At 67.0% G+C, this 57,671-nt stretch carries 55 protein-coding genes (2 of these 55 cut by a window edge); 7 read left to right on the forward strand and 48 right to left on the reverse strand.

All coding sequences use genetic code 11. From position 1 onward, the window contains the following. The 4 genes in view from ACWDTP_RS00295 to ACWDTP_RS00310 are tightly spaced (at most 5 nt apart) and all read right to left on the reverse strand, a layout consistent with a single transcriptional unit that may run on beyond the window. Positions 1 to 46, reverse strand: the 5' portion of a protein-coding gene (locus ACWDTP_RS00295; protein WP_450015391.1) for a DUF2273 domain-containing protein. 137 nt of this gene lie to the left of the window's left edge; the window shows 46 of its 183 coding nt (coding positions 1–46); its start codon is at positions 44 to 46; its stop codon lies off the left edge, out of view. 5 nt (positions 47 to 51) lie between these two features. Beyond that, on the reverse strand, positions 52 to 288 hold the full coding sequence (locus ACWDTP_RS00300; RefSeq protein ID WP_450015393.1) for a hypothetical protein: 237 nt from the start codon (positions 286 to 288) through the stop codon (positions 52 to 54). Next, positions 285 to 581, reverse strand: a complete 297-nt coding sequence (locus tag ACWDTP_RS00305; protein WP_450015395.1) for a hypothetical protein — start codon at positions 579 to 581, stop codon at positions 285 to 287. Before ACWDTP_RS00305 ends, ACWDTP_RS00300 begins: the two co-directional genes overlap by 4 nt. Next, on the reverse strand, positions 578 to 1,057 hold the full coding sequence (locus ACWDTP_RS00310) for an Asp23/Gls24 family envelope stress response protein (protein ID WP_450015397.1): 480 nt from the start codon (positions 1,055 to 1,057) through the stop codon (positions 578 to 580). The genes ACWDTP_RS00305 and ACWDTP_RS00310 overlap by 4 nt, the downstream gene beginning before the upstream one ends. Positions 1,058 to 1,225: 168 nt before the next feature. On the opposite strand from ACWDTP_RS00310, the gene ACWDTP_RS00315 reads away from it, so the two are divergent. Beyond that, on the forward strand, positions 1,226 to 1,789 hold the full coding sequence (locus ACWDTP_RS00315) for an RNA polymerase sigma factor (RefSeq protein ID WP_450015399.1): 564 nt from the start codon (positions 1,226 to 1,228) through the stop codon (positions 1,787 to 1,789). An 82-nt stretch (positions 1,790 to 1,871) separates the two neighbouring features. Beyond that, positions 1,872 to 2,384, forward strand: a complete 513-nt coding sequence (locus ACWDTP_RS00320) for a hypothetical protein (RefSeq protein WP_450015401.1) — start codon at positions 1,872 to 1,874, stop codon at positions 2,382 to 2,384. Between the two features lie 26 nt (positions 2,385 to 2,410). On the opposite strand, the gene ACWDTP_RS00325 is transcribed toward ACWDTP_RS00320, so the two are convergent. From ACWDTP_RS00325 to ACWDTP_RS00345, 5 genes are read right to left on the reverse strand one after another with little or no spacing between them, the layout of a single operon-like run. Further along, on the reverse strand, positions 2,411 to 3,241 hold the full coding sequence (locus ACWDTP_RS00325) for an oxidoreductase (protein WP_450015403.1): 831 nt from the start codon (positions 3,239 to 3,241) through the stop codon (positions 2,411 to 2,413). A 21-nt stretch (positions 3,242 to 3,262) separates the two neighbouring features. Continuing rightward, positions 3,263 to 4,048, reverse strand: coding sequence for an IclR family transcriptional regulator (locus ACWDTP_RS00330; protein WP_450015405.1), 786 nt, complete (start codon positions 4,046 to 4,048; stop codon positions 3,263 to 3,265). A 23-nt stretch (positions 4,049 to 4,071) separates the two neighbouring features. Then, on the reverse strand, positions 4,072 to 5,067 hold the full coding sequence (locus tag ACWDTP_RS00335) for a hydroxymethylglutaryl-CoA lyase (RefSeq protein WP_450015407.1): 996 nt from the start codon (positions 5,065 to 5,067) through the stop codon (positions 4,072 to 4,074). Further along, the gene (locus ACWDTP_RS00340; protein ID WP_450015409.1) at positions 5,064 to 6,272 is read right to left on the reverse strand and encodes a CaiB/BaiF CoA transferase family protein; all 1,209 of its coding nucleotides are present in this window, start codon (positions 6,270 to 6,272) and stop codon (positions 5,064 to 5,066) included. Before ACWDTP_RS00340 ends, ACWDTP_RS00335 begins: the two co-directional genes overlap by 4 nt. Positions 6,273 to 6,314: 42 nt before the next feature. After that, positions 6,315 to 7,730: a GntP family permease gene (locus tag ACWDTP_RS00345; protein WP_450015411.1), complete on the reverse strand. Its 1,416-nt coding sequence runs from the start codon at positions 7,728 to 7,730 to the stop codon at positions 6,315 to 6,317. A 231-nt stretch (positions 7,731 to 7,961) separates the two neighbouring features. On the opposite strand from ACWDTP_RS00345, the gene ACWDTP_RS00350 reads away from it, so the two are divergent. Continuing rightward, positions 7,962 to 9,164: an NAD(P)/FAD-dependent oxidoreductase gene (locus ACWDTP_RS00350; RefSeq protein ID WP_450015413.1), complete on the forward strand. Its 1,203-nt coding sequence runs from the start codon at positions 7,962 to 7,964 to the stop codon at positions 9,162 to 9,164. Between the two features lie 36 nt (positions 9,165 to 9,200). Here the strand turns inward: ACWDTP_RS00350 and ACWDTP_RS00355 are convergent, their stop codons facing one another. Further along, positions 9,201 to 11,261, reverse strand: a complete 2,061-nt coding sequence (locus ACWDTP_RS00355) for an acyltransferase family protein (protein ID WP_450015415.1) — start codon at positions 11,259 to 11,261, stop codon at positions 9,201 to 9,203. Positions 11,262 to 11,590: 329 nt separating this feature from the next. Here ACWDTP_RS00355 and ACWDTP_RS00360 point away from each other — a divergent pair, with 329 nt between their 5' ends. After that, positions 11,591 to 11,740, forward strand: coding sequence for a hypothetical protein (locus ACWDTP_RS00360; protein ID WP_450015417.1), 150 nt, complete (start codon positions 11,591 to 11,593; stop codon positions 11,738 to 11,740). A gap of 61 nt (positions 11,741 to 11,801) precedes the next feature. On the opposite strand, the gene ACWDTP_RS00365 is transcribed toward ACWDTP_RS00360, so the two are convergent. Both ACWDTP_RS00365 and ACWDTP_RS00370 read right to left on the reverse strand, forming a co-directional pair. Then, positions 11,802 to 12,764: a mechanosensitive ion channel family protein gene (locus tag ACWDTP_RS00365; protein ID WP_450015419.1), complete on the reverse strand. Its 963-nt coding sequence runs from the start codon at positions 12,762 to 12,764 to the stop codon at positions 11,802 to 11,804. A gap of 69 nt (positions 12,765 to 12,833) precedes the next feature. Continuing rightward, on the reverse strand, positions 12,834 to 13,499 hold the full coding sequence (locus ACWDTP_RS00370; RefSeq protein WP_450015421.1) for a TetR/AcrR family transcriptional regulator: 666 nt from the start codon (positions 13,497 to 13,499) through the stop codon (positions 12,834 to 12,836). 201 nt (positions 13,500 to 13,700) lie between these two features. Between ACWDTP_RS00370 and ACWDTP_RS00375 the strand changes: the two genes are divergently transcribed. Further along, entirely contained in the window at positions 13,701 to 14,126 is a 426-nt protein-coding gene (locus ACWDTP_RS00375) for an MmpS family transport accessory protein (protein WP_450015423.1), read from the forward strand. Then, positions 14,123 to 17,032 carry an MMPL/RND family transporter gene (locus tag ACWDTP_RS00380; RefSeq protein WP_450015425.1) on the forward strand — a complete coding sequence of 970 codons (2,910 nt, stop codon included), beginning with the start codon at positions 14,123 to 14,125 and terminating at the stop codon, positions 17,030 to 17,032. Before ACWDTP_RS00375 ends, ACWDTP_RS00380 begins: the two co-directional genes overlap by 4 nt. A gap of 10 nt (positions 17,033 to 17,042) precedes the next feature. Here ACWDTP_RS00380 and ACWDTP_RS00385 read toward each other — a convergent pair whose 3' ends face one another. The 5 genes from ACWDTP_RS00385 to ACWDTP_RS00405 all read right to left on the reverse strand — a co-directional run bounded on the left by ACWDTP_RS00385 (position 17,043) and on the right by ACWDTP_RS00405 (position 21,284). Beyond that, positions 17,043 to 18,485: a DHA2 family efflux MFS transporter permease subunit gene (locus ACWDTP_RS00385; protein WP_450015427.1), complete on the reverse strand. Its 1,443-nt coding sequence runs from the start codon at positions 18,483 to 18,485 to the stop codon at positions 17,043 to 17,045. A 110-nt stretch (positions 18,486 to 18,595) separates the two neighbouring features. Then, on the reverse strand, positions 18,596 to 19,198 hold the full coding sequence (locus tag ACWDTP_RS00390) for an RES family NAD+ phosphorylase (RefSeq protein WP_450015429.1): 603 nt from the start codon (positions 19,196 to 19,198) through the stop codon (positions 18,596 to 18,598). After that, on the reverse strand, positions 19,195 to 19,848 hold the full coding sequence (locus ACWDTP_RS00395) for a hypothetical protein (RefSeq protein ID WP_450015431.1): 654 nt from the start codon (positions 19,846 to 19,848) through the stop codon (positions 19,195 to 19,197). Before ACWDTP_RS00395 ends, ACWDTP_RS00390 begins: the two co-directional genes overlap by 4 nt. A gap of 69 nt (positions 19,849 to 19,917) precedes the next feature. Continuing rightward, positions 19,918 to 20,280 (reverse strand): WhiB family transcriptional regulator, encoded by a 363-nt coding sequence (locus tag ACWDTP_RS00400; RefSeq protein ID WP_450015433.1) that lies wholly within the window; start codon positions 20,278 to 20,280, stop codon positions 19,918 to 19,920. Then, positions 20,277 to 21,284 carry a zinc-binding dehydrogenase gene (locus ACWDTP_RS00405; protein ID WP_450015435.1) on the reverse strand — a complete coding sequence of 336 codons (1,008 nt, stop codon included), beginning with the start codon at positions 21,282 to 21,284 and terminating at the stop codon, positions 20,277 to 20,279. Before ACWDTP_RS00405 ends, ACWDTP_RS00400 begins: the two co-directional genes overlap by 4 nt. Positions 21,285 to 21,442: 158 nt before the next feature. Between ACWDTP_RS00405 and ACWDTP_RS00410 the strand changes: the two genes are divergently transcribed. After that, complete coding sequence (locus ACWDTP_RS00410) at positions 21,443 to 22,072, forward strand: GntR family transcriptional regulator (protein ID WP_450015437.1); 630 nt, start codon at positions 21,443 to 21,445, stop codon at positions 22,070 to 22,072. Between the two features lie 81 nt (positions 22,073 to 22,153). Here the strand turns inward: ACWDTP_RS00410 and ACWDTP_RS00415 are convergent, their stop codons facing one another. From ACWDTP_RS00415 to ACWDTP_RS00565, 31 genes are all read right to left on the reverse strand, one after another. Beyond that, entirely contained in the window at positions 22,154 to 23,575 is a 1,422-nt protein-coding gene (locus tag ACWDTP_RS00415; protein ID WP_450015438.1) for an aldehyde dehydrogenase family protein, read from the reverse strand. Continuing rightward, complete coding sequence (locus ACWDTP_RS00420) at positions 23,572 to 24,924, reverse strand: MmgE/PrpD family protein (protein WP_450015440.1); 1,353 nt, start codon at positions 24,922 to 24,924, stop codon at positions 23,572 to 23,574. Before ACWDTP_RS00420 ends, ACWDTP_RS00415 begins: the two co-directional genes overlap by 4 nt. Positions 24,925 to 24,933: 9 nt before the next feature. After that, positions 24,934 to 26,544 (reverse strand): thiamine pyrophosphate-binding protein, encoded by a 1,611-nt coding sequence (locus ACWDTP_RS00425; protein ID WP_450015442.1) that lies wholly within the window; start codon positions 26,542 to 26,544, stop codon positions 24,934 to 24,936. Between the two features lie 32 nt (positions 26,545 to 26,576). Next, positions 26,577 to 27,959, reverse strand: a complete 1,383-nt coding sequence (locus ACWDTP_RS00430; protein ID WP_450015444.1) for a dihydroorotase — start codon at positions 27,957 to 27,959, stop codon at positions 26,577 to 26,579. 27 nt (positions 27,960 to 27,986) lie between these two features. Continuing rightward, a complete protein-coding gene (gene tcuA / locus ACWDTP_RS00435; RefSeq protein ID WP_450015446.1) occupies positions 27,987 to 29,489 on the reverse strand; it encodes an FAD-dependent tricarballylate dehydrogenase TcuA in 1,503 nt (500 codons plus the stop codon). A gap of 117 nt (positions 29,490 to 29,606) precedes the next feature. Further along, positions 29,607 to 30,584, reverse strand: a complete 978-nt coding sequence (locus ACWDTP_RS00440) for a hypothetical protein (RefSeq protein WP_450015448.1) — start codon at positions 30,582 to 30,584, stop codon at positions 29,607 to 29,609. Further along, complete coding sequence (locus ACWDTP_RS00445) at positions 30,581 to 31,054, reverse strand: (2Fe-2S)-binding protein (protein ID WP_450015450.1); 474 nt, start codon at positions 31,052 to 31,054, stop codon at positions 30,581 to 30,583. Before ACWDTP_RS00445 ends, ACWDTP_RS00440 begins: the two co-directional genes overlap by 4 nt. Continuing rightward, positions 31,051 to 33,321, reverse strand: a complete 2,271-nt coding sequence (locus tag ACWDTP_RS00450) for a xanthine dehydrogenase family protein molybdopterin-binding subunit (RefSeq protein WP_450015452.1) — start codon at positions 33,319 to 33,321, stop codon at positions 31,051 to 31,053. The genes ACWDTP_RS00445 and ACWDTP_RS00450 overlap by 4 nt, the downstream gene beginning before the upstream one ends. Next, positions 33,318 to 34,184, reverse strand: coding sequence for an FAD binding domain-containing protein (locus ACWDTP_RS00455; protein ID WP_450015454.1), 867 nt, complete (start codon positions 34,182 to 34,184; stop codon positions 33,318 to 33,320). Before ACWDTP_RS00455 ends, ACWDTP_RS00450 begins: the two co-directional genes overlap by 4 nt. Then, on the reverse strand, positions 34,185 to 35,285 hold the full coding sequence (locus ACWDTP_RS00460) for an NAD-dependent epimerase/dehydratase family protein (protein WP_450015456.1): 1,101 nt from the start codon (positions 35,283 to 35,285) through the stop codon (positions 34,185 to 34,187). A gap of 17 nt (positions 35,286 to 35,302) precedes the next feature. Continuing rightward, positions 35,303 to 36,910: an AMP-binding protein gene (locus ACWDTP_RS00465; protein WP_450015458.1), complete on the reverse strand. Its 1,608-nt coding sequence runs from the start codon at positions 36,908 to 36,910 to the stop codon at positions 35,303 to 35,305. Continuing rightward, the gene (locus ACWDTP_RS00470) at positions 36,907 to 37,419 is read right to left on the reverse strand and encodes a PaaI family thioesterase (RefSeq protein ID WP_450015460.1); all 513 of its coding nucleotides are present in this window, start codon (positions 37,417 to 37,419) and stop codon (positions 36,907 to 36,909) included. The genes ACWDTP_RS00465 and ACWDTP_RS00470 overlap by 4 nt, the downstream gene beginning before the upstream one ends. Continuing rightward, positions 37,416 to 37,898, reverse strand: coding sequence for a CoxG family protein (locus ACWDTP_RS00475; RefSeq protein ID WP_450015462.1), 483 nt, complete (start codon positions 37,896 to 37,898; stop codon positions 37,416 to 37,418). The genes ACWDTP_RS00470 and ACWDTP_RS00475 overlap by 4 nt, the downstream gene beginning before the upstream one ends. 47 nt (positions 37,899 to 37,945) lie before the next feature. After that, positions 37,946 to 39,004, reverse strand: coding sequence for an ABC transporter substrate-binding protein (locus tag ACWDTP_RS00480; protein WP_450015464.1), 1,059 nt, complete (start codon positions 39,002 to 39,004; stop codon positions 37,946 to 37,948). 23 nt (positions 39,005 to 39,027) lie between these two features. Continuing rightward, the gene (locus tag ACWDTP_RS00485; protein ID WP_450015466.1) at positions 39,028 to 39,879 is read right to left on the reverse strand and encodes an ABC transporter permease; all 852 of its coding nucleotides are present in this window, start codon (positions 39,877 to 39,879) and stop codon (positions 39,028 to 39,030) included. Beyond that, positions 39,876 to 40,727, reverse strand: coding sequence for an ABC transporter ATP-binding protein (locus ACWDTP_RS00490; protein ID WP_450015468.1), 852 nt, complete (start codon positions 40,725 to 40,727; stop codon positions 39,876 to 39,878). Before ACWDTP_RS00490 ends, ACWDTP_RS00485 begins: the two co-directional genes overlap by 4 nt. A gap of 1 nt (position 40,728) precedes the next feature. After that, positions 40,729 to 41,445 (reverse strand): ABC transporter permease, encoded by a 717-nt coding sequence (locus ACWDTP_RS00495; RefSeq protein WP_450015470.1) that lies wholly within the window; start codon positions 41,443 to 41,445, stop codon positions 40,729 to 40,731. A gap of 354 nt (positions 41,446 to 41,799) precedes the next feature. After that, a complete protein-coding gene (locus tag ACWDTP_RS00500; RefSeq protein ID WP_450015472.1) occupies positions 41,800 to 43,542 on the reverse strand; it encodes a thiamine pyrophosphate-binding protein in 1,743 nt (580 codons plus the stop codon). After that, positions 43,539 to 44,363: an NAD(P)-dependent oxidoreductase gene (locus ACWDTP_RS00505; protein WP_450015474.1), complete on the reverse strand. Its 825-nt coding sequence runs from the start codon at positions 44,361 to 44,363 to the stop codon at positions 43,539 to 43,541. The genes ACWDTP_RS00500 and ACWDTP_RS00505 overlap by 4 nt, the downstream gene beginning before the upstream one ends. Positions 44,364 to 44,470: 107 nt before the next feature. Further along, positions 44,471 to 45,658, reverse strand: a complete 1,188-nt coding sequence (locus ACWDTP_RS00510; protein WP_450015476.1) for an MFS transporter — start codon at positions 45,656 to 45,658, stop codon at positions 44,471 to 44,473. Between the two features lie 24 nt (positions 45,659 to 45,682). Then, a complete protein-coding gene (locus tag ACWDTP_RS00515) occupies positions 45,683 to 46,285 on the reverse strand; it encodes a tripartite tricarboxylate transporter TctB family protein (protein ID WP_450015478.1) in 603 nt (200 codons plus the stop codon). Then, entirely contained in the window at positions 46,282 to 47,778 is a 1,497-nt protein-coding gene (locus tag ACWDTP_RS00520) for a tripartite tricarboxylate transporter permease (protein WP_450015480.1), read from the reverse strand. Before ACWDTP_RS00520 ends, ACWDTP_RS00515 begins: the two co-directional genes overlap by 4 nt. A gap of 39 nt (positions 47,779 to 47,817) precedes the next feature. Then, entirely contained in the window at positions 47,818 to 48,870 is a 1,053-nt protein-coding gene (locus ACWDTP_RS00525; RefSeq protein WP_450015482.1) for a Bug family tripartite tricarboxylate transporter substrate binding protein, read from the reverse strand. 186 nt (positions 48,871 to 49,056) lie between these two features. Continuing rightward, positions 49,057 to 50,094 (reverse strand): Bug family tripartite tricarboxylate transporter substrate binding protein, encoded by a 1,038-nt coding sequence (locus ACWDTP_RS00530; protein WP_450015484.1) that lies wholly within the window; start codon positions 50,092 to 50,094, stop codon positions 49,057 to 49,059. Positions 50,095 to 50,216: 122 nt separating this feature from the next. Next, positions 50,217 to 51,422 carry an MFS transporter gene (locus ACWDTP_RS00535; RefSeq protein ID WP_450015486.1) on the reverse strand — a complete coding sequence of 402 codons (1,206 nt, stop codon included), beginning with the start codon at positions 51,420 to 51,422 and terminating at the stop codon, positions 50,217 to 50,219. Beyond that, on the reverse strand, positions 51,419 to 52,408 hold the full coding sequence (locus ACWDTP_RS00540; protein ID WP_450015488.1) for a hypothetical protein: 990 nt from the start codon (positions 52,406 to 52,408) through the stop codon (positions 51,419 to 51,421). Before ACWDTP_RS00540 ends, ACWDTP_RS00535 begins: the two co-directional genes overlap by 4 nt. A 55-nt stretch (positions 52,409 to 52,463) precedes the next feature. Beyond that, entirely contained in the window at positions 52,464 to 53,579 is a 1,116-nt protein-coding gene (locus ACWDTP_RS00545; RefSeq protein WP_450015490.1) for an ABC transporter ATP-binding protein, read from the reverse strand. Positions 53,580 to 53,624: 45 nt separating this feature from the next. Continuing rightward, positions 53,625 to 54,680, reverse strand: a complete 1,056-nt coding sequence (locus ACWDTP_RS00550; RefSeq protein WP_450015492.1) for an ABC transporter substrate-binding protein — start codon at positions 54,678 to 54,680, stop codon at positions 53,625 to 53,627. 188 nt (positions 54,681 to 54,868) lie between these two features. Beyond that, positions 54,869 to 55,624, reverse strand: coding sequence for an isochorismatase family protein (locus tag ACWDTP_RS00555; protein ID WP_450015494.1), 756 nt, complete (start codon positions 55,622 to 55,624; stop codon positions 54,869 to 54,871). Continuing rightward, positions 55,617 to 56,429 (reverse strand): NAD(P)-dependent oxidoreductase, encoded by an 813-nt coding sequence (locus ACWDTP_RS00560; RefSeq protein WP_450015495.1) that lies wholly within the window; start codon positions 56,427 to 56,429, stop codon positions 55,617 to 55,619. The genes ACWDTP_RS00555 and ACWDTP_RS00560 overlap by 8 nt, the downstream gene beginning before the upstream one ends. 29 nt (positions 56,430 to 56,458) lie before the next feature. Further along, positions 56,459 to 57,671, reverse strand: the 3' portion of a protein-coding gene (locus ACWDTP_RS00565; RefSeq protein ID WP_450015497.1) for a thiamine pyrophosphate-binding protein. 539 nt of this gene lie beyond the right edge of the window; only the last 1,213 of its 1,752 coding nucleotides appear in the window; its start codon lies off the right edge, out of view — the gene reads right to left on this strand; its stop codon occupies positions 56,459 to 56,461.

The following is a 57,671-nucleotide window of genomic DNA, read 5'->3' on the forward strand; positions in this document are numbered from 1 at the left end:
ACAACAGGCCGACCAGCAGGCCGATCACGGTAAACCGTCCGTTCATCCTCGTCATCTCCTTAAGAGCAGTTTCGCGCGCCGACGCCGGATGCGTCGGCGCCGGGCGCCCGCGAGATTCGCGAGGTGGCCACGCCACGTCCGCTGTACCCGGACCGCGGGGCGCCGCCACCCGGCGTGCGATCCGTCCAGCGCGGCCAACGCCGCGATCAGTTCCTCGGCCGATCCGCCGACGTCGGGATGGTGGCGTCGCACCACCTCCCGACGCGCGCGCCGCACGGCCTCGTTCACGGCACGTCGGACCGGGACCCGGCGACCGCCACATCGCTGACGATGACGTCGACCGGGACGCCGGCGGCCACGCTGGCCGCCTGACGTACCCGGTCGGCGACATCCCTCAAACCGGCCCGCAATTCGAGCACCACCTGGACCTGGCCACGGTCAGGGCCCAACCGCACCCCTCGAACGGTGCGCCCCGGCAGGTGGGTCGCCGGGACGCCAAGCCCGGCGGATTGCAGACCGACGACACCGTCGACCGCGGTCACGGCCGCGACGACGCGGTCGACTCGATCGGCGTCGATCACTGGACGCGGGGCTCGCTGGGCTCGCTGGGAGCGTCGTCGTCCTCCGCGAAGTGCACGTCGTGGACCGTCACGTTGACCTCGGTCACCTCGAGCCCGGTCATGTTCTCGATCGCCGAGATCACGTTGCCCCGAATACCCTCGGCCAGGTCGTGGATGGCGACCCCGTACTCGGCGACGATCCCGATATCGACGGCCGCCTGCCGCTCCCCCACCTCGACGCTGACGCCCTGGGTCAGGCTGGCCGTACCGGGCAGGGTCTCGCGCAGTTTCCCGACGACCCGGGCCGCCTGACCACCGAGATCGAATACGCCGTCGACCTCGCGTGCCGCGATACCGGCGATCTTGGACACCACGATGTCGGCGATCGTGGTGACACCGCGGTCGGAGGCCTTGTCGACATCTTTGACGGATCCGGCCGCCGGCTTCGATGCGGTGGACTCGTTGGCCTTCGTCGCCACCTGGGTTGGCGTGGTCATCGACTTCTCCTTCGGCTCGCTGATCGCAACTGTCGGATCGCCGGGCATTTCTTCCGGCACAATCACTTCGTCGGACCGAGGCGGGCAAAGCGCACGCGAATGAGACCGTGAACATATTCTCACGGTGGTGAGACGGGGGCGATGCACGAACGGGGGTCGGGGAACGTGATGGTTGGGGGTCCCGACCTGCTGGCGTCGCTGTCCGATGAACTGCTGGTGCAGCGGGCGCAGCGGGGCGACGCGGAAGCGTTCGACGCCCTGGTGGTGCGACACGCACCCGCGTTGTTGCGGTTCGTCGCCCACACCTATCCCGAGCGCGCCGAGTGCGACGACATCGTCCAGGAGACCTTCGTCGCCGCCTGGAAGGCGCTTCCGTCGTTCGCGTTCCGGTCCCGGTTCCGCACCTGGCTGTACTCGCTGGCGTCCCGCAAGACGGTCGACGCGCTGCGGCGCAGGCGGACCGTCGTCGACATCGACGCCACCCCCGAACGAGCCGATATCGGCCCCGGCCCCGGCCAGCGCGCCCTCGACGGCGACTTCCTGGTCGCGCTCAGCGACCAGCTGTCCCGGCTCTCCTACCCGGCGCGTGCGGCGTGGTGGCTGCGCGAGGTGTACGGCATGTCGCTGAACGAGATCGCCACCGTGCTGCACACCACCGAAGGATCGGTGCGCGGACACCTGCAGCGCACCCGCAAGCAGCTCGCCGAGGCCCTCGAGGAGTTCCGCCCATGAGCGCGCCGACGAGTTCCCCGACGACATCCGCGTGTCCGCCGGCTGTACAGCCGGCGGATCATGGCGTAACACTGGAGAACCAATGGGTGCCATGACCACGGACGACCACGACGCCTTCGAGGAGGCGACGGCGTGGATCGCCGACGCCACCCGGGAACTCGCGGGCCTCGACGACGGCCCCGGCGCCCACCCGGGCGCCACTTCGCCGTACGGTACGGCCACCCTCGAACAGCTGCGCGCCGGCATCGCACACCGGGTCCTCACGCTGCCCCGGCAGAGTCGGCAGGTCGAAACCTCCAGCCCGGCAATCACCTTCAGCCAGCTGGCCCTCGCCAAGGCCTTGACCTGGGCGCTTGCCGAACCGGCCGCGGCGGTGTCGGCCGCGATCGCCGACGTGGCCGTGCAGGCCGACGGCCGGACTCTGAGCGGCGTACACATCCATCTGGTCGCCGTGGGCGCCGACGAACGCGAACGCACCTATCTCGACGACGGCGACGCGCTGCGGGGCCGCGCGGCGACCGTCATCACCGACACCCTCGGTGTCGCGGCACCCCGCATCACGATCACCTGGGAGGACATCGTCCTGCCGGAGTGAGATCCGGCGGCACCGACCGGAGCGGGTCAGGCGCCGTAATCGGTGCCGGTGCTCAGACTCTCCCATTCGTCGATCTCGGCGGCCCTCGACTGGGCCACCCGCCGATAGCCGGTCACCGCATCCGACCCCAGGAGCAGAAAGCCGGGCGGCCGGGCGGACCGCACCGCCTCCAGAATCGCGGCGGCCGCCTTGACGGGATCACCCGGCTGCGTGCCGTGTGCGGTGTCGTGTTCCTTGCGGCGCTTCCCGGCCGTATCGGCGTAGTCGTCGATCACGGTGACCGACTGGGTCAGCGAACGCCCGGCGAAATCCGTGCGGAAGCCACCGGGCTCCACGATGGTGACCGAGATCCCCAGCGGCGCGAGCTCGGAGCGCAACGACCCGCTGAGGCCCTCGATCGCGGCCTTGACCGCGGCGTAGTAGCCGGACCCCGGTGGGGTCAGCTGCGCCCCGATCGAGGAGATGTTGACGATGGCCCCGGAGCGGCGGGCCCGCATACCGGGCAGGACCGCCTTGATGGTCGCCACGGCGCCGAAGAAGTGGGTCTCGAACAAGGTGCGGACGTCGGCGTCGTCGCCTTCCTCCACGGCGGCGCGGTAGCCGTAGCCGGCGTTGTTCACCAGCACGCCGACACCCCCGAACCGCTTGTCGGCGGCCGCGACGGCGGCCGCCACCTGTGCGGGGTCGGTGACGTCGAGCGCCAGGGCCAGCACCCGCTCGGGGGCGGTTTCGGCGATATCGGCGATCTGTGTGACGTCGCGGGCCGTGACCACGAGGTCATGGCCTTCGGCCACAACGGCCTCGGCAAGGGTGCGCCCCAGTCCGGTCGAGCATCCGGTGATCAGCCAGCAGGTCATGCGGATCAGCCTATCGACGGGTCACTGCGGTGGTCGACCACCCAGCGTCCGGGTGATCTGCTCGGCGTACCCGACCACCAGATCGACCCATGCCTCGCACTGCTCTCGCGGCATCCGCACGGTCGGCCCGCTGACCGTGACGGCCCCGAGAGTGTCTCCGGCCGAATCGAATACCGGGGCCGAGAGCCCCGACGCCGAGTCCTCGCGTTCGCCTGCGGTGATGGCGTAGCCGTCGGCCCTGGCCCTGGCGATGTGGGCGGCCAACTCGTCGGCGCTGGTGACGGTGCCTTCGGTCATCTGTTGCAGCGGCGCCTTGAGGATCTTGTCGGCCAGGTCCGGATTCCAGGCCAGCAGGACCCGCGACGCCGAGCCGACGTGCAGCGGAATCACCTTGCCGACGTACATGTTCCGGCGCAGTGCGTGATGGGTTTCGGCGACCGCGACGCAGACCCGGAAGTTCTGCTCGACGGTGAAGAAACACGCGGTTTCGCCGATCTTGTCCCGAATCTCCTTGAGCACCGGATTGACCACCGCGAGCACGTCGACGTCCTTGCGCGCGGTGGCCGCCCAGTACGACATCCGGATGCCGATCCGGATCTGATCGCCGACCCGGTCCAGCATGCCCTGGGCCACCATGTTGCTCACCAGCCGCTGCACGGTCGAGGTCGGCAGCCCGGTGGCCTGCTGGATCTCGCCGAGGGTCATCGCCGGGGACGCCAGGGTGAACGCGTTGAGGATCTCGGTGATCTTGGTGAGCACCAGCAGCGTCTGCTGCTTGGTCGCCGGATCCCCTTCGTCCTTGGCCATGCCGAGAATCTACCCGTGCCGGTTCAGGCTTCGGCGTTCCCGCAGTTCGGCGCCGCCGGCCGGCCGTCGTCGATGACCCATCGGAAAGCCGTTGCGCTGGAACGCGCACCCCGCGCGGTCTTGGACCGGTTGGGCTCCCCGAGTTCGGCGAGCACCTTCTCCGACAACGCCACCACCGAGCCCAGCGCGGCCGGGGTCAGCCAGGCCGGCCGCAGCGCGAACAGCAGATCCTCGGTCGCGGTGTTGCCGCTGGCGCCCGGTGCGAAGGGGCAGCCACCCAGCCCGCCGAGCGATCCGTCGACCATCGTCGCACCGGCGTCGATCGCGGCGAGGGTGTTGGCCACCCCGAGCCCCCAGGTGTCGTGCCCGTGGAAGACGATGCGGCGCGCGGATTCTGAGCTGTCGAGCCCGGCGATGAGGTCGTGAACCTGGGTGGGGATGGCCTGCCCGATGGTGTCGCACAGCACCACATCGCGGGCACCGTCGGTGCGCGGGTCGGCCGCGATCCCCCACACCCGCCGGGGGTCGACGAGACCTTCGAACGGACAGGTGAACGCGGTAGCGATACACAGTTGGATCGACCCGCCCACCTCACGGGCGATGCGGATCGCATCGGGCATCGCCGCCACGCTGGTCTCGGTGTCACGGCCGATGTTGGCCTTGTTGTGCGAGTCCGACGCCGACAGGCAGTACTGGAAGTGGCGCGCGCCCAGTGCGGCCGCCTTCTCGACGTGACGCGGGGTGGCCACCCAGATCCAGCACTTGTCGAGTTCGTCGGGGGTGAGCGCGGAGACCACGTCGAGGGTGTCGGCCAGCGGCGGGACCAGGTCGGGCCGGGCCATCGACCCGATCTCCAGGGCGGGCACGCCGATCGCCAGGAGTTCTCGGATCACCTCGACCTTGAGTGCGGTGGGCAGGGTTTTGGCGGTCAGCTGCAGCCCGTCGCGCAGCGTGACGTCGCGCAGATCCGCCCGTGGGGTGTAGGGGCGGGGTTCGGCGATGGTCGTTGCAGAGGTCATGCGAGGGCTCCGATTTCCTTGTCGTCGAGGCCGAGCAGCCGCGACAGCACTTCATGGGTGTGCTCGCCGAGGTCCGGCCCGACGCTGCGGATGGGCAACGACCTGCCCCCGATCACCGGCACGATACCCGGGAAGCCGACCGATCGTGGTTGGTTCTCGCCGGTGTCGACGTCGAAGTGCTGGATCATGTTTCGTGCGTCGTACTGTTCGTCGCCGCAGATGTCGGCGGCGGTGTAGATCGGTCCCGACGGCACCCCGGCCTCGTCGAGGAGCTTGAGCGCCTCGTCGCGCCCGAGCCGGCTGGACCATTGCGCGATGGCCGCGTCGAGTTCGTCGCGGCGCTTCCAGCGCCCGGCATTGGTCTGCAGGTCTGGGTCGGACGCCAGGTCGGGCCGGCCGATCGTGGTCATGTACCGCTGGTAGATGGCGTCACCATTGCCCGCCACGATGATGCTGGTGCCGTCGGCGCACGGATAGGCGTTGCTCGGCGCGATGCCTTCCATCCGGCCTCCGACACGTTCCCGTTTCACCCCGTAGGCCAGATAGTCCGGAACCAGGGATTCCATCACCGACAGAATCGCCTCGTTCAGCGCGACATCGATGATGCGTTGCTCCATCGGCACTTTCGTGCGCTCTCGCTGGAACAGCGCCATCACTGTGCCGAATGCGGCGTAGATACCGGCGATCGAGTCACCGATCGACACCCCGGTGCGCACCGGGGGCCGGTCCGGGTCGCCGACCAGTTCCCGCAGTCCGCCGTAGGCCTCGGCGACCGCGGCGAAGCCCGGGCGTTCGGCCAGCGGGCCGGTCTGGCCGAACGCCGAGATGCGGGTGATCACCAGATCCGGGTTGGCCTCGTTGAGACGATCGGGGCCCAGCCCCCACTTCTCCAGCGTCCCGGGCCGGAAGTTCTCCAGCACGACATCGCAGTGCCGGACCAGGTCGAGCACGACGGCCCGGCCCTTCTCGGTCTTGAGGTCGAGCACGATCGACTTCTTGTTGCGGTTGATCGTGCGGTAGAGCATCGACGTGTCACCGGCGTACAACCGCCAGTTGCGGAGTTCATCCCCGGTGATCGGCCGCTCGACCTTGATCACCTCGGCGCCGAAGTCGGCGAGCATGCGACCCGCTGTCGGTGCGGCGATGTAGTTGCCGAGTTCGAGCACCCGCACACCAGTGAGAGGTCGAATCATATTGTCAGTCATGGTGTTTCAACATCCTATGGTCATCCACGGGTTCGGCGGTCCTCAGAACAGCAGGCTGGCCGGAAGGATCAGCAGGATCGCGACCACGGAGGCCACCGAAACCCCGACCGTGACGGTTTTGAGCGCGCCGCGGGTGGACTGACCCATCAGCGACTGCAGCAGCCAGAAGGTGTTGCTGGTGACGTGCACCGCAAAGAGCGATCCGGCGCCCGCGGCAAGCGCGATCAGGACCGGGTCCAGACCGATGATCGGGGCGACCGGCGCCAGGATGCCGGCCGAGGTGATCGCCGAGATCGTCACCGAGCCGACCGCCACGTGCAGCGCGGCCGCGATGGCCCACACCACCAGCAGCGGCGCCGCGGTGCTGGCGGTGAAGTACTCGCCGAGGATGTCGCCGAGGCCGGCGGCCTTGATCGTCGCCGCCAGGGAGCCGCCGACACCGGTGAGGATGAGGATCTGGCCGCTCTCCTTGAACCCGGTGGCGATCGCGGTCTCGATCGCGGCGCCACCAAGGGCGTAGCGGCCGACGAAGCTGGTGCCGATCAGCCCGATCAGCAGGGCGATCACCGGAGAGGACACGAAATTCACGATGGGATTGTGGATTTCGGCCGCATCGAGGATGGCGCCGACGGCGATCAGGGCCAGCGCGGTGAGCATCGGCGCGAACAACACCACCAGCGGGGTCTGGGTGCGGCGTTCGACCGAGGACTTCACCGCGACCCCGCCGCCGCCGTCGCCGGTGTCGCCGGCAACGTCGGCGTCGGGTGCCGGACCGTCGGCGGTGTCGAGTTCGGCGGGTTCGTCACCGAGAAACGGTTGTTCGTCGCGTTCGGGATCCCACCAACCGTGGTTGAACAGGAACGACATGATGGCCACCGAGATCGCCACGGTCGGGATCACCAGGCACACGCCGAACAGCAGCATCTTGCCCAGCGGCACTCCCAGCAGACCGGCCAGGGCCAGGGCCCCGACGCCGGGGACGGTCAGCACGATGCCGCATTCCAGGCCGATCGCCATCGCCGCCGCCATTCGGGCCGTGCCGTTGCGGCCGATCCGCTTGGCGAGGTTGCGGGCCAGCGGCGCCGAGATGACCAGCAGCACATCGAGGAAGATCGACTGCAGGGCGGTGGCGATGGTCAACGACATGGCGTACGGCATGCGTTTGGGACCGAACAGCCGTAACAGCAGTTCGACCAGCCGCTGGATCGCCCCGGTCTGCTGCAGGATGGCGCCCATCAGCACACCGAAGGCGATCAGCAGACCGACCTCGGCCATGATGTCGCCGAACCCGGTGGTGATGGCCTCGATGGTCTTCTCGACACCCAGGCCCACCGCCAGTCCAAGGTAGGCCGAACCGACCACCAGCGATACGACGGGGTTGAACTTGAACCTCACGATCAACACCACGACGGCGAGGATCGCGATCGCGGTATGGACGATGACGGCGGTATGTGACATCGACGAACTCCTAGGACGACTCCTGCGGCACCCGTGGGTCACAACACAGGCGTGGTGTGATCTAAGGCTCACTCACATTATGGGCAGATGCCCACAATATAAACAAGCCCCGTTTCGGCACCCGCGGGCGCCACCAACCCCGACTCCATAGTGACGCTCGTCACACCGTGTCACGCCCGAGCGGTCGTCGGCATCTTGTGGGCACGTCAACCGCGAGAACAGGAGACCATCATGGCCAACCGACGCACCCACGTCGTCGTGATCGGGGGCGGCTACGCCGGCACCCTGGCGGCGAACCGCCTCCAGAAGGACCCCGGCGTCGACATCACCCTGGTCAACGCACGGCCGCAGTTCGTCCAGCGGATGCGACTGCATCAGTTCGCGGCCGGCACCGGCGTGGCCACCGCCGACTACGGCGAGCTGCTCGGCCGGCGGGTGAACCTGGTGGTCGACAGCGCCACCCGCATCGACGCCGATGCGCGGACGGTACGGCTCGCGTCGGGCCGGGCGCTGCGCTACGACTATCTGATCTATGCGGTCGGCAGTACCGGAACCGCCCCGGAGAGCGTGCCGGGGGCCGGCGAATTCGCCTATCCGATAGCCGAATTGGAGCATGCCGCCCGGCTGCGCAGCGCGATCGATGCGCTGCCCCGTGACGCCTGGCTGACCGTCGTCGGCGGCGGGTTGACCGGTATCGAGACGGCCGCCGAGCTGGCCGAGCAGGGACACAAGGTGATCCTGGTGTGCGGCGGCAGGCTCGCACCGTCGTTCTCGGAGCCGGCCCGTCGGTCGGTCGCCAAGTGGCTGACCGGCAACGGGATCGGGCTGGTCGAGACCGGCGTGGTCACCGAAGTCCGCCGGGACGCGCTGGCGCTGGCCGACGGCACCACGCTGCCCAGCGCGGTCACCGTGTGGACCGCGGGTTTCGGCGTGCCGGAGCTGGCCGCCCACAGCGGCCTGCGCACCGACGAATTGGGCAGGCTGGTCACCGACGAGACGTTGACCAGTGTCGACGATGAGCGCATCCTCGCGGGCGGTGACGCGGCCGCACCGTCGGGTCAGGCCCTGCGGATGTGCTGCTACGCGGCCGGGCCGACCGCGGCCACCGCGGCCGACACCGTGCTGAGCCGGATCGCGGGCACCCCACCGGCGCCGCTGCGCCTGGCCTTCGCGGTGACCAATGTGGGGCTGGGCCGGCGGTCCGCCAGATTCCAGTTCACCCGCCGCGACGACACACCGGTCGACGTCTACGTCGGGGGCCGGATCGGCGGGCGTATCGCGGGCTGGATCAAGGAGGGGGTCACCAGGGGCGCGCTGTGGGGTATCCGGCACGAGGGGCGCAAACCGGGTTCGGCCATCTGGCCCAAGGGTCGCGCCAGGGCCGGCGACCCACACCCCCGCCGAGCAGACGCGAAACTGCCTGTTTTCGAGTGAATTCGGGCAGGTTTATGCCTGCTCGCGGGGGTGAAGTCACCACCACGAGGTGGCGTCGGAGAGCTGGCGGGCCAGCTCGTCGGCCAGGGTCCGCACATAGGTGGCGGACAGGTGGTGGGCGTCGTGATAGACCAGCACATTGCCTTCCACGGCGCGGCAGATATCGGCCCGGCACACGGCATCGCTGAGATCGAGCACATGCAGCGCCGGACGCCCGGCCTCGTAGTTCAGCGTGGGATTGTGCTCGGCCAGGGCTTCACGCCGCGGCAGCCCGCAGGCGTCGGCGTCACCGCCCGCCGACATGCAGTCGACCGGCGAGAAGAACATGCCCTCGCGCAGCATCCACGGGGTATCGCGCACTCCGAGCATCGGAATACCGTTGGCGGACAGTTGGTCCCAGATCCCGACGTAATAGTCGGGCACATAGTCACCCGCGCCGTTGAGGACCGGCCGGGTGGTCGTGAAGAACACGTAATCCGGCCGGTCGGCGATGATCTGCGCCATCGCGGCGTCCGACCAGGTTCGGCATTGCGGATACGGCTCGAACGGCCCGGCCAGCAGCGGCATCGGTTTCGTGGTCAGCGGGCAACCCATTTTCAGATACGTCGTCACCTTGAATCCGTGCTGGCGGCCGAGCAGGTGCAGCGCGGTGAGCCAGTGCTCGGAATGGGATCCGCCGGCCAGGGCAATCGTCCTGGATGCGTTGGGGTCCCCGTAGTCGCACGTGATCACCTCCTCGTCGGGGAAATCGGTGACGCATTTGTCGACCGTCGTCGGCGGCACGTCATCGGGCGCCTCCAACGCGGTGGGACGCATCGGCAGCTTCGCGACCTTGCGGTTCCCGGTCACCGCCAGCGCACCCGGATAGTCGCGCAGCGACAACGTGCTCAGCTCCACACCGCTGGACCGGGCCAGCGCGACGTGGCTCCGCCAGGCCAGCGACATGACCGCCAGTACCGCCACCAGCAGCACGATCAACCCGACCGACCCCAGCCGCGGCCGGCCCAGCAGCCGCAGCGCGCCGCCCCGCCACGGCTGTTCCACCGATCGCCACGTGATCCAGGCCAAGGCCGCGGCCACCGCGATCACCGCACCGCCGTCGATCAGCCCGACCGCGTCGTCGTCGATGGAGGCGAGCCAGAAGATCAGCAGCGGCCAGTGCCACAGGTACAGCGAGTAAGCCATGGCACCCGCCGTGACCAGCGTGCGACTGCCGAGCAGACGGTCCGTCCACGCGGGAGGGGCGCCCTGGCCGGCACCGAGAATGACCAGCACCGCCGCCCCGACCGGGACCAGCGCCAACGGCCCCGGGTACTCCATCGCCCCATCGATCAGCAGGCTGCCCGACACGATCGCGGTCAATCCGGTCACCACGGTGGCGGCGCGCAACCAGCCCGGCCACCGGATGCGCGCGGCCACCGCCGCGGCCAGCACCCCGGCCAGCGGCTCCCACATCCGGGCGGCACCGCTGTAGTAGGTGGTCAGCTGGTTGCCGGCGTGTGCGTCGACCGCGTAGCCGAACGACGCCAGCGTCAGCAGACCGGCCGCCGCCACCAGGATGGCTTCGCGGTGTCGCCGCGCACCGCGGCGGGTGGCCGCGGTGACCACCAGGGCCAGGACGAGGATGACGACGAAGAACTGGCCCACCACCGAGACCACCCACAGGTGTTGTATCGGCGTGACCGCCTCACTCGGTTGGACATACTCACTGGCGGTCCGGGCCAGCTCCCAGTTCTGGTAGAAGCCCAGCGTCGCCAACGTCTGGTCGGCGAACGCCTCCCAGCGCGTCTGCGGTTGCACCGCGATCGTCAACGCCGCACACGCCGCCAGCACCAGGACCAGCGGCGGCACCAGGCGGCGCGCCAACCACCCGACTTCTGCGCTCAGGTCCGTGGCGCCGAGACCGCCCAGCATGCGGCCGCCGATACCGAACCCGGCCAGGACGAGGAGGATGTCGATCCCGCCGGAGACCCGACCCAACCAGACCTGACACACCAGCACGAGGACGATAGCGACGCCGCTCAGGCCGGTCAGGTCACCGCGGACCCGCCCCGCCTCGGTCTCGACGAGAACCGGCTCGCTCTGTGTGGTCTGCACTGCTCAATTCCCCGGGTGCCGCGCGTCCGCCATTTCTGACGAGACCACCTCGGTGGGCGCCGTCGCCGCACCGAGCATAACCAGGGGTGGATTCGCCGGTGTGGCGCCCTTCACCGTGACTCACGGCCGCCGCAGGCCGGAATGTGACGCCACACACCCGTTGGAGCCGAAATCGGTTGAGCTGTAGTGAATCTCACACCGGCAAAGTTGCTTTACCCAGAATTAACACGGACCATCGAAGTGTTCCACCAGTCGAGCGATCCCCGACCGGTGGGCGCCGATAACAGTTAAGTCCCCGCGAACCGGGGCACTTATAAGGAGTGAGCAGAATGTCTCTCGCGCAGTTTCGCGCAAATCTGAAGCGCGCCAACGGACGGCGACGCCTCTATGCGCGGATCAACGCATTGCCCGATTCCACGATCCGCGAAGAGCTGATCGCGGTGGCCCAGCGGTACGAGTTCGAGGACTCCCACCGCTGACCCGAACGTCACGCTGTCCAGAGCCGGTGCCCGACAAGGCCCGGCTCTGTTGCGTTGGTGCCTAGGCCTCTTTCTGCTCTTTCCCACCGACGAGCGCGTGGATACGCCCGGCCGGGTAGGGCAGGTCGATACCGTGCTCGTCGTAGGCACACAGCACCGCACGTCGCAGCTTGCGCTGCACCGACCACTGCGCGTTGGGCTGCGTCTTCAACGTCATCCGCAGCGTGAGCAGATCTGGTGACAACTCCTGCACGCCCAGCATCTCGGGTTTACCCAACACCTTTTTGGTCAGCGCCGGTTCGGCGATGACGGCTTCGGCCGCCTCGACCGCCACCTGCTCGGCCCGGTCGATATCGGCGGTCAGCGCGACCGGCACTTCGATCCGCGCGACCGCGTACTCCTGGCTCATATTGCCGACTCGGGCGATCTCACCGTTGCGGACGTACCACAGCGTGCCGTCGATATCGCGGACGGTGGTGATCCGCAGGCCCACGCTCTGCACCTCGCCGACCGCCTCGCCCAGATCGACCGTGTCGCCGACCCCGTACTGGTCCTCCAGCAACATGAACACCCCGGTGACGAAGTCACGCACCAGATTCTGCGCACCGAAGCCGATGGCGAGCCCGATCACCCCTGCCGAGGCGATGAACGGGGCGATGTTCACGCCGAGCACATTGAGTACGGTCAGCACGACCCAGACCAGCAGGATGATCGACACCGTCGACTTGAGAACCGACCCGATGGTCTGTGCCCGCTGCTGGCGTCGCTCGGCGATCTGCCTGCCCGACGCCGAGGCCGGCACCCGGTCGCGCAGGTGGCGCAGCAGTGGCGGCGTGCCCTTCCGCTCGGGCTTGTCTTCCTTCTCCTTGCGCGGACGGGCGATGGTGGCCCGGTCGATCATGCGATGCAGCACATACCACGCGACGAGGGCGAGGACGATATAGACCGCGATCCGCACCGGCACTTCGACAAGCCAATGCCGACTGGTGTCCGTCCATTCGAAGGCCAAGGCATAGACATCCATGCTTTCGACCGTACCCACTCGGTCCGGATGTCAATCGGATGCTTGCTGTTCCGGTCGCCCCGGCCCGGCTCACCCGGAAGGGCACCCGGCCGGGTGCCAACCCCGCATCGCCGCATCCATCTGATCCTCGTCGAGTGCGTCGACGCGCAGGCGGGCCCGCCCCTCCCGGTGGCGCATGCCGTCGACCAGCAGCGCGACGTAGCGACGCCAGAGGTCGGGTTCGACGTGGCCGGCCCATTCGCCGACTGTGCCGGCCAGCAGGCCGAGGATCGGCATATCCGAGGGTTCGACGTCCGGACGCAGGTAACCGTCGTCGCGGGCCCGCTCGACGAGTTTCGAGATCACCGGCTCCAGACGTAGCCGCGAACACTCGACCTGGTGCCCGCCGTAGGCCTTGCTGTACACCATCTCGCGCAGACCGCGGTCGGTCGCAGTCAGTTCGCACATCTGCTCGACGAACCACGCGAAACCGTCCCACGAATTCTCGTTCCGCAATCCGGTCTCGGCCAGGGACACCATCCGGTCGATTCCGTCCTCGAAGACCGCGTCCAGCAACTCTTCCTTCGTGGCGAATCGCCGGTACACCGTGCCGACTCCGACATTGGCATGGTGCGCCACATCGTTGAGCGTCGCCTCGAGGCCCTTCTCGGCGAACAGCTCGCGTGCCGCGTCGAGCACACGCTGCCGATTGCGCTGTGCGTCACTGCGCAGCGCGCGGCGGGGTTCGTCGGCCATGGTTCGGAGTTTAGCGTGACGGTCGCCATAAGTGGATTGACTTGATCCACTTATTCAGTTTAGGTTGACTACTTAACGGGCCTTCGATCGGTCCGGGGGACCCACGTGGAAAGGCCCGACTTTGACCGTCGTCCCGGCGCGCGCTGCCGCGTGCCCTAAAACTGCTGCGTGCCAAGCCCTTTCGTCGATACGGCAGATTCCGTGATCTCGACACTCAAACGGGTCTGGGTGCCCGTCCTCATGGTGGTCGCGGTGGCGGTCGGCGCGCTCAGCGTGTCCCACCTGCGGTCGGTTTTCGGCTCCGACGGGGCCGTCGTGACACCCGTCGACAACGACACGGCCGAGAAATTCAACCCCAAGGTCGTGGTGTACGAGGTCTACGGAACGGGCTCCACCGCGAACATCAACTACGTCGACCTCGACGGTCTGCCGCAGCGCACCGGCGAGGTCAGCCTGCCGTGGTCCCTGCGGTTGGAGACGACGATCCCGTCGGTCATGCCGAATCTGCTGGCGCAGGGTGACGGTCAGTCCATCAGCTGCCGCGTCACCGTCGACGACGAGGTCAAAGACGAAAGGACGGCTCAGGGCATGAACGCCGCGACGTACTGCTTGGTGAAGGCCGCATGAGCGAGCGCACCGAGCACCACACCGACGACGCGCCGACCGACGCGATCCGGCAGGCCCGGCACGTCAAACGCTCTCGGCTGCCACGCCTCATCCGCGTCTTCGCCATACCGATCGTGCTGGTGTGGATCGCCATCGTCGCGATCCTCAACACCACCGTGCCGCAGCTCGAAGAGGTCGGCAAGATGCGCGCGGTGTCGATGAGCCCCAACGACGCACCGTCGCTGATCGCCACGAAACACGTCGGCAAGGTGTTCGGCGAGTACGACACCAGCAGCTCGGTGATGATCGTGCTGGAGGGCGAGAATCCGTTGGGCGCCGATGCCCACGCGTTCTACGACGAGATGGTCCGCAAGCTGCGCGCCGACACCACCCACATCCAGCATGTCCAGGATTTCTGGGGCGATACGTTGACCGCCGCCGGCGCCCAAAGCGCCGACGGCAAGGCCGCTTACGTGCAGGCGTACATCGCCGGCGACCAGGGTGAGGCGCTGGCCAACGAGTCGGTCGACGCGGTGCGCAACATCGTCTCCGACACCAAGGCACCGCCCGGAGTCAAGGCCTACGTGACGGGGCCTGCCGCGACCACCACCGACCAGAACATCGTCGGCGACGAGAGCATGAAGACGATCGAAGGGCTGACCTTCGCCGTCATCACCGTGATGCTGCTCGCCGTCTACCGCTCCATCATCACGGTGGTGATCACGCTCGGCATGGTGGTCGTCGGCCTACTGTCGGCCCGCGGCATCGTCGCATTCCTGGGCTACCACAACGTCTTCGGGCTCACCACGTTCTCCACGAACATGGTGGTGACGCTGGCGATCGCCGCGGCCACCGACTACGCGATCTTCCTGATCGGCCGCTACCAGGAAGCACGACGATCGGGCGAGGACAAGGAATCGGCCTACTACAACATGTTTCACGGTACGGCGCATGTCGTGCTGGCTTCCGGCCTGACCATCGCCGGGGCAACGCTGTGCCTGCACTTCACCCGGCTGCCGTACTTCCAGACCATGGGCATCCCGTTGTCGATCGGCATGACGATCGTGGTCGCCGCCGCGCTGACCCTCGGTCCCGCGCTGATCTCTCTGGTCACCCGGTTCGGAAAGGTCTTGGACCCCAAGCGGATGGGGCGGGCCCGCGGCTGGCGGCGCCTCGGTGCGGCCACCGTGCGCTGGCCCGGGGCGGTGCTGGTCGGGGCCACCGTGCTGGCTCTGGTCGGGTTGTTGACGTTGCCGGGTTACCACACCACCTACAACGACCGCATCTATCTGCCCGATGAGGTGCCGGCGAACGTCGGTTATGCGGCCGCCGACCGGCACTTCTCCGACGCCAAGATGAATCCCGAGCTGATCATGGTGGAAACCGACCACGATCTGCGCAACCCCGCGGACTTCCTGGTGATCGACAAAATCGCCAAGGCGATGGCCCGGGTGCACGGCATCGCCTCGGTGCAGACGATCACCCGGCCCGACGGCAAGCCCATCGAGCACGCCTCCCTGGCCTACACGCTCAGCCAAAGCGGCACAGGCCAACTGATGAACAACGACTATCAGCAGAAGGTGCTGGAGAACACGCTCAAGCAGGCCAACGAGATGCAGACCTCCATCGATTCTCAGGAGAAGCTGTACGGCATCACGCTCGAATTGGCCGAAGTCACCAGCAGTATGGCCGACAAGATGGACAACACCTCGATGACGTTGAACGAGGTGCGTGACCACCTCGCCGATTTCGACGATCAGTTCCGCCCGTTGCGCAATTACTTCTACTGGGAGCCGCACTGCTTCGACATCCCGATGTGTCATTCGCTCCGGTCGATCTTCGACACCCTGGACGGCATCAGCCAGATGTCCGACGACTTCCAGGCGATCGTGCCGGACCTGCACCGGATGGCCGACCTCACCCCGCAGATGGCGGCCGTGATGCCGGCGATGATCCAGACGATGAAGAACCAGAAGCAGTACCTGCTCAACCAGTACCAGGCGCAGAAGGCGCAGCAGGACCAGAACATGGCCAACCAGGAGAACGCCACGGCGATGGGGCAGGCGTTCGACGCGGCCCGCAACGACGAGAACTTCTATCTGCCGCCGGAGGCGTTCCAGACGGCCGACTTCCAGCGGGGGATCAAGCTGTTCCTCTCCCCCGACGGTCGCGCCGTCCGGTTCACCGTGTTCCACCAAGGTGATCCGCTGACCGAGGAGGGCACCGCGCACATCGAGCCGCTTCGTATCGCGGCGGCCGACGCGATCAAGGGCACCCCGCTGGAGGGCTCGACGGTGTACGTCGGCGGCAGCGCGGCCATGTACAAGGACATGCAGCAGGGTGCGGATTACGACCTGCTGATCGCCGCGACCGCCGCGCTGATCCTGATCTTCCTGATCATGGTGGTGCTCACCCGCGCGATCGCGGCCGCGGCGGTGATCGTCGGGACCGTGGTGCTGAGTCTGGGTGCGTCGTTCGGTCTTTCGGTGTTGTTGTGGCAGCACGCGATCGGGATTCCGTTGCACTGGATGGTGCTGCCGATGTCGGTCATCGTGCTGCTCGCGGTCGGGGCCGATTACAACCTGCTGCTGGTGTCGCGGATGAAGGAGGAGATCCACGCCGGACTCAAGACCGGCATCATCCGGTCGATGGCGGGTACCGGTTCGGTGGTCACCGCCGCCGGCCTGGTGTTCGCCTTCACGATGATCTCGATGGCGGTCAGCGATCTGATCGTGATCGGGCAGGTGGGTACGACGATCGGCATGGGGCTGCTGTTCGACACCTTGGTGGTGCGATCGCTCATGACACCGTCGCTGGCCGCGTTGCTCGGCCGCTGGTTCTGGTGGCCGCAGCGGGTGCGTCCACGGCCGGTGCCCCAGCCGTGGCCGACGCCGATCCAACGGGAACCCCAGGAGTCTGCGGTCTGACGAAAACCCCTCAGTGCGTCGGAGTGCCGCCCGCGGGGCTCGGGCGGGGCGCGGTGAAGAACGCGGCGATCACGGCGATCACGCTGATCAGCGCGGCGACCGTGAAGGCCGCGTGCACGCCGGGCAGATCCGGAGCCCCGCCGGCGTGGGACGCCTTGGTCATCACCGTCACGAACAACGCAGTCCCCGCCGCGCCCGCCACCTGCTGAAGTGTCGTGAGGATCGCGCTGCCATGCGAGTAGAACCGGTCGGGCAGAACGCCGAGTGCGTCGGTCATCAGCGGCGTGAACATCATCGACAGACCGACCATCATGACCGTCTGCAGGGCGACGAGTTCCCAGACCGGCGATGCCGCCGACAACGCCGTGAACCCCCACAGCGACCCGCACAGCAGCACCGACCCGGGTACCACGAGCATCCTGGCACCGTGGCGGTCGTAGGCCCGCCCGACCAGCGGACCGGCCACACCCATCAGCAGCCCGCCCGGCAGCGTCGCCAGCCCGGCGACCAGCGCACTCTGCTTCAAGACGTCCTGCACGTAGAGCGGCACCATGATGATCGCGCCGAACAGCCCCATGAAACCGAGGATCACCAGGCCCAGCGACACCGAGAATCGCCGGTAGGTGAACGGCCGAAGGTCCAGGAAGGCGCGGTCGCGTCGCTGCAACTGCAGCTGGCGGGAGCCGAAGAGAACCATCGCGACCGCACCGACCGTCATCGGCACCCAGGCCGGCACACCCTGCCGGCCATGAGCGGACTCCCCCAGCAGCGAGAGGCCGAACACCAGCCCCGCGAACGCGATCGCCGAGAGCGGTACCGAGACCGGGTCGATCGGGGTGGGGTCCTGCCGCTCGTCAGCGACCCGCAACCACGCCAGACCGGCCGTGAGCGCGACGAGCGCGATGGGCAGCACGATCCAGAACATCCACCGCCAGTCGAGCGAACCCAGGATGAAACCCGACAGCGTGGGACCGATGGCCGGTGCGACGGCGATGACGATCGAGATGGTGCCCATCATCTGCCCGCGACGCTCGGCGGGGATCAACGTCATGACCGTCGTCATCAACAACGGCATCATGACGGCGGTGCCGCAGGCCTGCACGATGCGGCCCACCAGCAGCACCGCGAAGCCCGGCGCCACCGCAGCCACCAGAGTGCCCGTGCAGAACAGCGCCATCGACGCCACGTAGATGGTGCGGACCGGGAACCGTTGCAGCAGCGAGCCCGACATCGGGATGACGACCGCCATGGTCAGCAGAAAACCGCTGGTGAGCCACTGCGCCGTGCTCGCCGCGATCTTCAGGTCGACGATCAGGGCGGGCAGCGCCACACTCATGATCGTCTCGTTGAGGATCATCACGAAGGCCGATCCGACCAGCAGTGCGATGATCACGTTGGCGCTCGACCGGGCGGGTGGCTGCGTCGCAATCTCCCCCGTGCTCGGGCCCGTCATTACCACTCCCTGTCTCCCCGACCCCATCTGCGCGACCCCCCACCTTAGGTGGAAGACCTTAGATCAGAAAACTAATTTCGCCCGCAGCGGGCGCCCCGCGGGCAAACTGTTCACCAGCGGGTCGGCATCGGATCCGCGAACGGCTCGTAGTCCCCGGTCACCTTCCACCGCTCGAGTGCGGAGTGTGTGCTGCCGAACCAGCGGACCTGTGCGGCGAGTTCGGCCGTGGCCCGGGCGCCGTCGGTGAGGTGCCCGGTCGGAATCTCCTCGGGCGCAAGGGGTTGCCACAGGTAGGGGTGCAGCACCCGTTCCCCGAACAGGACCAGGTTGTGCGTCCCTGGCAGTGCGGCCGAGGGAACCACCATGCCGCGTGCACCACCGGCCCGTACCCGCTCGGCGAGGGACTGGGTGGGGCCGTAGTCGTCGCCGACGAGTTCGTCCGGCGTACAGCCGTGGCCGGCCGCATCGCCGAAGTCGATGTGCACGACGGCGTCGGCGGCGACCGTTGCCGTCCAGAGGTTGAGCACCACGTCATTCGGATCACCCGTCGGACCGACGTTGTGCCGCAACATCTCGGCGGCCGGCCCGAGCGGGTGCAGGCACAGATATTGAGTGGTGGCTTGCCTAGCGCGGTTGAACCGCCCCGACCGCGAGCTCGGAATCGCCCACCACGGCGAGTCGTAGGCCGCATGCCGGAAGACCGTGAACGTCATGCGGTGGTGGCGCGCGCCGCGGCCGCCGCACCCACCAGTTCCGGGTACCCGAGCGGATCGTCCAAAAGCTCGACCGGCCGGGTCCGCAGGACCGGGTGCGGACGCGTGAACCACGCCATCACCCCCGGCCCGGTGAAGGCGTGACGCAATTGGCTCACGATGTTTCCCACGGTCCTGATGCGCGCGGCGTCCCGGCCCGACGGCTCGGGCCCGTCGGGACTGAGCCAACGCTGAAGCTTGCGCACCGATACGCCCAACAGGTCGGCCAGCTCCTTCTGCGGGACGTCGACCGCATCGGCGGTCCTGGCCAGCACGTCGCGGACCGACGCGCCGTCGTCGAACGGCCGGCGCTCGACGATATCGCGCAGGGCGTGACGAAACTGCTCGAGCGCGACCCGCACATCGCGCCGCCGCCGCTCGTCGTTGTCGTGGCGGAGCGCCTTTTCGGCACGGAACGCCGCGGCCCACAACATCGTCGTGAGGTACGGGTCGGCCGCCAACCGCAGCGGCGTCGCAGCACCCAACGTCTCGCCGAAATTGTCGATGAGCGTGGCGACCTCGTCGGGCACGGATGCCGACCGCTGCAGCAATGCGGTCGCCTCGTTCACCCGGGCGAGCAGGGCCTCGATATCCGACGCTGTCGCTTCCATGTCGTCATGATACGTCAGAGAAACGCCACACCGTGCCGGCCACCCGGACGACAGCGGCGGGCCGCGACGTCAGACTCGTAACCATGCCGCCGCCGACGTGGGCGCCGGGGGCCTGACGGCCGGGTGCGACTTGCCGGGGCTTTTGCGCGTCGCCACGGACCAGCGCTTGGCGAGCTGGGCGCGTTCGCGTGGAGCCAGCGCTCCCCACACCCCGTAGGCCTCCGGAACTCTCAACGCATGCTCGCGACATTCGGCGAGGACCGGGCAGTCTATGCAGATCCGTTTGGCTTCTTCTTCCCTGCGATGCAGTTCCCGCCCCCGAACGGCTTCGGGGAAAAAGACCTCGGACGGATACCCCCGGCAGAGCGCCCACTGTTGCCAGGCCCACCTGCCAACGCCAGTGGCCGTTGCTGCCTCGTGCTGCTCGATCACTGCGGCACACCAACTTTCGCCTGGCCTGAATCGACGTCGGTGAACGAGATCACCACCTTCAGGCGGCCACGCTTCGGCGTGGCCGCGGCGTCGAAGGCGGACTGCGCCGCCGCGGCTGGAAAACGATGGGTGACCAGCGTCGGGTTCAGTTCCGGAAACCGGTCGAGGTAGGCGTCGGCCGCGGCGAGGGCCTGACGGCGCCTGCGGGTGACTCCAGCGATGAGGGTGAGATTCTTGCGGAGGAACCGCTCCATGTTCAGCGGGTAGTACTCGTCGTCGGGGATGCCGAAATACAGCAGGGTGCCACCCACGGCCAAGCCCGCGACGGCATCGTCGAGCGTAGACACCTGGTGGCCGACCGCTTCGATCGCCGTGGTCGGCCTGTTGCCGTCGGAGACGCTGCGCGCCCACGTGCGCGCGGGCGCCACCACCAACTCGTCGATCCCGAACTTTTCCGCCACATCCGAGCGGTCGACGGGATCGATACCCGTCACCCGGCGGGCCCCGCGGCCCTTGGCCGCGTGGGCGAACAACAGACCGATCGGCCCGAGGCCGATCACCGCGACGTCCTCGCCGCGTACCGCGATCCGGTCGATCGCCTCAAGAACGCACGCCAGCGGCTGGATCAGCACCGCGTCCACCGGGGTGAGCGACCGGTCGTATGTATGTAGCTGATCGGCTGCGGTGACCGTGAACTCGGCAAGCCCGTCGTTGTGGGTGGCCCAGCCGACAACGCGTGCGCCGTCGCGGATCTCATCGCTGCGGGATGCGATCACCTCCCCGACCACCTCGTGCATGGGATAACCGGGCCTGCCCCGGCCGAGTCGTCCGTCTCCGTCGACGCAGGCTCCTTTCGCACCGGTCAGTTTGGGGATATCACTGCCGCATATGCCGCCCGCGAGCGTCCGCAGCAGCACCGAACCGACGGCCAACCCTTCGCGACTGGGTGTCGGCGCATCGGTCTGTTCGAGGGAGCCCGGGCCGACTAATTCGTACGCCCACATGTGGACCTCCTCACCCGACGGGGCTGCGGTAACTTGGTGGCTCGCCGAACGTTGGTATTCGCCGCTGCGGCGGTCCGGCCCTGGTAACCTCTCGAGAGGTATACCTCCGGATACAAGCGTTGGGAGGACGTAGGTCCGGAACGGAAGGAACGGGTGGGGTGGACGTCTACCAGCAACTGCGCGAAGCCATCGTCGACGGCGCATTCGCCGCCGGTGATCCGCTCACCGAACTGGCATTGGCGGCCCAGTACCGGGTGAGTCGTACCCCGGTGCGCGAGGCACTGCGTCGGCTCGAGCAGGATGGATTGGTCCAACGTGGCCCGCGGGGCATGCAGGTCCGGGGCCGCAGCCCCGAGGAGATCCTGGAGATCTACGAAGTGCGGATCATCCTGGAAGGTGCGGCGGCCCGCGCGGCCGCCGAGCGCCGCACCGATCTCGACCTGCTGCGGCTCGAACAGGTACACACCGCGATGCAGGACGCCTCGACCGATGATCCCGACCGGCTGACGATAACGAATCGCAAGTTCCACGAAGCGGTTTGGGCGATGAGCCACAACGCGACCCTGGTCGATCTGCTGGTGCGGCTGCATGCGCATCTGATCCGGTATCGGGAGACCACGTTGACCTATCCCGATCGTTGGGACACCGTGCTCAAGGAACACCGCCAACTGATCGAAGCGATCAAGGCCGGCGATCGGGACCTGGCGGGCAAGATCGCCGAGGACCACATGACCGGCGCCCGCAATGTGCGACTTCAGATGTACGCCGCGACCGAGGCGGCCCACTGACCGCGGGCAGACCTCTGCGCCTCCCCGCGCTCCTGTCCGCACCGGTCTCACCGTCCCGTTCACATCTGTCGGGCCCGGGTGTTACGCCGGTCCGATCGTGATGAGTCGGGCCTCGGTCATCTCCTCGATCGCGTAGCGCGGGCCTTCCAGTCCGGTTCCGCTCTCCTTGACCCCGCCGTAAGGCATCAGATCCACGCGGCTGCTGGACGTTTCGTTGATGTGCACCGAACCCATCCTCAGCTTCTCCGCCGCGGTCAACGCCCGGTTGAGATCCGCGGTGAAGATCCCTGCGGCCAGGCCGTACGGTGTGTCGTTGGCGTCGCCGATGGTTTGCTCGAGGTCGTCGAACCCGACCACGTTGACCACCGGTCCGAACACCTCTTTCACCATCACCTCGGCATCCGGCGCCACGTCCCTGAGCACGGTCGGCGCGATCACCTGACCCTCGCGGCCGCCGCCTGCGGCGACCGCGGCTCCCGCTTCGACCGCCAAGGTGACCCATTTCTCCACCCGGTCGGCCTCGCCGGCGCTGATCAGGGGCCCGACGAAGGTGTCGTCGCGTCGGGGGTCTCCGACCCGGCGGTCACGCAGCCGGCCCACCAGTTCCCCGACGAACTCGTCGAGGATCCCCGATTGCACGTACAGCCGCTGCACCGAGGTGCAGACCTGCCCGGCCTTGCGGAATGCCGCGTTGATGCAGGCATCTACCGCGCGGTCCAGCCGGGCGTCGTCGCACACGATTGTGCTCGCCAGACTGCCCAGCTCCAGCTGGGCCTTGCGCAGGCCGACTGTGGCACGGATGTGTTCTCCGACGGCGGTGCTTCCGGTGAACGCGTAGAACGCCGGAATCGGGCTGCGCAGCAACGCATCCCCGACCGTGGATCCGTCGCCGTGGACCAGAGCGATCAACGATTCGGGCAGGCCACATTCCAGCAGTAGCTCGACGAGCAGGACCGAGCTCAACGGCGTGTGCTTGGCCGGCTTGAGGACGACGGCGTTGCCGGCGGCCAACGCCGGCCCCACCTTGTGGGCCACGGTGTTGAGCGGTGAGTTGAACGGGGTGATGGCGCACACGACGCCGACCGGATGGCGAACGGTGAACGCGAGCCTGCTCCCCCCGCCCGGAGCGCCGTGCAGCGGAACCACCTCGCCGTGGATGCGTTTGGCCTCCTCACCGCAGAGCAGCAGCGTCTGGGTGGCCCGCGACACCTCACGCTGGGCGTCGGTCACCGTGAATCCCGTATCGTCGACGATCGCCGCGACGAACTCCTCCTGCCGCTCGGCGAGTAACGCCGACGCCCGGGACAGCACCCGGAAGCGGTCGTAGTGCGGGAACGACGTGGTCGACGCCGCCCGGTTGAGCCCGTCGAGCGCCTCGGCGACCTGGTCATCCGAGGCCTCGTGCAGCACACCGAGCGCCGCGCCACTGAACTTGTCCCGCAGCTCGGCGGTCGTCGCGCCGTCCGTCCATTGTCCCTTGATGAAGAGCCTGGCCTGCTTCACGATTGACCTTCCGATTCGGTTCCGAGGCCGCGGACCGACCCACGGCCGCGCACCGCCCACAGCTGTTCGGCGAGAATCTCCGCGCGCCGCTCACCGATGACCGGTTCGGCGAGTTCGAGGAACTTGCCGCGCATCTCGTCGTCGGTCAACGGATCGTCCGGATCGCCCTTCCTGGTGTCGCGTTGTCGATGCCGGTCGGTGCCGTCGGCCATCCGCACGGTGACACGGGCCCGGCGGCGGCCCGGGAAATCCACGTCGAACTCGGGATCGGCGATCACCGTGACGCGTGGCAGCAGGGCACGGATCCCTGGGTGGCCCAGATTCTCCCGGCTGAAGGCGGCCAGGCGCACCGATCCCAGCCAGATCGCCGCGGCGACACAGTAAGCCAGACTGAACTTGGCCTCGAACTCGGTGCTCGGGTCCGGGTTCCCGGCGACCCGCGTCGCGGTGGTGTAGGTCCGTATCTCGATGGCCTCGACCAGATTGGGGTCCAGTCCCTGATCACGCAGCTCCAGCGCGGCGTCGACGGCCGCGAAGGTGTGCCCACAGCAGGCGTGATTCTTGACCGTGGCCGCTGTGATGCCCCACGGTTTTCCCAGCAGTTCGACCGACTTCGGCCAATCCGGTTGATCGGACATCCCGGCGCCGAAACCGGCCGAGCCCTCCAGGATGTCCAGCGCGCCGGTATAGCCGCCACCGGCGAGCTGCGCGGCCACCAACCCGGAATCGGCGGCATGGCCGGCATGCAGGGGTTTACTCATCGAATCGGACCGGAAGGCTTGTTGCAGTCCGGCCGCCATCGTGGTGGCGGTCGCCAGCGCATGCGCGAACGAATCGGTGTCGAGCTCCAGCAGATCGGCGACCGCGGCGGCGGCACCGATGGCACCCACGGTCCCGGTGGTGTGCCAGAACCGGTAGTGCGCGGGCTGTATCGCCGCCGCGATGCGGTCACCGATCTCATAGCCGATCGCCACCGCACGCAGGAAGCGTTCACCACCGAGGTCGAGTTGCTGCGCCGCCGCCAGCGCCGCGGCGACCGTGGGCGAACCCGGATGGTAGATACCGTCCCGAAAGATGTCGTCGAATTCCACGGTATGCGAGGCGGTTCCGTTGATAAGCGCAGCGGCACGGGCATCGACCGACCGTGAACCGGCAACCAGGGCGCACACTCCGGTGTCCTCGGCCGACACCAGCGTGCGAGTCATGATCCGGGCCGGATCCAACTCCACGCCCGCGATCGTGGCACCGAACCAGTCGACGACGGCGCGCGTCGCGGCCGCGTACACCTCGTCCGGAAGGCCGTTCTTGCGTTGGGTTACCGCGAACTGGGCGAACTCTCGGGTCAGCACTCTGCGCTCCTAGAACTGGGACTGATACTGTGCCGGGTCGATTCGGGCCTCCACGACGAGCGGGCGGGTCAGCGAGTCCACGTCGGACAGCACCTTTTCCAACTCGGAGACCGATTCCGCGCGAGCGCCGTCACAGTCCATCGACGCGGCGAGGCCCACCAGGTCGACGTCTTCGATCCTGGTAGCGGTGCTCGGGTAGCTCTGCGCCATCTGCTTGAGCTCGATCCGGTTCAGGCTGCCGTCGGCGAACACCACGAACACCATGCCGAGCCCGCGGGACGCGGCCAGCCGGATCTCGGTGGCGGCCATGGCGAAACCTCCGTCGCCGATCAACGCCACCACCGGTTGCGACGGCGCCACGATCTTGGCCGCGATGGCGGCCGGAATCCCGAAGCCCATCGATGACAACCCGTTGGTCATCAGCAGCTGGCGGGGACCATGGGTGCGCCAGCCCTGACCGACCAGCAGCTTGTGCGAACCGACGTCGGTGGTCGCCAGCGTATCGGCAGGCATAGCGGCGCGGACCACGTCGACCACGTCGGTGGGATTGAGTCTGCCGATGACTCGGCCCTCGTAGTAGGCGTCGCGCAGCGTGCTCCGATGCGTCTCCAGTTCGTCCGCAGCCCACCGGGGTTGGCCGCGCCACTGCTCGGTGAGCCAGTCCAGGATGGCCGGGATGTCACCGAGGCACTCGACCTCGCTGGCGTAGATCTGATCGCTGTTGGCCAGGGAATCGATGTGCAGCACCGGGGTGTCGATCTGCCACGGTTTGATCAGCTCCACGGCGTCGAACCCGGCCGCGACAATCAGGTCGGCTTCGGCCAGCAGCTGCCACAGAACCTGGTTGCAGGCCATGTCGAGGACCCCGGCGAACAGCGAATGGTCCTCCGGGAATACTCCTTTGGCCATCGGCGACACCACAACGGGAACCGAGACCGCCTCGGCGAAGCGCACCAGGGCGTCGGTGGCCCCCGCCCGTGTCGCACTGATCCCGGTGAGCACCACCGGCCGCCGCGCCCGCGCCAGCAGCTCGGCCGGGTCCGGGGCATCGGCGGCCTTGACCACCGACAGCGTCGACACCGCGGCCCTGGTCGGGGGCGGTGAGAAGCTCAGGTCGGTGGCCGGTTCGCGGCTCAGGTCGCCGGCGATCGTCAGATGCACGGCGCCCGGCCGTTCTGCCTGCGCCAGGCTCAGCGCCTTGCGCATCGTGGTGCCGACCGAACGGGGTTCGATCCGCCCGGCCCACTTGGTGATCGGCGAGTACAGCAGCTTGTGGTCGACGACCTGGTGGGTGAAGAACTGCTCGCGAGCCGTCTCAATCTGCCCCGAGAGCGCGATCATCGGCACCCGGTCGGTGTTGGCCGCCGCGACCCCGTTGACCATGGCGGTCGATCCGGGCCCCAGCGTCGACAGACACACCCCGGGCCTGCCGGTCTGCATCGCGACACCTTCGGCCATGAAGGCGGCGGTACCTTCCCGACGGGCCAGGACCACATCGATGCCGCGAACCCGTGAGCTCTCCATCAGTTCGATGATGGGATCGCCGGGATAGGCGAAAATGTGACGAATCCCCGAGCACGCCAACGCATCCGCGACAACGTGCGCGGTCGTTTTCGACATCGATGTGACCTTTCGGTTGTACCTCGCCAGTGTCAGATGCTGGGCCGCAGCAATTTCCCGGATCCGGCCGCGGCATCCACGTTGCCGCCCTGCATGATCACCCGGCCACGCAGGATCGTCATATCCGGGCGGCCTTTGGTGTTGAAGTCCTCGCTGGGCATCCACCCGCACATGTAGTGGCTGTGCTCGGCCCGCAAAACCTCTTCGTGGTCCATGTCGAGCACCACCAGGTCGGCATCAGCCCCGGGCAGGATCGCGCCCTTCTGACCGTAGTAGCCGGTCAACCGCGCGGGCGCGTGTGCGCACAGTTCGACCACCCGTTCCAAGGTCAGCCGGCCCTTGTGCACCTCGGTAAGCAACAGCCGCAGGTACTGCTCGATCATCGGACTGCCGCCCGGCGCGGTGTACATATCGGTCCAGCCGACCTCTTTCTCCTCCCTGGTATGGGGTCCGTGGTCACTGCCGATCACGTCGATCGTGCCGTCGACGACCGCGTCCCACATCGACGGATTGTCGTCCTCGGGCACCCAGAAGCCCAGTGCGTACGGCCCCTTCTTCTCGATATTCGCCCAGTCGTTCGTGACGAACAGTGCGAACGGGTTCGCCTCGGCGGTGACGTCGCGGCCCTCGGCCTTGGCCTCTGCCACCATCTTGACTCCGTTGCGGGTCGACAGGTGCAGCACATGGAGTTTGGTGCCCACCGAGCGCTGGAACTCCAGGATGGTGGCGATGGCGGTGTTGAGCACCACGCCGTTGCCACCGCGCAGCGCCCTGGCGTAGGACCGGAAGTCCATCCCCCATTCCTCCTGAGAACGCGCGACGAACAGCTCGTAGAGGTCGTGGTCGTGGGGATGGATGTAGAGCGGCAGCCCGGTGTCGGCGACCTCCTCGAATACCCGGTAAAGGGCGCCGTGGTTGGTCAGCGAGGTGCCCGGCGGGTGCGGGTAGTCCCGACCGATGTCCTTCATCATCCACACCTTGAAGGCGGTGGCGCCGGCCTCGGCGAGCTCCTTGATGTTCTCCGGGACCACACCGGAGGCGTTGTGGCCGAAGTCCACGACCGCTTTGGACTGCGCGTTCTCCAGGTGGGCCTTGAGCCGATCGGCCGTCGTGGTGGGCGGGTCGACGTTGGGCATGTCGAACACCGTCGTGACGCCGCCCGCCGCGGCGGCGATCGTCCCGTGGTAGTAGTCCTCTTTGTGGGTGTAACCGGGATCCCGGAAATGACAGTGGGTGTCGATGAGGCCAGGGATCACCGGCTTGTCGCCGGCATCGATCGTCTTCTTGGCCGCGGCATCCTCCTCGGGCGCGAGGATGCCCACGATCTTCTCGCCCCGCACGGCTACCTGACCGGAAACCCGCCCGGCCGGGGTGATGATCGTCGACGACTTGACGATGAGGTCGTATTCCGTCATGACAGCGCTCTCCTTTGGGGGTAAGGGTTAATTCTGCTCGATCAGCTGGGCGTCGACGTGCGCTCCGGCGCGTTCACCGGCTATCCGGCCGAACACCGAGCCGTTGGTGAGGCCGGTGCCACCCGGGTAGTTGAAGTAGAAGATCCCGCCCACCAGCTCGCCGCACGCGTAGAGGCCTTTGATCGGGCGGTCCTCGGTGTCGAGCACCTCGGCGTGCTCGGTGATGTGCAGGCCGCCGAAGGTGAACGTCACACCGCAGGTGATGGCGTAGGCCTCGAACGGCGGGGAGTCCAGCGGATTGGCCCAGTTGGTCTTGTCCAGGGGCAGCCCCACGGTCCGGCGTCCGTCGCGTTCGTTCGGGTTGAACGGGACCTCGGTGCGGACCGCGGCGTTGAACTCCTCGACGGTCTTGACGAACTGGTCGGCATCGACGCCGTCGAGCTTGCGCGCCAGGGCCGGAATCGAATCGGCCGTCACCTTGGTCACCTGCCGGATCCGGTACTCGTCGCGTAGCAGGTGCGTCACCTTCTGGTCGAAGATCTGCCAGGCGAACTGTTGGGGCTGGGCGAGGATCCGGTGACCGTACTTGGCGTAGGTGTAGTTGCGGAAGTCGGCGCCCTCGTCGACGAAACGGCATCCATCGGCGTTGACCATGATGCCGAAGGGGTAGCTGTGCTTCTGGAACCCGTCACCAACGGCCAGATCACCGTACGGCGGCGCGTTGAGTTCCCAGCCGACGGCGTGAGCCCCCGACCAGTGCCCCCACGGCATCGCGCCGATGTCGATGGCCATCCGGATGCCGTCGCCCATGTTGAACCGCGAGCCGCGCACCTTGGCCAGGTCCCATCCCGGCCCCAGGTAGCGGGTACGCCATTCGGGGTTGGCCTCGAATCCGCCGGATGCCAGGATGACCGCCCCGGCGTCGACGGTGCGGAGCTCACCGTCGACGCGGATCTGCACCCCCGAAACCCCGGCGTCATCGGTCTTCAACGCCAATGCCCGCGCCTCATAAGCGATGTCGATGCCCTCGCGGGTAGCGGCATCGATCAGCGAGTCGACCAGTCCCGGCCCACCACCCCAGGTCTCCAGGGTCAGTCCGCCCCAGAACTTGAACTTGCCGTCGACCTTGAAGGCCTGCCTGCCGTAGATCGGGGCAAACCGAACCCCCTTGCTGCGCATCCACTTCAGGGTTTCGAAGGACTTCTTGACGATGATGTCGGTCAAATCGGGATCGGTCCGGTACTCGGTGACCCGGCACATGTCGTTGTAGAAGTCGTCCTGAGTGTAGGCACCGAAGTCGGTCGAGGCCAGATCATCCTCGCTGAGCTCCGGGCAAAGCTCGAGGACGTCCTCAACGCCGTTGTAGGCGAACCGCATTGCCCCAGCGGTGAAGGCGGTGTTGCCGCCGCGCTCGTTCTCGGGTGCGCGTTCCAGGACCAGCACACCTGCCCCGTGTTCACGCGCGGCCAGCGCGGCGCACAGTGCGGCGTTGCCGGCTCCGACGACGACGACGTCATATCGGTCTTGCATCAAGACTCCTCAGTGCTCGAGCAGTGCGCCCGTCATTCCAGTACACAACTGCATACAGTAGAACGCTAACGGATACTATTGTCAATGCCGCGATGGGAATTCAGCGGCGGCTAAAGGTCATATGTAGGCGGGCGCGGCGCTGACGACCGAGGGGTCGAACAGATCTGCGGCGCCGAGCGGACGTCCGATCACGCCCTGGCTGTGCGCATATTCCAGGAAGGTGGTCAGCGTGTGGATGTTCTGCTGGTCCAGCCCGTAATGCCATGGGTCAGGACCGAGCAGCGCACGCTCCTCTTCCTGCAGCGTACGTAGCCAGGCCAGACTGACCGTACGGGGATTGGTCAACCTCCGCATCGCCAGTTGCTTTGCCTCTTCGAACATCTCGCACAGCGTTCGGGGCAACCACGGGTAGGTCTCGATGAGTTCGGCCCGCACCGCCACCACATGCATGATCGGGAAAATGCCGGTCCGACGGAAGTACTCCTGCTCGGCCGCTTTGGGATCGAGGAAGAGCCGCCGCATGCTGCCGTCGTCAGCCAGGATCTGGTGCGGAATCTCGGGATAGACCAGTCCCCCGAGTTCGCCGGCCGCACACATGTCGGTGACCCGCTGTCCGTCGGTGACCTGCGAAAGGCGCAGGTCCGGCGGAAGGCTCAGCGGTACATCCTCACCGTCCTGGGCGACCCAGTCGACGGCGGACAGCGCCAGCCCGTGATACTCGGCGAGGATGCCCCTGAGCCAGATCCCGGCGGTGGTCTGCCAACTTCGCACCCCGACCGCCTGACCGGCCAGGTCGGCGGCGGTCTCGGCGCTCGAGGTGCCCGGCACGAACACATACCCATGGCGGAATCTGCGATGCGGGAACACCGGGATGCCGATCAGGTCGGTGTCGCCCCGGCCGAGGCGGGCGCTGTGCGAGCCCAGCGACAACTCGGCCACATCGAACTCACGATGTTTGAGCATCCGCCAGTGCCGCTGTGGCGACGGCGTCGTGACACCGATGACATCGAGCCCCGTCGCCGTCACCGCTCCGTCCAGTATCGGTCTGGTGATGTCGTAATCGCCTACGGCGACCGTGATCTGCAGCCGACTCATCGTGTCTCCTCCGAACTCACCAATGAGGCAATCGCCTCAAGAACCTGTGGATAGCTGCCGCAGCGGCAGATGTTTCCGCCGAGCTGCTCGCGCAGCTCCTCTGATGTGATGTCAGGGTGGGCGTCGATCAGCGCGGCGACCGTGAGCGCCATCGGCGGAATGCAGTAGGAGCACTGGAATGCCCGGCTGGCCACGAACGATTCGTACACGTCGCGGCGGCGACCGTTCTCGGTCAGCACCGCCTCGGCCGTGTGCACCTGGCATCCGGCCGCCATCTGGGTCAGCTGCAGACAGGAACTGACCACCTTGCCTTCGAGCATCACCGTGCACGTCCCGCACACACCGATGCCGCAGCTGTATCGAACGCTGGTGGTGCCGAGGCGCTCCCGCAAGGTGTCGAGCAACAACTCGTCCTCGGGCACCTCGACGTCGACCGGCTCGTCGTTGAGGCCGAACTTCACGTGAATCATCGCTGCTCCTCCTGATCGCGGCGATCGCCGTCCGCGGCGGCGATGGCACGCAGCACCCGTTCGGCGGTCAGCGGCAGTTCGCGCACCCGGGCACCGATTGCGGCGTAGACGGCGTTGCCGATGGCGGGACCCATCGGGGGCACGGTGTTCTCGCCGACGCCGTGCGGGGTCGCGTCCGGGTGGCCATCGGTCAGCAACGTGCTGGTGATCGAAACGGGCGCATCCAGAATCGACGGCAGCTGGTAGTCGGAGAAGTTTCCATTGGTGAGTTCGCCTCCGTCATAAACGATCTCCTCCATCAAGGCCTGCCCCATACCGAAGATCATCCCGCCCTCGGTCTGCTTGCGGATCCGGGCGAGGTCGATGGCCCGGCCGGCGAACGAGCAGCCGTGGGCACGCACCACCCGGACCCGGCCGGTGAGGGTGTCGACGGCGACCTCCACGGCGACCGCACCCTGGTGCCAGCTGACCGTGTGCAGCCCTTGCGATGTCTCGGGGTCGAGTACCCCGTACCCCTCCGGGGTGGTGTATGACCCGAAGCCGACGAGTTCGGCCTCGGCGCACTTGAGCATGATCTCCCGGTAGGTCATGGGCGGCCCGCCGTCGCCGTCGATGGCACCGTCCTCGTGGGTGAACGGGCCCGAAATGCCGGTTAATTCGCGGTACTCGTCCTCGATGAGCGTCCGAAGCCTCCTGGCGCCGTCCTCGATGGCCAGCCCCATCGCCAGCGTGGTGCGGCTGGAGCTGGTCACGGTGTCGAACGGGGTGTGGTCGGTGTCGACGACGGTGATCGCGATGGCCTCCGGCGCGACGCCCAGTACCCGCGCCGCCATCTCGGTCAGCGTGTAGTGGGCGCCCTGGCCCATCTCGATCGAGCTGCTGCGGATCACCAGCTCGCCCTCGGCATTGAGCACCACTTTGGCCTCCGACCGCGAGGGCGTGCGGGTGCTCTTGATGACCAACGCCATTCCCCGGCCGTGGACGATCCCGTCCCGCGGCGCCGGCAGTGCCCCGTACCAGTCCACCGCGGTCGCGGCCGCGTCGATCATGTCCTCGTACTTCATCTCGTGCATGTGCTCGCCGGTGGCGAACTGGTCACCGTCGCGCAGGACGTTGCGCCTGCGCAACTCGTAGGGGTCCATCCCGATCTGGGCGGCCAGCTCGTCGAGTTCGGACTCCCCGGCCCAGCACACCTGTCCGGTCATCGCACCGCGGAACGGCCCGGTGGGCACGGTGTTGGTGTAGCGGCCCGCGGCGCGCAGCAACACGTTCGGGATGTGGTAGGGCCCGGGGGAACGAATCATCCCGTTGCGGATCGCTCTCGGCGTGGTCAGCGCGTAGGCGCCCGCGTTGTAGACGATATCGATGATGCGCGCGACGAACCTGCCCTCGGCGTCCACTCCGGTGGTCACCGTGACCGTCGATGCGTGCCTGGCCGCGGTGGCGAACACCTCGTCCCGGGACAGCACCATCTGCGTTGGGCGCCCGACCACCCGCGCGGCCAGCGCGACCATGGCCTCGAGCCGGACATCGAGTTTGGCCCCGAACCCCCCGCCGATATTGTCGGCCCGGATCCGCACCTGGTCGGGTTCGAGCCCGAAGATCCGGGCGAGCCGGTTACGCACGACGTATGGGGCCTGGGTGCCGGTCCACACCTCCAGCCCGTCGCCCAGCCATTGGGCGCCGGCGACGTGGGGCTCCATCGCGGCATGGCTGGCCGACGGGGTGTGATAGGTCTGGGTATGGACATGCGCGGCGGTCGACATGGCCGCCTGCGCGTCTCCGAGCACCAGCTTCCAGGACCCGCAGTCGTTTCCGGGCCAATCCTCGTGCAGCTGGGGCGCATCGGGCAGGCCCGCGGCATCCTGATCGACGACATAGGGCAACTCGTCGATCTCGAGGTCGACGTCACGGACCGCGCGTTCGGCCAGCGCGCGGGTTTCGGCGACGACCAGCGCGACAGGTTCGCCGGCATAGCGAACCCGCTCCACCGCCAGCACCGGCTGGTCCTGTCGGCTCTCACCGTGATACATCGCGGCACCGAGCAGATCGTGCGCATCGGCACCGGTGATGACCGCCAGCACACCCGGTGTACCCAAGGCGAATTCGGGGTCGAGTTCGGTGATGACGCCGTGCGCGACGGGGCTACGGACGGCACAGACGTACACCGCGTCCTCGATGCGCCGGTCTACCGCGAAGGGGAACCGCCCGCTGATGCGGTCACCGGCATCGTCGCAGACGTGACGCTCGATCGGGACGCTGCTCATCTCGTCACCCCCACCCCGATCGTGGCCAGTGCGCGGGTCACCTGTGCCCGTACCACCTGCCTGCGGTACCAGGCCGACCCGCGGATGTCGTCGACCGGGTCGACGCTGTCGGCGTAGGCGTCGGCCACGGCTGCCACCGTCGCGGCATCCGGACAGGTGCCGAGCAGGGGCGCGGTGATATCGGGAAACCATTGGGGGCGCCCGGATACGGCTCCGACGACGATCCGAAGTCCGGCCAGGGTGTCACCGTCGAACCCGGCCGACGCCGCGACACCCACGCAGGGCCGGTCCTCGGCGGACCGGCTGGAGAATTTCAGGTAAGCGGAGTGGGTGTCCACGCGTGGGCGCGGAACACTCACCCCGATCACGACCTCGTCGTCCTCCAGTTCGGTGGTGAAGAAGTCGGTGATGAAGTCGGCTACCGCGATATCACGGACCCGGTCACCATTGCTCAGCCGGACGCTGGCGTCCAGGCTTACCATCGTCGCCGGAGGATCGGAGGCGTAGTCGGCCTCCGCCATCAAACCGCCGACGGTGGCACAGTTACGGATCCGGATGTTGCCGACGACGTCCGCGGCATGTGCCACGCTGGGCAGCAGCCGCAGCACCGACGGGTCGGCGGCCAGCTGGGCCAACGTGACTCCGCCGCCGATGCGGACGTGGGTGTCGTTCACGGTCACCCGGTCCCAGTCTGGTAGGTCGGTGACGTGGCGCAGGCTGATGAGTGTCTCCGGATTGACCATCCGCATCTTGACCAGCAGCACCAGCGCGGTCCCGCCGGCGAGGTATTTGGCGTCTCCCTCGGCGCCGCGCATGATGTCGACCGCTTCCCGGAGGGTGGCCGGCGACACGATCTGCACCATCTAGTGTTCTCCCGCAGGGACTTTCGCGGCTTGCTTGGGATGATCGTAGGAGTGAACCAGCCGGACGCCGGCGAACGGAAGCTCGGCGCACCGGGTGGTGAACGCCTGCAGTTCCTCGATGAACCGGTCCTCGGCCGGGTAATCGAACGGGTCGCCGATGCGCGCCTCCTCATCGCTTCCCACGACGAGCGGATGCTCACGGTAGTAGGCGACGGTACGGGCGATCGCCTCCTCGAAGTCGACGAGGTCGGTGTAGCCGAGTTCGGCACGGATCCGCGAGCTGTCGAGCAGTTTGTGGTGCGTCGGCGGAGGACCGTCCAGCCCCATGTACTCGAGGTTGCGTCCACCACCCCAGAAGTGGGCCGGCCGGCCGGCTTCCCGCGGGTAGTTGATCAGCTGCACCTCCGCGCCCATCGCCGCGGCGATGGCCAGTGCCCGTTCCCCGTCGGTCGGGGTCACCGCATCCGCGACGTGATAGATGCGGCCCGCCGAGACCTCGGGGTGGTCGACGGTGAGCAGCACGGCCTGCGCCGCGTTTTCGACATACGCCCGGCCCTCCAGCGTGAGGCCGCCGTCCAGCACCGGAATCGTCCTGCGCCCGTCGAGGATACGGCGGATGACACTCCACTCCCGCGGGGCGAGCTGACGTGGGCCGTACAGGTTCGGATAGCGCAGATGGGTGAGGTTGAAGGTGCCGTCGTGGTGACGCACGAAGATCGCGTCCTCGGTCTGCTGCACCCGCGACACCAACTTGTGCGAGATCTCACGGGTCGCGGTTTCGTCGGCCGGACGCGACCACTGCTGGCGGCGGTACACGGTTCCGCCGATGGTGATCAGTCGTTCGGTATGACCGGCCAGGATCTCCACCAGCAGCCGCAGGCGTCCGTAGGAGGCGATCACCAGGTCGAATCGGCGCCCGCCGAGGACATCTCGTACCGGATCCTCGAAGTGCGGATCGGCGTGTAGGTGTTCATAGCCGGCGAGGAACTCGACTTCATGGGTGCCGCGGTGCAGGATGACGGGTCGGTATCCCCGCGCCACCAGGCCCTCGATGATGAACGGTCCGGTGGGGCCGGTACCGCCGATGATCAATGCTTCCATTGCCTGTCCTTGTTCTGTCAGTACGCCGGGGATACGTCGGCGTTGCGGTCGCGATGCTGGGCCTGCCCGTCCCATGCGGTGTCCAGTGGCTCTTCGGCGATGACCGAACGCTGGACCCGATGGGTTGCGGCGGTTCGCGGAAGTTCCTGGTAACGGCGGAAATACCGGGGTACCGCGAAGGCAGGCAGCCGGCTTCGCAGATAGTCGGCGATATCGGAGAAATCGATATCGCGGCCGTCGGCAAAAACCACGGCGGCGAGGATCTCCTGCTCGCCGACCAGACTGTCGACACCGCCGGCCACGACACCGAGCACCGAACATTCGGCCACCGCCGGATGGGCGCCGAGCTGCTCTTCGACCTCGGCCGGCGAGACGTTCTCCCCGCGGACCCGAATACGTTCGGACACCCGGCTGGCGAACATGTACATTCCGTCGTCGCGCCGCCACATCAGATCGCCAGTGTGCAGCCACAGGTTGCGCCAGCGCTGGGCGGTTTCGGCGGGCATCTTGTAGTAGCCGGTCATGGTGCTCCAGGAGTCGTTCGGCCGCAGCACCAACTCACCGATCTGGCCGTCGGCCACCGGCAGGTCCCGGTCGTCGACCAGACGGGCCTCGAAATCCGGCCGCAGGAACCCGCATCCGGTCGCCTCGGCCGGTCCCACCAGGACCCCACCGGCTTCGGTGAGGCCGTAGCTCATCGACAGCTCGTGGATGCCGTACCGGTCGCGGAACTCGTCGAGTCGCGGATTGGTGGTACCCAGTGCGATATGACGCACCGGGTGATCACGGTCGTCGTCCGACGGCGGTTGGGCCAGCAGGTAGGAAACCATCACCCCGACCAGCGGAACGAAGGTGATCCGGTGGGTCCGGCAGGACTGCCAGAACCCCGATGCGGAGAAGCGGCGCTGCAGGACCGCGGTACCTCCGACGATCAACGTGTTGTACAGCCCGCGGCACTGGCCGATCACGTGGTAGATGGGCAGCACGACCAGGGTTCGGTCGTCGTGGGTGGGCGTACCCGGGCCCCCCGGCCACATCCGGACGTAGGTCTGGGCCTGGCTCACCACGACGCCCTTGGGGGTGCCGGTGGTGCCCGATGTGTAGAGGATGCCGAGGGTGTCACCCGGTTCGACCGGCGCCGACGCGACCGGCGGATGAGCCAGCAGTGCGTCGAACATCACGGTGTGCCAGGGCAATTCGTCATCGATCAGCCCGTCGCCGCACACCACGACGGTCCGCAGCGCGGACAGTTCGGCGGCCAGTTCACGCAGGCCCGGCAGGTATTCGTGGTCGATCACCAGCACCGTGGCTTCGCAGTGGTTGAGCACGTAGGCGATCTGTGCGGGCTTGAGCGCAGTGTTCAACGGGACTTCCACTGCGTTGAGACACGAGACCCCGAACCAGCTCAGGACGTGTTCGATGCTGTTGCCCAACATCAGCGCAACCGTGTCGCCGGCCCCGACACCGAGGGCCGCCAGCCCGGCGGATACCCGCCGCGACTGGACGTCGAGGGCCCGGTACGTGTGCACGCCGCCCTCGGCCTCCACGGCCGGCTTGTCGGGCCACAACCGTGCTCCGCGCGCCAGCACCGCGGGGACGGTGCGCTCGGTAAACGGTGTGCTCACCGGCCGCCTCCTTCGGTCGGTGGCGCCAGCACCAGTTGGGTCGCGGTGAAGCGGGCGAAATGGCGGCGTTCCTCCCCGGGGGTATCGGCCTCGCCGAACACGTTCACCTCGTAGACCTGCACCCGGCGGCCTGCCCGCACCGGTACGGCGCAGGCCACCAGCAGGTCGCCTTCGGGGGCGGCGCGCAACAGGTTCGCGCTGAGGTCCAGGGTGGTGAACCCGCGGTGTTCGATCGCCGAGTAGCTGGCCCAGCCCGCGGCGGCGTCGGCGAGCGCGACGATCGCGCCGGCCTGGACTATGCCCCGTTGATTGAGGTGGCCCCGGCGGACCCGCATCCGCGCCTCAGCGCGGGCACGCCCGATCCGGACCAGTTCGATGCCCAACCCGGACAAGAGGCAGTCCGCCGGGATCTCGTCGCCGAATTCGGCGGGCACGTCCCGCATCTCACCGGGCGCGAGGCCTTCGGTGAACTCGTACAGGTCGACGGTGTCGTTGCGCGGTCGGGTCAACTCGCACCGGACCCGTTGACCGCCGCGGCCTTGAGTTCCCGCGACACGTTGCCGAAGAAGTCGTCCAGGATGCGGTCGGCTTTCTTGTGGATCACGCCGCTACCCATTCCGGCCACCTTGCCGGTGACCTGATAGCTGCCCGTCACGGTGATCTCGGTGCCCTCGCCGCGATCGGAGAGAGCGAGTACCGCATCGACTTTGATCTTCGAGTCGACGGCGCGATCGCGTCCCGACGCCGATACCGCCACGCGCCTGCCCGTGTCCTCGACGGTGACCACGATGGCCAGGTCCGCACGCAACTTGAACGGGCCGACCTTGTCCTGCAGTACCGCTCGATATCGCTCGAGATGACGGATCTCTTCGACCGAGTGCACGATCCCGACCCATCCGGCCAGGATCTCGACATCCGTCAGGACCTCCCACGTCCGCTCCCGATCAGCCTGTACTTCGACTGAGCGCGAAAACTCCTCCAGCGCCATTGCATTCAACCTTCCTCTGGTCGTCGATCGAAATTCGATCGTCGTTGTCACGCCGGCTCGACCGGCACCCCCAGCTTCCGTAGGAAACCCATCTGGTCGAGCTTGTCGATGAACTGACCGTCGTAGGCCTGCGTCGCGTCGACGTAGGCGATGGCTGGATCGAAGTCGGCCAGCACCTCCTTGGCCACGTTGTAACCCGGGACGTAGGCACGCAGATCACGTTGCGGCAGTTTGGCGTCCAGGTAGTCCTGCCACAGCTCCAACGACTCGTCGTCGCTGATTCCCGCCCACTCGGCGTAGTGATGGGCGACCGTCTCGGTATCGGTGAACTCGGTCTGCACCGCCTCGATGGTGGCCGCGACGATGATCAGGGCCAGGTTCGGGTACTTCTCGGTGAAGTCGCGGCGCATCTGAATGTTCGACCCCGGTACCTGGACCGGCGCGGTGCGCAGATCCACCAGCGGTGTGATACCGGACTTCTCCAGTTTCCCGCGCAGCCCGGCATCGGCGGGTGTCGCGGCAACCGTTCCAGCCTGCAGGGCCGACACCCGCGCGCCCTGTGAACCGATCTGGGTGATGTGGAACTCGTCGGGTTCCAGTCCCAGCTGGCGCATTCCGACGAAGGCCTCGGTGTTCGACTGGCCACCCAACTGGCTGATCGCCACCTTCTTTCCGCGTAGCTGATCCGGGCCGATGATGCCTTTCCCGCCATACACCACGTCCGGCAGCCGGTTGATGGTGACGCCGACGTCGACGAGGGGACGCGAGGTTCCCAGTGAGATGATCGAGGCGGTCGCGTTGTTGGTGGCCGCGTCGAGTTGGCCGGACAGCATCGCCTGTGTCGTGGGCTGAACGCCGTTGAGCAGCTTGCCGGTGGCCTTGATGCCGTATTTGTCGAAGATGCCCTCGTCGATCGCCAACTGCAGGGCGAACTGGTGGGGATCGTCGGACGAGATGCCGATGGTGATCGATGTCTTCTCCGGACCCGGTAGGCCATTGCGTGCCGGGCCGGGGATGTCGGCGGCCGCCGACGTGCAGGCCGACGTGGCCAACAGCACCGCGACCGCGGTGGCAATGCCGCGGAGGCCGAAACTCGTTGTCTTCATGGACTTCCTCGGTTTGCGCACGGTCACTCAGGGCGCCAGTTGGAGAGCCGGTTCTCGATCGCCCTGATCACCGCGCTGTAGGCGACGCCGACCAGCCCGAGCAACGCCAGCAACGCGAACAGCAGGCCGGTCTGCAACGTCGCGCCCGCGACCTGCAGACGGAATCCGACACCCGCTTCGGCGGCGGTGAATTCCGCCACCACCATGCCGACCAGGGCCCGGCCACCGGCCAGCCGCAGCCCGGTGAGAATGAACGGCACGGCGCCGGGCAGTACCACCGAACGCAGGATCATCGCCCGGCTCGCGCCGTACACCTGGGCCACGCTCAGGAACTGGTTGGGTGTGGCCCGCACGCCGACCAGAGTGTTGATCGCGATCGGGAACACGGCGAACAGGAACACGATCAATGCCTTGGCCGCGAGACCGATCCCGACGATGTTGATCAGCAGCGGAGCCAGCGCCACGATCGGCAGGGCGTAGAGAATCGTCAACCATGGGTCGACGGCGAAGTACACCCATTTGTTCCAGCCGCAGACGACGCCGACCGGCACCCCGATGAGGATCGCGGCCCCGAGTCCGATCCCGATCTCGGTGGCGCTGACCCAGACGTCGGGGAGCACATTGTTCTGTCGCATGGAGGTGCCGAACGCACCGACGATATCGGTGGGTTGGCTGAACAGCAGACTGTCGATCACCCCGAAGCGGGCCAGCAATTCCCATCCGATGAGGACCAGCAGCACCCCGAGAACGCCGTACAGCGGCCGTTTCCACTCAAGGCCGGCCAGGCGGCCCGTCCGTGGGCCCGCGGCGTCGGGGCGCGGCACCGCGGCATCGCCTGGGGCGGCTTCGACGGCTGTGTTGGTCTGAACGCTCACGCCGGATCCGTCAGCTTCATGCTCTTGCGCACCTCGTTCTCCAGCAGGCGCCAGATCTCCTTCTGCAGCCCGATGAACTCCGGGGATTCTTTGATGTCGAGCCCGCGAGGCCTCGGCAGGTCGATCCTGGTGTCGAGGATGATGCGTCCCGGACGCGCACTCATGACGATGACCCGGTCGGAGAGATAAATGGCCTCGTCGATCTGGTGGGTCACGAACAGCACGGTCTTGCGGGTTTCGGACCAGATGCGCAGCAGTTCCGCCTGCATGATCTCGCGGGTCTGGGCGTCGAGGGCGGCGAAGGGCTCGTCCATCAGCAGGATCTCGGGATCGACGGCCAGTGCCCTGGCCAGGTTGACCCGTTGTTGCATGCCGCCGGACAGCTCGTAGGGGTAGTGCTTCTCGAAGCCCTTCAGCCCGACCTTGGCCAGCAGCGGCTGCACCTGGGCCCGTGCCTTCTTCGCCGAGACGCCGCGGCACTCCATCCCGTAGGTCAGGTTGCGCACCACCGTGTACCAGGGAAACAGCGAGGCATCCTGGAAGACCATCGCCCTGCGGTCCGACGCGTCCTCGATCGGCTGTCCGTTGAGTTCGATGGTTCCGGTGGTGGGCGCGGCCAATCCGGCGACCGTCTTGAGGAAGGTCGACTTACCGCATCCGCTCGGCCCCACGATGCTGACGAATTCGTTGGGCTCGACCACCAGATCGAAGTCGCGCAGCGCCGTGACGGTTTCACCGGTGCGTTTGCGGACGTAGGTCACCGAGAGGTCGTCGGCGCTCAGACCGCTCCGTCGGACGTCGACTGCGGCGGCTCCGGTGGACCCGGCTCGGGTCTGGGGAACGGTCATATCAGCGAACTCCTCCCATATCGTTTCGCCACGAGCTCAGTAGCCGCTCGACGTAGCGCAGGCCCTCTGTCATCACAATTGCGATGACCAAGAAGAATATGGTGATGAACAGGACCTGGGCGGTCTGAAGCGTGTTGCTGGCCAATGAGATATCGCGGCCGAGCCCGGTTCCGCCCGCGAACAGTTCGCCGATGATCACGCCGATGATGGCCCTCGCGACGCCGAGCCTCAGCCCGACGATCATGAACGGGATACTGCTCGGGATCACGATGCCGGTGAACACCCTGCGCCGGCTCGCACCGAAGTTCTCCGCGACGTCGAGGAGTTTGCGGTCGACGACCCTGGCGCCGTTGGAGGTGTTGAGGGTGATCTCGAAGACGGCGCCGAGGAAGATGACCGCGATGATCGCGGTCTGCCCGATACCGAAGGCGATCAGCAGCAGTGGGGTCAACGCGATACGCGGTAGGGCGTAGAAGAAGCTCAGCCAGGGGCCGACGAAGTAGCTGAAGTTCCGGAACCACCCCACGCAGATTCCCAGCGGGACACCGACCACTGCGGCCAGGCCGAACCCGATGAGGAACTCCACCGCACTGCGCCGCGCGGCCGTCCAGAAGGTGCCCTCGCCAAACTGCTCGACGGCCACCCGGCCCACGGCCGCCGGTGAGCTGAATACCAGCTGACTGAGCAGGCCGGCGGCCGACAACAGTTGCCAGAGCACGAGCACAACCAGGATGGACGCTGCCCCAATCACAAAGCGGGAGCTGCTAATCCACATCCGGCTCGCCCGGGTTCGTTCGGCGGTGCCTGCGGTGCTGACCAACGCGTGTGCCTCCTTCAATCGCTAGGCATTTGAGTGATCCAGCTCATGCGGCCATGTAATGTATGCAAGCACATTCACCGGTATACGGCAAGATTTTGGCCACAATTCATGCCGTTCGTAGTGTCGCCGATCCGCCTGCGGATCGGTGTCGAACGACGGATTCGCCCCGCGGCCGCGCCATCGACGGCCTGCGGCGTCACCGTCCGCGGAAACGTCGATGACCCGACCCGGCGGGGCTCGTGGCCTGCGCGCTCAGCTCGGTTGGGTGACGATGTCCACGAGGGCCGGCCTGCCCTCGTGCGCGGCCTGTGCGGCGCGTCTGATGGCATCGGAGATTTTCTCCGGATCATCGATCGGCCCCTCGGCCCACCAACCCTGAGCGCGCGCCACCGACGCGAAATCCGTCGCGGGAGTATCGATCTCCATGCCGATATAGGCGTTCTCCACCGGCCGGTCTCGAGCCAGGGCGATGTGCTCCTGGTGCGCCCAGTCGTTGTAGTAGGCGTGGTTGTTGACCATGATGACGAGTAGCGGGATCCGGTGGTACGCCGCGACCCACAGCGCTCCGAGATCGAACATCAGATCTCCGTCGGGCTGCAGATCAACGACTAGCCGCCCACTCCCCTTGTGCGCCAATGCTACTCCCAGCGAGATCCCGATCTGGGTCGCGGTGCCCAGGCTGTCGCCGGGATGCCGGTAGGGCTGGTCGAAGTCCCAGATCTTTGGCGCCCAGCCCCTCGACGTCCCGGCGGTGAGCACCCAGTCGTAGTCGCGGACGACCTCCCACACCTCCTGGGCGAGCCGCGCGGTGGACACCGGGGAATCCGACGCCGCCGCCAGGGCCTGGTCCTGCCAGGACCGCCAACGGGCCTGGTGGGCGTCGGCCAGCTCGGTGCGCCGGCGGTCCCGCTGCTCACCGCGCGGGTCGTCGGTCCCGATCAGCTCGCGGCACCGCGCCAGCAGCTGCGGAAGCGCCGAGACCGTATCGGCCGTGACATCCAGTTCGAAGGGCAGCAACCGGCCGAAATCGTGGGACCAGCCGTGGATACCGACGTGGTTGAACCCCAAGGCCATCAGCCGGGCGTCGTCGGCGAGATGACAGGTGGCCGAGCGGGTCGCCGAATCGACCGAGGTGATGGCCGATTCCACATCCTTGCAGTCGAGGAACAACACGACGTCAGCACCGGAGGGCACATCGGTGCCGGTGACGTTCAGCCGATGCCGGTTCGGCATGCTCAGCCGCGCCCCGGTGTCGACCACCCCCGCCGCGAGGAGTTCCGCCAGCTCGGGCAGCAGGGTGAAGGCCCGGGCATCACGCCCGACGAATCCGGCGATGATGACCGGGCGTTCGGCCGCCACCAAGGACCTGGCCAGGGTGTCGAGGGATTCGGGGTCGGCGCCCAACGGCGTGGGAGTGGCGTGCCTGGACACCTTCGCCGCCTCGCGGCCCGTAGTCAATTTCCGCTCTTGGATCTCCGCGTCGAGCGAAATGTACACGGGCCCTTGGGGACCGCTTCTGGCGACGTTCCACGCGCGAATCAGCGACTCCGGCACCGCTTCGACCGATCGGGGCTCATCGTCGAACTTCACATAATCACGCACGGCGTTACCCTGCACGTTTGCACTGTGGTACCAGTCGATCGAAGGGCGCCGCCGCGCGGTGTCGGCGGGTCCCGACCCGCCGAGGAGCAACATCGGAACCCGGTCGTGGAAGGCGTAATACACGTCCATCGTTCCGTGCAGCAGTCCGACCAGGTCGTGCAGTACGACGGCCATCGGCTCGCCGGTCACCTTCGCATAGCCATGGGCTACGCCGACGGCGATCTTCTCGTGCGGACAGCAGATCATCGCCGGTCCCCCACCGTCCCAGTTGACCAGCGAGTCGTGCAGCCCCCGGAACGAGGCACCGGGATTGAGGCTGATGTACGGCACGCCGAAGCTCCGCAGGACCCCGACCATCACGTCCGATCCGTACTCGGGCTCCACGGTGGTCACCGGATGAGATCCGGGCTGATCCCCGCCGCCTGCATCAGCGGCTTGACCTTCTCTCGAAGCAGCCCGGCCAGCGGGACGCTGACACCCACCTGGTCGGCCATCTCCAGCACGATCAGCATGTCCTTGTGCGCCCACGGGATGCGGTGCATGTCCTTCCATTTCTGCAACGGCCAGTTGGTGCCGCTGGAGAGCAGCAGGGCCGGGATGAGCACCTCGGTTTTGACGGCATGTCGTTCAGCCAGGTCAAGCGCCTCATGGTCGGCGGTCAGTGCGGCCCACAGCAGCATGTTGTTGATCGCCTTCCCCACCATTCCGGCGCCGATGTCGCCGAGCAGGAAGATATCGGTGCCGCAGGTCTCCAGGACGGGCCGCACCCGCTGCAACACGTCCTCGGCACCCCCGACCATCCACAACAGGTACGCCTCCTCGGCGCCGCGCTCGCCTTGGCAGACCGGCGCATCCAGGAATTCGACACCACGCAGCCGACATTGGGCGCCAAGGGTCTTCGCCTCGGCGGGAGTGATGGTGCTCGCCACGACGATCACATCGCCCTGATCGGCACCGGCGAGCAGGCCGTCCTCGCCCAGGATCGCCTCGGCGACCTCGTCGTAGAAACCGGGCATGACGATGACGACGTCACTGGCGGCGGCGACCTCGCGCGCCGAGCCCGCGGCGACCGCTCCCACCTTTTGCGCCGCGGTCAGGGCTTCGGGGACAGGGTCGTAGACCGTGACCTGGAAGCCTCCGTTGACGATGTGGCCACACATCGGCCGTCCCATCCTCCCGGCCCCGATGAACCCGACCCGTAACTTCGGCGACATTAGCCCTCCTCCATTCTGCGCAACATACGACGCATCAAATTGTATTGGCTTGTATGCAGTTGTATGTACTTGTTGGCGGCCGAATGGGGATTGACTGCCGCACCGGACTATTCGTCCTTCCGAGGCTCAATTCCGCGTAACGGGGCTGCGGTGGCGACGGCGATGATCTGCCACACCAGCAGGCTCGCCCAGGCCGCGACATAGCTTCCGGTCCGGTCGACGATCTGACCGAAAAGCAGTGGGCCCAGCATCATTCCGACCGAGAATCCGACGAATACCCGACCGGTGGCGCGGCCGGTGACCGAACGCGGCACCATCGCGAGGATCGCGAAGGTGATCGCCATATTCCACAGTGCGGTGGTCACGCCGAAGATCAGGGTGGCCAGGAGAAGTGCCGGCAGTCCAAACCGGGCGCTGAGTATCATGCAGACGCTGGCGGGGACGCCCGCGGTCGCGATGTAGAGCAGCGCGCCGGAGAAACGGCCGCTCCGGAACGCGAAGCCGCCCCAGCCCATCCGAGCCAAAAATCCGACGACGCCGAGCATTCCAGCCAGCACACCGGCCGCGGACCGGGACAGCCCGACCTCCTCGAAGCCGAAGAGGGCGATGTAGGCTCCGACCGCGGACTGGGTGCATCCCATCAGCGCCGCGTAGGTGGTGACCCACCACAGCCCGGCCGGAACCGGTTGGCGGGGTGCGTGCCGCGCGGTCGCACCGGATGCCGGCATCGTCGACACCGGCAGCGTTCGTCGGGTCCCGATCGCACCGAGTGCCGCCAACCCGACGGGAATGAGCAGCGCCGACGTGGCACCCCAGACCACCGCCAGCGGCGCCAGTACCAGGCCACTGACCGCCTGACCCAGTTTGACCCCGGTGTGTTTGACCGCGACCAGGAACCCACGGGTGCGAGCATGGGCGTAGTCGAGCAGCAGCAGGTTGCTCACCGGCTGCATGAGCGCCATGGACATCCCGGCTACCGCCCCGCCCACCAACAGTGCGGGATAGCTGCGGGTCGCGGCGAGCACCGCGGCCGCGGCGCCGGCCAGGGCGTAGACGTAGATCGCGAGCGTGGACGCGCGCCACTTGTCGGTCGCCCGGCCCAGCACCGGCGAGAGACACGCACTGACCAGGAACAGCGCGGTGGTGTAGGACCCGACCTGGGTGCGGGTCAGGCCGAGATTGTCGACATAGTGCGGCATCAGGGCGGGAACGACGTACTGCAGGACCGGAGCGATCGAGGTCAACCCGATCAGGACCCCGCCCAGCCGCCACGGCCCGGTGGTGGAGGGTGGCATCGGCGCGGGTTCCGTTGTGCGCGCTCAAAATCCGACGGCCGACGTGAGCAGGCCCAGCGGCAGTGGTAGGTGCAGCATCACCACGAACAGGAGGTAGATGACCCCGGCGGTACCCGCCACGTAGAGGGCGCAGTGCCAGTATTTCGTGCGCTCGACCACCCGGAGATAGGCCACGGTGAAAATGACCAGGATCGCCAGGAACCCGACCAGATACAACCCGGCGAAGAACAGCATGAACCAGCCGATGACACCCGCCCAGGTCCGCAGGTCGGCCTCGGCGAAGATGTCGTGCAGTTCGTGCTCATCGCCCTCCTCGTCGGAATCGGGGCCCTCGATCACGATCGATTTCCCGTCGGCGTCGGATGCCTGCGGCACAGGCGTTTCCTCGGGCGCCGGGCGCCGGGTGCCACGCTGGGCGATCACGGCCCGCAACAGGGTCAGCAAGCGGAAGGTCGTCAGGCCGATGCCCAGCCCGCTGAGCAACCGGGGGAAGAACGCCGCGTTCGACGGCCACTCGCGGGTTGCGATGAACGCCATCACCATGATCACCAACAGAACACCCGTGATGATCCAATCCCCGGTTTCGGCGGCGGGTTTGGCGGTTCCGGTGGTGCGGTCGACGGTCATGCGGCAGCCTTCTGCTTGTCACGGCGCCCTCTGGCGAAACTGCTCCAGACCGAGCGGGCGAAGATCAGGACGATGAGGACGGCGAACACGATGACAAGGGGCCGGTGCACCCACGACATCCCGTACAGGGACTGCGACAGAAAGAGATAACGTTCGCAGAGGTCACCAAGGACCACCCCGAGCAGCAGCGGCACCCGCGGCCAGTTCCAGCGCAGGCACACGACCCCGACCGCACCGGCGGCGAGCATGACCCAGACATCGAAGATGCTGTTGTTCTCGGCGTAGGCGCCCAGCACCACGAGGGTCAACAGGAACGGCACCAGCAGCGGGCCCGAGGTGACCGTCAACCGGGCCAGCGGCCGCAACAGCGGCAGGGCGATCAGGACCACGATGATGTTGGCGATGATGGCGATCCACACCATCGACAGCGTGACGTCGAGATTCTTGGTGAGCATATCGGGGCCGGGATCGATTCCGGTGATCAGGAATGCGTTGAGCAGGATGGCCGCACTGACACTGCCCGGCAGGCCGAACGCGATCATCGGGATCAGGGAGCTGGAATCCTTGGCGTTGTTGTTACCGCCGGCCGCCAGGACGCCCTCGATGCTGCCCTTGCCGAACAGTTCGGGGTGTTTGGAGCTCTGCTTGGCCGCGCCGTACGCGATGAACTGGGCGACCGATCCCCCGACACCGGGAACCACCCCGACCCCGGCGCCGATCGCACCGGACTGCGCGACCACCTTCCAGTGCCGGAACGTGTCGAGGACTCCCTCGTACACCCCGGAGATCTTCTTCGTGCTGTTGTCTCCCGCGATGCTCTCCTTGGAGAGCATCAGTTGCAGCAGCTCGGGGATGCCGAAGAGCCCAATGACGATGGGCACGATGCCCAACCCGTCCCACAGCTCCAATTGACCAAATGCGTAGCGGGGTATGCCCTCTTGCGGATCGATCCCGACGAGCGCGATGAGCAGTCCGACCAGAACCATGATCATGCCCTTGAGCAGATGCCCCGAGGACAGTGCCGCGATGAAGGTCAGGCCCAGCACGGTGAGCATGAAGAATTCGGGTGGCCCGAACGCCAGCACGACGGGCCGGATGATCGGGATCGACGCGGCCAGCACCGCGGCCCCGATGACGGCCCCGACCAGTGAACTCATCAGCGCCGCGCCGAGCGCCCGGCCGGCCTGACCCTTGCGGGCCATCGGATGGCCGTCGAGAACCACTGCGGCCGAGGTGGCTTCACCGGGTATGCCGAACAGGATCGAGGTGATGTCGCCGGTCGTGGAGGTTACGACCTTCATGCCCAGCAGAAACGCGAACGCCTGGACCGGCTCCATGTTGAACGTGAAGGGCAGCATCAGAGCCAGCGCCACCGGCCCACCGAGGCCGGGCAGCACCCCGACGGCGAAGCCGATCGCGATGCCGATCAGCATGAGCATCAAGGCTGTTGGGCTCGCGACCTCCAGGAGGCTTTTGAGCGCAGCATCGAGCACGGTGTTCTCCTTCTCAGGGCGCGAGCCTCGTCGAGCGCATCACCTGCGGTAGGACGCGGTCAGCACATCGACGTACTCCTTGGGGGAGTTGTCCACAGCCTGGGTGATGAGTTCGTCGGTCTTGGCGCCGTCGAGCGGGGAGAGCGGCCCGTCGACGCCGAGGTTCTTGGCTTCGGCCAGGAAGCTGTCGGTGGCGACGGCCGTGTCGAACGCGTCGCGCAGGCAGGTCAGGCGAGCCTCGTCCATATCCGGCGGCCCGGCGAGCGCCCGCCCGGCCCGCAGCACGGTGTTGTGTGCCTCGATGACGGGTTTGAAGGAGCCGTCCACCGCATCGCCGAGTGGCTGCACGCCGGCCAGCGCCGGTGTCGGCTCATCGCTGAACACCCAGAGCGGCTTGACATCACCGGCCTTGATCGCGATATCGGCACGGGTCTGCGATGCGGAGAACACGTCGACCTCGCCACGGGCGATCGACGCGATGACCTCCGGCGCCCCGTCGAAGCCGGTCACGATCTCGGCACCGTCGAGGTTGAAACCGCGCTGCAACAGAGTCGCCTCGACGTAGTCGATATCACCGACCCCGGAGGATCCGATCTTGACCGGCCTGGCCTGCAGCCCGGCGGCGTCGGCGACGCCGCCCTCACGCTTGCCCATCACGACATCGGGTTCATCGGTCAGGCGGCCGATCCAGGAGAAGTCGGCACTCTTGAATTGCACGCCGTCGGCCCCGCCGAGCTCCGCGGCGATCATGCCGCTGGTGGACATCAGCTGGACCCGCAGTCCGTCGGGTTTGGCCGACCAGGTCTTGTTGGTACCGAGGAGCCCGCCCGCCCCCGGTTCGTTCTGAACGATCACGCTCCCGGCGCCCAGCGGTTCCGCCAGGTGATTGGCGACCAGGCGTCCGTAGAGGTCGAAGCCGCCACCCGTTTCGAACGGGACGACGAGCTCGACGTTCTTCCCCTCGAAGAACTCACACCCGTTGCCGTCGGCTCCGCTCTGGCCCTGCTGCCCGCAGGCGCTCAGCGCCGCGACCGCACCGGCAATTGCGGACAGCGCGCAGATTTCCTGAGTCAATCCACTTCTCGTGACCATGACCACTCCGTCCGGGTGAGATTCATCATGTCGTATACTCTTGCATACCAACACACCCACGCGTATACGTCAATAACCAATTGTCCGGTGGCGTGCATTCGAGTGCCACGAGCGCGACGTCGGCGGCCTAGCACTCAATTGGAGGCCGCGGCGGTGCCGCTCAATTGGAGGCCGCGGCGGTGCCGCTCAGTTGGAGTACGACTCCTGCAGAATCGCGCGGTACCGATCCGGGGTTTCCTCGACCACCTTGGTGACCAGACCTGTCAGATCCGCTCCGCTCAGATATCCGATGGGACGGCCCTGTTCGGCCATCCCCTTCGCGAAGGACTCCTCGGTGAGCACGGACTGCAGGGCCATGCTCAGGCAGGTGGTGAGCGGTTCGGGCATTCCGGGTGGCCCCATGATCGCCCGTCCGGTCGAGATGATCGCGTCGTGTGCGGCCAGCAACGACTTCTGATCGTCGGTCAGCCCGGGGAGTTCGGCAAGAGTGGGCACATCGGGCATCGACTCGTGGCGGCTGTTGCCCAGCACCGCTACGGGTTTGACATCGCCGCTGCCGATCTGAGTCTGCAGACTGGACAACGAGGATGCGAACAGGTCCGCTTCGCCGCGCAACAGCGAGGTCAGCGTTTCCGGGGAGCCCTCGAATCCGACGATGACCTTGTTGGCCAACCCGACCACCTCGGACACCACCAGCGCGTCGATGTAGGTATTGCTGCCGGGGCCGATCGCGACCATGCGCGCATCGGTCGCCGCCGCCAGACTTTTCAGATCGGTGGGCCCGCCGTCCGGCCTGGCGACGAGGACATCCGGTTCGTCGGTGACGCGGGCCAGCCAGGTGAGCTTCGTCGAGTCGTACCGAACCCCTTCTGCGCCGGCGAGTTCGGCCGAGAGCGCCCCGAGTTCGTTCACGATCTGAATCCTGGTGCCGTCCGGCTTGGCCACTGCGGTCTTGTTGGTGGCGACCAGCCCGCCTGCGCCGGGCTCGTTCTGGACGATCACCGTCGCGCCGAGCGCGTCAGCCAACGGCTTGGCGATCGCGCGGGCGTAGATGTCATATCCGCCACCGGTCGAGTACGGCACCACCAGTTCGACCGTCTCGCCCTCGAGACATTGTGACGAACTGCCCTCGGCTGCACCGTCATTCGTCGAGCATCCGACGGCGAACGGCACGACCACGCTTGCCGCGACGAGGGCCGGGAGACAACGCATACGAGATTTCACGGATGACTCCTCTCGGAATGCCTTTGCAGCTCGCAAGTTAGCACTATTGAATGCGGTCGTCTACTGTTGCATACTTTGGTCGACCGTGACGCCGCGAATGCCCGCGGCGCAGAAAGTGCGCTTCACGCACCATTTTCGAGAGTCGACAGTCGGCGGCCCATCCACACCGCCGTCGCGCCGAGCAGCACCCCGGAGATCGGGAACGCGACGCCGAGACCGATCAGTGTCGCGATGTTGCCGTACACGATCGGCTGCAATACCTGTGCCGAACGGTTCGCGACCATGCGCAGGCCGACGGCCACCCCGCGGTCCGCGCTGTCCGCCTCGGCCAGCAGGTTGATCGTTATCGGCGGATTCGCTCCGAGACCCGCCCCCATCATCACCGCCCCGACCGCGAGAAACCCGATGTTCGAACAGAAGGGCGTCATCGCGACGCCGACGATCGCGATCCAGGTGCTCCAGATCAGCGGTTTGACCAGACCGAACCGACGAATCACGCTGGGCAGGAAGAACCGCACCACCAGCGAGGACACCCCGATGATCGAGAGCAGCAGACCAATCGTCCCGAGCGGCAGACCGATTCGCTGCAGGAACAGCGAGTAGAACGACGTCCGCAGTGACTGGACGAAGATGTTGACGAAGGTCGAGACCATCACCCCGACCACGACGGAATCGTCGAACGATCGTCGCAGCGCCCCGAACATCCCGGGTTGTTCCGCCGGGCGGGCCCGTGGCGCTTCCCGCTGCCGAAGGGTCGCCGGAGTCAGCAGGGCACCGACGACCCCACACATGGTGAACAGCAGGCACGAGATGTTGAGGGTCTGAAACCCCCATGCGTCGTAGATCCAGGCGCCGACCGAAGGGCCCGCGGCCAGCCCTATTCCCCACGCCAGAGAGAACAGAGCAAGCTGCCGGGACGCCTGCGGTCCGGTGCCGACCCGGGTCATCATCTGCTGCAGGACCAGCCAGACCCACATCTGGAAGAACCCCTGCAGGAACATCAGCAGGATCATCCAGCCGATCGAGGACACCAGCACGAATCCCCCGGTCGTCAGTGCCAGGCCGAATGTCGCGACCGCCAGCACCCGTTGGGCGTCGAACCGGTCGAGCAGATAGCCGCTCGGCACCGCCAACACCAGGCCCGCCACCGACGACGCTCCCGCGGCCAAACCGATCACCAGATCGGATGCCCCCAGGTGCTTCAACTCCAGCGGATAGAACAGCCGGACCGACTGGGGCCCCAGCCAGTAGATCACCGTCACCAACGAGACGAACGCCCAGCGGGACCGCAAGCCGAGCCGGTCGAGCCACTGCCCGACCCCACTCACCTCCGGACGTATTCCGGTGGGGCCTCCAATGTCGATGGGTGGAAGAGGTTCTCGAGCTCGATGGGCTTGTCCAGGATGCCCTGCTCGACTCCGTAACGGACCAGGGTTTCCACTGCCTTGCGGGATCGTTCGGGGTCATAGGCGAACGGATCGGCACCCATCAGATCGACCTGTTGCTCGTAGGTGTCCCTGGCCCACGCCAGACATACCTTGCGCGGGTCGCGGATGGCGTCGAGGGCAAGGTCCTTGGATGCCCGAAACGCGCGCAATGTCTCGAACGGCAACCACGGGTTGGCTTCGACCACCTCGCGCCGCAACACCACCGTATGCATGATCGGGAAAATGCCCGTGGCACCGAAGTATCCGGTCTCCTCCGCACGGGAGTCCGACAGGAGTCGGCGTAACCCGTCGGGCTCACCGAGCAGCTCGGGAATCTCCGGATAGATCAGTGCGTCGAGCTCGCCCCGCGCGGCCATCTCGATCACCGATCGGCCCGGTGGCACCCGGCCGATCCGGAAGGCGCCGGGAACCTGGTCGGTACCCGCCGTATCCGCGTCCTGCATCACCCATTCGACGGTGCTCAGGTCGACACCGTAATGATCCTGCAGGATTCCCCTGGTCCACACTCCGGCGGTATTGGTCCAGGTTCTCAGGCCGATCCGTTTGCCGGCCAGTTGCGCCGGGGATTCGAGGCCCGAACCGTGACCGACGAAGATGTAGGAGTGCCGGAACCGCCGGTGCGGAAAGGCCGGTATCGCCACGAATTCTCCCGGTGCCCGCTCCTGGATGGACAGGAACGCGCCGAACGACACCTCGGCGATGTCGAACTCGCGGCGACGGAACATGCGCCAGTGCCGTTCCGGCGAACTGAAAGTCAGACAACGCGACGTCGCCGCCTGAATGCCGACCGTGCCGTCGATCAAACCGCGGTTCAGATCGGACGCACCCAGCGCGAGGGTGAGGGTCAAATCATGGATGCGTGTCACCGTAGCGGCCTTCCCACCGGGTCTGAGGCCCGGTATGCAATCGTTCCCACACTCGTTATTCGGCCGGCACGATCGAGCAGCCGGACACCGGAAACTCCACGGTCACACGATCACCCGGCCTCGTCTCGACGGACGGATGCGTAGTCGCCGCCACCTCGACGCCTCCGGTGAGTGAGATCCGGTAGTCGAGCGACTCGCCGAGGTAGGTGGCACTGACCACGGTGCCGTCCGCCCGGTTCGGATGGTCGGCGCCCACCTCGTCCCGATGGATGACCAGGCGTTCCGGCCGTACCACCACCTCGGCCCGCGATCCGACAGCGACGTCCCCGGTGGCATGGGCCAGCACCCGGCCGATGGAGGTATCGACGGCACAGCTGCCGTCATCGGCGACCTCGACCACCTTCGCGTCGAGAAAGTTGGACTTACCGACAAAGTCTGCGACGAAGCGGGTCTGGGGCCGTTCGTAGATCTCCCGCGGTGTTCCCAGCTGCTCGACCCGTCCTTCGCGCAACACCGCCAGCGACGTCGACAACGCCAGCGCCTCGGTCTGATCATGGGTCACATACAGGATCGTCAAGCCCATTTCGCGCTGCAGCCGCAGCAATTCGGCCCGCATGCTCACGCGGAGTTTGGCATCCAGATTCGACAGCGGCTCATCCAGCAGTAGCACCGGCGGCTCCTGTCCGAGTGCCCTGGCCAGGGCCAGGCGCTGCTGCTGGCCGCCGGAAAGGTCGGTCGCCATCCGCGTCGCCAGATGGTCGAGCTCACATATCGCCAACGTACGCTCCACCACCTCCTTGATCTGCGCTTTGGACTTCTTCGGCTTCTGCGACGCCAGCGGGTATGCGGCATTCTGAAAGACGTTCATATGCGGCCAGATTGCGTAGGACTGGAACACCATGCCCAGCCCCCGCCGGTTGGCCTGCACATTGATCTTGCGGTCCGACGAGAACAGGGTGGACTCGTTGACGACGATAGAACCCGAATCGGGATCCTCGAGACCGCTCACGCTGCGCAGCAGCGTGGTCTTCCCGCAGCCGGACGGGCCGAGCAGGGTGAAGAAATCGCCCTCGTCCACATGCAGGGTCACGTCGTCCACGGCCCTCACCCTGCCGAACCGCTGCGCCTTTGTCGGCTCATATGTCTTGACCAGTGACCGGATGTCCAGCATGGCCACTCCTTCTTTTTGGTGTGCGATTGGCGGTGGCTGCCAGCCCTACGAGCGGGCCTTCTTGCCGGTCGCGGCGAGCATGTCGGCGAACAGCTTCTGGTAGTGGGTAATGTTCGGGATCAGGCCGCCGTAGTCGATGTAGAAGATCTCCGCATCCGGATCCGCCGCCAACCCTATCTTGGCGTCCTTCAGCGTCGAGGTACGCTGCGATGTCGCCCACTGCCCCTGCTGGTTGTCGATCATCAGATACTCGGCGAGTAACAGCCCGGCCGCGGGATGCCCAGCGCCGGTCGCGATTCCGGTGCCGCCGAACTCGGAGATGACCGGACCGACCTTCGGGCTCCAGTCCATCTTCCCGCCGTCTTCGATCGTCTTCAGGACCCGGTAATGGTAGTTGTCCGGCGAGATCTTGAACTGCCCGGCCGCGATCAACTCGGTCATCGAGGTGTGGCCGTCGAACGGTGTCGAGCGCTTCACCGCGTCACCGACAAGTCGCAGCGCATCGTCCTCGGTCATTCCGTTCTGCTTCTGCAGCAGCGCAACCATCCCGTACAGCCAGTCCGCATCGGTCTGCTCGATCGCCATCCCGTCGGTGTAGTTGGTCAGCAGGTCCTGATAGTCCTTGGGCACCGAGCCGGCGGGGTAGGCACCGCTGTTCCAGGCCACGACGAAGGGATAGACCTGATCGCCGAACCAGGTCGGGAACACCGCCTGCGGAATCAACTGGTCCAGAACAGGCGATTTCAGCTCGGCGTAGTGGCCTTCCTGGGCCAGGATCCCCGGGTCGCTCCCGGTCGCGGACAGCACGTCGGCGCGGATGCCGCCGCCGGAGGCCTCCTGCTCGCTACGCTGCCGCACGGTCGCCGACCCGGCCCGGTACACGTTGATCGTGATCCCGGTCTTCTTCTTGAAGTCGTCGACGATCGCGGTGACGTCATCGGCGTTGAACGCCGTGTACCAGGTGACGACGCCACCTTCCTGTTTCGCAAGCTCGGTCAGCTTCTGACGCCGGGCGGCCAGATCATCCACGCCGGCAAGGCCGTCGTACACCTCTTGGAGTTTGCTGTCGCCGGCCGTGGTCTGCTCGCCTCCACCGCTCACCGTCGGCGGGCTGCCACACGCTGCGAGCGCGACGGCACCGCAGGCGAGAAGAGCAGCGACGACACGTACCCGACCGCCTCTCCGTAGACCTGGCATCATTTGCTCCTTTCGGCGGATACTGCACCATTGTGTTGCATACAATTGCACACGTTGAATGTCTGCGGACCATTATGGCCAGCTGCGACAGCTCATTTCGCCGCGCGGGCGTCGGCCCCGCGATGACCGTCCGGCAGACCGCCCAGATAACCGGCCACCTCGTCGACCGGAGTCACATTGGCGTACTTCATATCCATGTCGAACAGCGCCATCGCATGCGACGCCTCACCACGGTCGAAGGTCGCCTCCTCGGCCACTACCACCCGGTAGTCATAGGAGAAGGCATCGATCACCGTCGCGCGCACACATCCGCTGGTGGTGGTGCCGCAGACGATCAACGTGTCGACCCCGCGGGCAATCAGGTGGCTGACCAATGCCGTACCGAAGAACGCACTGGGCTTGCGCTTCTCGATCACGAGATCACGCTCCTGCGGTGAGATCTCGGCAAGGATCTCGTCCGCCCGCGCCGTGTCGGTGCCCTGTCTGGCGTTCTTGTCCGCCCAACGGCCGCGATCGGACCCGTCCGCGCGCCGCGGCGCCCCGCGGGTGTAGAACACCGGGATGTCCACTCGGCGCGCACGGCTCAGCAGCAGCTCGATATGGGGCAGCGCGTCCCAGGCGGCCGATCCGCAGGAACTTCGCCAGCGTTGGATGGAGGTCAGGATCGGCTCCGGACGGTCCCCGCAGAACCCATACGTGACGTCGACGACCAACAGCGCGGGCCGCTCCCCCAGCGGCGCCCGGACTCCGTATCCGCCGGCCGCGAACACCGCCCGGTCCTGTTCGGTCAGAAAGCTGTTCGACCGAATCGGGCGTTGCCCGTTCGGACGTTCCGCGCGGTCAGACACCGTACCGGGTGAGGTCGTAGCGGCGGGGCAGCAACGAGCGACAGATCTCCCGGTTCAGGCCGGCCTGCGGTAACCCGATGCCCTTCCGGTTCGCCATCGCGCCGACGATGACCATGTCGTCCTCGGCCCAGGCCATGGTCTGCTTGCCCCACAGAGTCAGCGCACCGTTGGTGGCGCTGGACATCAGCAGGGCCTGACGAAGCGCCTCGACATCGACGTCGTAGCGATCGGCCAGCGCGAACGCCTCGTGGTCGGCGATCAGGCATGCCCACAGCACCAGATTGTTGGCCGCCTTGCACACCTGCGAAGTTCCGACGACACCAGAGTGCACGACATCCGAGGAGTACGCGCTGACAACGTCTTTCAATCGGGTGAACGCCTCGTCGCTGCCGCCGATGAACGACAACAGCGTGCCCTCGTCGGCAAACCAGCTGCCCCGGCAGACCGCGGCGTCGACGACGCTGATCTCCCTCTCCTGCCCCAGTTCGGCAAGGGCCTCGACGGTCTCCGGCAACACCGTGCTCACGATGGCGATCACCGACCCCTGCTTCGCCGACTCCAGCAGCCCACCATCGCGGGTGGTCAGGTCGGTGACATCGCGGTCATAGCCGACGCAGACCAGGATGAACTCGGACTCCCGGGCCAGCTCCCCCACGTCGCCGCACCAGCGGGCACCCGCCTCCGCAATGGCTTTGCGGCGATCCACGCTGACGTCGAACGCGCGCACCTCGTGACCGTGCCGGACCAGATGCCCCATGATCGGCGTGCCCATCCGGCCGACGCCGATGACTCCCACAGTGCTCACAGCAATTCACCTTTCGGTATGTCATTCGCTTACTGGTGTTGGCAGACGACGTCCACCAGGGCCGGTTTGCGCTGATTGCGCACGACATCGATCGCGCGACGTACTGCAGCGCCGATCGCGTCGGGGTCGGTTATCGGCCCTTCCGCGTACCAGCCGAAAGACTTCGCGATACCCGCGAAATCGGGCGCGGGATTATCCAGTTCCATGCCCAGATACGCATTTTCGATCGGAGTTCCGCGCACCTTGGCCATCCGTTCCTGATGCAACCAGTCGTTGTAGTACGCGCGGTTGTTGAACATCACGACCAGCAGCGGGATTTCGTGATACGCCGCCGTCCATAGTGCCTGGGGATCGAACAGCAGATCCCCGTCCGGCTGCAGATCCACGACCAGCCGGCCGGCATCCCGGTGCGCCAGCGCGGTGCCGATGGCGATCGAGATCTGGGTCCCGGTCCCCAGCGTCTTTCCCACATGCCGGTACGGCAGGTCGAAATCCCATAGGCGGTAAGCCCAGTCGCTCGCGGTTCCGGGGGCAAGCACCCAGTCGTGCTCGCGGACCGCCTCCCAGACCTCGGCGGCCAGTCGCGCCGTGGACACCGGCGAGTCGTTCCAGACCCGCTGCGCCTGCTTGCGCCAGTGCGCCCTGGCATCGTCGTGCATCTTGGTCAGCCGTGCCTTCTGCTCGGCCCGTGCCGCCTGCTGCTGCGGCGATTCGGCGGCCGCCCGGTCCCGGCACAGCTCCAGCAGCCGGGGCAGGGCCACTGCGGTGTCGGCGGTCACCTGGAAGTCGACCTCCTCCAGGGAGGCGAAGTCGTGCGTCCACGACGAGATGGCCATGTCGTTGTAGCCGAGGTCGGCCACCTTGGCTCCGGGCGCCAGGTGTGAGGTGATCTCCCTGGTCGTGTAGTCGGTCGTTTTGGTGGGCCGCTCCATGTCCTTGACGTCGAGGAACAACACCAAGTCGGCATCCGACAGGGCCGGGGTGCCCTCGACGTTGAGGGGGTGCTGATTCGGGAAGTTCAGCCGATGGTGCGCATCGATCACACCGGCGCCGGCCAACTCGGCGAGTTCCACCAGCACCCCGAATGATGCCGGGTCGCGGCCCGTATAGCCCGGGATCAGGACCGGCCGCTCGGCGTCCATCAGCATCCCGGCCAGTTCCACCAGCGCGGCATCGTCGGCACCGAAGCTCGACGGGACGGCGAACCGGTCGAAGTTCGGGTAGGTGACCGGCTCGGTGAGT

This window comes from Mycobacterium sp. NPDC003449, assembly GCF_053588415.1.

What these genes read in the sequence shown, in the direction of transcription:
- ACWDTP_RS00310 (WP_450015397.1), bottom strand. Translation starts at nt 1,057, where the DNA reads ATGACCACGCCAACCCAGGTGGCGACGAAGGCCAACGAGTCCACCGCA.
- ACWDTP_RS00315 (WP_450015399.1), top strand. Translation starts at nt 1,226, where the DNA reads ATGGTTGGGGGTCCCGACCTGCTGGCGTCGCTGTCCGATGAACTGCTG.
- ACWDTP_RS00320 (WP_450015401.1), top strand. Translation starts at nt 1,872, where the DNA reads ATGGGTGCCATGACCACGGACGACCACGACGCCTTCGAGGAGGCGACG.
- ACWDTP_RS00325 (WP_450015403.1), bottom strand. Translation starts at nt 3,241, where the DNA reads ATGACCTGCTGGCTGATCACCGGATGCTCGACCGGACTGGGGCGCACC.
- ACWDTP_RS00330 (WP_450015405.1), bottom strand. Translation starts at nt 4,048, where the DNA reads ATGGCCAAGGACGAAGGGGATCCGGCGACCAAGCAGCAGACGCTGCTG.
- ACWDTP_RS00335 (WP_450015407.1), bottom strand. Translation starts at nt 5,067, where the DNA reads ATGACCTCTGCAACGACCATCGCCGAACCCCGCCCCTACACCCCACGG.
- ACWDTP_RS00340 (WP_450015409.1), bottom strand. Translation starts at nt 6,272, where the DNA reads ATGACTGACAATATGATTCGACCTCTCACTGGTGTGCGGGTGCTCGAA.
- ACWDTP_RS00345 (WP_450015411.1), bottom strand. Translation starts at nt 7,730, where the DNA reads ATGTCACATACCGCCGTCATCGTCCATACCGCGATCGCGATCCTCGCC.
- ACWDTP_RS00350 (WP_450015413.1), top strand. Translation starts at nt 7,962, where the DNA reads ATGGCCAACCGACGCACCCACGTCGTCGTGATCGGGGGCGGCTACGCC.
- ACWDTP_RS00360 (WP_450015417.1), top strand. Translation starts at nt 11,591, where the DNA reads ATGTCTCTCGCGCAGTTTCGCGCAAATCTGAAGCGCGCCAACGGACGG.
- ACWDTP_RS00365 (WP_450015419.1), bottom strand. Translation starts at nt 12,764, where the DNA reads ATGGATGTCTATGCCTTGGCCTTCGAATGGACGGACACCAGTCGGCAT.
- ACWDTP_RS00370 (WP_450015421.1), bottom strand. Translation starts at nt 13,499, where the DNA reads ATGGCCGACGAACCCCGCCGCGCGCTGCGCAGTGACGCACAGCGCAAT.
- ACWDTP_RS00380 (WP_450015425.1), top strand. Translation starts at nt 14,123, where the DNA reads ATGAGCGAGCGCACCGAGCACCACACCGACGACGCGCCGACCGACGCG.
- ACWDTP_RS00385 (WP_450015427.1), bottom strand. Translation starts at nt 18,485, where the DNA reads ATGACGGGCCCGAGCACGGGGGAGATTGCGACGCAGCCACCCGCCCGG.
- ACWDTP_RS00390 (WP_450015429.1), bottom strand. Translation starts at nt 19,198, where the DNA reads ATGACGTTCACGGTCTTCCGGCATGCGGCCTACGACTCGCCGTGGTGG.
- ACWDTP_RS00395 (WP_450015431.1), bottom strand. Translation starts at nt 19,848, where the DNA reads ATGGAAGCGACAGCGTCGGATATCGAGGCCCTGCTCGCCCGGGTGAAC.
- ACWDTP_RS00405 (WP_450015435.1), bottom strand. Translation starts at nt 21,284, where the DNA reads ATGTGGGCGTACGAATTAGTCGGCCCGGGCTCCCTCGAACAGACCGAT.
- ACWDTP_RS00425 (WP_450015442.1), bottom strand. Translation starts at nt 26,544, where the DNA reads ATGTCGAAAACGACCGCGCACGTTGTCGCGGATGCGTTGGCGTGCTCG.
- ACWDTP_RS00430 (WP_450015444.1), bottom strand. Translation starts at nt 27,959, where the DNA reads ATGACGGAATACGACCTCATCGTCAAGTCGTCGACGATCATCACCCCG.
- tcuA (WP_450015446.1), bottom strand. Translation starts at nt 29,489, where the DNA reads ATGCAAGACCGATATGACGTCGTCGTCGTCGGAGCCGGCAACGCCGCA.
- ACWDTP_RS00440 (WP_450015448.1), bottom strand. Translation starts at nt 30,584, where the DNA reads ATGAGTCGGCTGCAGATCACGGTCGCCGTAGGCGATTACGACATCACC.
- ACWDTP_RS00445 (WP_450015450.1), bottom strand. Translation starts at nt 31,054, where the DNA reads ATGATTCACGTGAAGTTCGGCCTCAACGACGAGCCGGTCGACGTCGAG.
- ACWDTP_RS00450 (WP_450015452.1), bottom strand. Translation starts at nt 33,321, where the DNA reads ATGAGCAGCGTCCCGATCGAGCGTCACGTCTGCGACGATGCCGGTGAC.
- ACWDTP_RS00455 (WP_450015454.1), bottom strand. Translation starts at nt 34,184, where the DNA reads ATGGTGCAGATCGTGTCGCCGGCCACCCTCCGGGAAGCGGTCGACATC.
- ACWDTP_RS00460 (WP_450015456.1), bottom strand. Translation starts at nt 35,285, where the DNA reads ATGGAAGCATTGATCATCGGCGGTACCGGCCCCACCGGACCGTTCATC.
- ACWDTP_RS00475 (WP_450015462.1), bottom strand. Translation starts at nt 37,898, where the DNA reads ATGGCGCTGGAGGAGTTTTCGCGCTCAGTCGAAGTACAGGCTGATCGG.
- ACWDTP_RS00480 (WP_450015464.1), bottom strand. Translation starts at nt 39,004, where the DNA reads ATGAAGACAACGAGTTTCGGCCTCCGCGGCATTGCCACCGCGGTCGCG.
- ACWDTP_RS00490 (WP_450015468.1), bottom strand. Translation starts at nt 40,727, where the DNA reads ATGACCGTTCCCCAGACCCGAGCCGGGTCCACCGGAGCCGCCGCAGTC.
- ACWDTP_RS00505 (WP_450015474.1), bottom strand. Translation starts at nt 44,363, where the DNA reads ATGTCGCCGAAGTTACGGGTCGGGTTCATCGGGGCCGGGAGGATGGGA.
- ACWDTP_RS00510 (WP_450015476.1), bottom strand. Translation starts at nt 45,658, where the DNA reads ATGCCACCCTCCACCACCGGGCCGTGGCGGCTGGGCGGGGTCCTGATC.
- ACWDTP_RS00515 (WP_450015478.1), bottom strand. Translation starts at nt 46,285, where the DNA reads ATGACCGTCGACCGCACCACCGGAACCGCCAAACCCGCCGCCGAAACC.
- ACWDTP_RS00525 (WP_450015482.1), bottom strand. Translation starts at nt 48,870, where the DNA reads ATGGTCACGAGAAGTGGATTGACTCAGGAAATCTGCGCGCTGTCCGCA.
- ACWDTP_RS00545 (WP_450015490.1), bottom strand. Translation starts at nt 53,579, where the DNA reads ATGCTGGACATCCGGTCACTGGTCAAGACATATGAGCCGACAAAGGCG.